The organism is Bifidobacterium simiarum, assembly GCF_002802905.1.
Taxonomy (GTDB): domain Bacteria; phylum Actinomycetota; class Actinomycetes; order Actinomycetales; family Bifidobacteriaceae; genus Galliscardovia; species Galliscardovia simiarum.
In genome coordinates, this window is sequence record NZ_PEBK01000005.1 from 1 (window position 1) to 57,671 (window position 57,671).

Sequence of the window (57,671 nt, forward strand, 5' to 3'; positions counted from 1 at the left end):
ATCTTGCCGTGGCCCTTGGCGATCATGCCCGGGATCACGGCCTTGGACACGATGAACGGGGCGTTGAGGTCGATGTCGACGACCTGTCGGAAGTCGGCGGCGCTCATCTCGGTCATGGGGATGCGCTTGATGATGCCCGCGTTGTTGACCAGAATGTCGATGACGCCGTACTGGTCGTTGATGTCCTTGACCATGTTCTGCACGGCCTGTTCGTCGGTGACGTCGCACTGGTATCCGTGGGCTTCGATGCCGAGTTCGGCGTAGTCCTTTTCCGCTTTTTCGATCTTGGCCGGGTCTCGGTCGTTGAATACGATCTTCGCGCCGGCTTGGGCGAACGCGGTCGCGATGGCGAAGCCGATGCCGTAGGAGGCGCCGGTCACCAGGGCGAGTTTGCCCTTGAGCGAGAAGCTGTCCATGGAGAATCCTTCTGTCATGGTTCCTTCTTTCCTGTAGCGATTGCTTATGGTATTCGTGGTTGGTTTCCTGCCGATGGCGTTTCGTGTCGGAGCGTCAGCAGAACGAGATGAGGTATTCGGTGAAGGCGAGCACGGTGAGCGACTGGCCGTAGGGCATGGCGGTGCGGTCGATGTTGCGGTAGTAGTCGAGGCTGTCTTCGAGTCCGGTACCGACGGAGACGTTCTGCACTTCGCCCTTCTCGTCTATCTGGCCGAGCAGGGCCTTGATGGCCTTTTCGGCGACGGCGGCGTACTTCTGGTCGATGTAGCGGCGGTGCACGGCCTTGAGGATGCCGTAGGCGAAGCCGGCGGTGGCGGAGGATTCCACGTAGGAGTCCGGATCGTCGAGCAACGTGTGCCACATGCCGGACTCGTCCTGGAGTTTGGCGAGGGTCTCTACCTGCCGGTTGAGCAGGGTGATGAGCCATTCGCGGACGAGGTCGCCCTTTTTGAGGCCGGCGGTTTCGATGAATTCGGGGATGCCGATGGTGATCCAGCAGTTGCCGCGGGCCCACAGGGCTCCGGCGTAGTGGTCGCGGCGGTTGAAGTTCCAGCCGTGGTACCACAGGCCGTTGGTGCGGTTCATGAGGTATTCGGCGTGGATGAGGAACTGGTACTTGGCTTCCTCCACGTAGTCGGGGTGGTCGAGCAGTCGGCCGATCTTGGTCAGCGGCATCACGGTCATCATGAGGGTGTCGTCCCACAGCTGTTCGAGGTGCGGGTCCTGGATGGTGGCGTGCGCCATGCCGCCGCCGGTGGTGCGGGGCATGTCTTCCATGGCCCATTTGGCCCACTGGTCGAGGTAGGGCTGGAAGCGGGTGTCGCCGGTGTCCTCGTAGAGGCAGGCCATGGCGAGCAGCGGGGCCATGGAGTTGACGTTCTTGGAGGGGGATCCTTCGGCCAGCGCGTTGTCGAACCAGTCGGTGACGACCTTGAGGGCCTTGGGGTTGCCGGTGAGCTTGTAGTTCTTGTAGATGCCGTAGAGACCGACGCCCTGCGGCCAGTTCCATACCTTCCAGCTTTTGTCGTCGACGACGATGTCGCCGAAGTGCAGCAGGAATTTGCCTTCGGGGTCGTCGATGGTGGTGAGGTTCTCGATCATGAGGTCGATCTTGCTTTGGATGAGCTCGCGGCTGGGGCGGGCGCTTTCGGTGGCGTTGTCTGTCATCGGTTGGTTCCTCTTTCCGGCATCAGCGTCGATGCCTGTTGATGGATGTGGGTGGATGATGCTTCCATCGTAGGTGGTGGATCATTGCGGCGTGGAATGATAAATTGCAGTCTTTGACTTGAATCTATAAAAAATTGCGCGCCAAAAATATAAATTCCCATAGCTTCATATAAAAAACTATGAATATATGAGCGAAACCTGCCGTCTGTAGTCGGGCGGCAAGAAAAGGTAGTCTTAGGGCATTTTTTAATATTTCTTGCATTGGGACGCCGTTGCCGGCCGACTACATTATCGATGGTAGTTCGCGGATCGCAACAAAAGATCACATAGGCGAACGAAACAATGATCGTTTTCGTGCAATTCCCTTTGGCGTCGGTGCCGAAGTGCGTCGCATGAGGAAAGGCTGGCAATGGCTGCTGCAGGCAAGGCGTCCGCGAACGGTGCGGACGGCAAGGGGGTCTCCGTGCCTCCGTTCGGTATGAGGGACAAGATCGGCTACATGTTCGGTGACGTGGGCAACTGCTTCATCCTGAGTCTGGTCAACGGCTTCGTACTCAAGTTCTACACCGACGGTCTGGGTGTTCCGGCCGCCATCGTGGGCGTCACGATGATGCTCACCAAGGTGTTCGATGCGTTCGTCGACGTCTACGTGGGCAACAAGGCCGACGAAAGCCACGTCACGCCGGGCGAGGGACGCTTCCGCCCGTGGATGCGCCGGTTCCGCTACCCGTTCATCCTCGTGTCGGTCCTGCTGTTCCTGCCGATGGTCTCCGGATGGGCGCTGCCGGCCAAGGTGGCGTACATCGCCGTCACCTACGTGCTGTTCAACGTGTTCCTCTCCACCGTGAACATTCCGTACGGCGCATTGGCCTCCGCGCTGAGCTCCAAGTCCGACGAGCGCGCGTCGCTGTCCACCTACCGCTCCACCGGCTCGGCCGTGGCCAACGTGGCCACCGGCTACATGATCCCGATGTTCATGTACGACACCGACGCCCAGGGCAATCAGGTGGTCTCCGCCACCCACTTCTTCTTCATCGCCATCGTCTGCGGTGCGCTGGCCTACATCTCCTACGAGATCACCATCCGTCTGACCACCGAACGCACCAACGTGCAGACCGGCCGCAAGCTCGACGCCAAGCAGATGGTCACCTCCATGTTCCGGGATCGCGCCCTGCTCGCCCTGATCGTGGCCGACTTCTTCGTCGTGATCAACCAGCAGCTCGCCTCCATCAACCAGACGTACCTGTTCGACACCTACTTCCACAGCAAGACCGGCATGGCCATCGCCGTGATGTTCAACTTCATCACCGTGCTCGTGCTCGCCCCGTTCGCCACCGGCATCGCCAAGCGGTTCGGCAAGCGCGAGACCTCCGTGGTCACGCTGCTGTTCGCCGTGGTGGTCTACGGCGTCATGTACTTCGCTCATCTGACCGACTGGCGCGTCTACCTCGTGCTCATGTTCTTCGGTGCCATCGGCGCCGGCTATTTCAACCTCATGGTCTGGGCGTTCATCACCGACGTGATCGACCATCATCAGGCGCTGACCAAGATCCGCGAGGACGGCACCATCTACGGTCTGAACTCCTGGGCCCGCAAGATGGGTCAGGCGGCGTCGAACGGCATCAGCGGCATCCTGCTCGGCGTGATCGGCTACCAGTCCAGCGCGGGTCATGCCGTGACCCAGTCCGCCGGAACCGTGAGCGGCGTGTATGCGCTGGCGACCCTGCTGCCGGTGGTCTGCCTCGGCATCGCCGCGCTGATCCTCGCGTTCTGGTATCCGCTGGGCAAGAAGGAGATCGCCGAGACCGAGCGGATCCTCGCCGAGGACCGGGCCAAGGCGGCGGCCGATCAGTGATCGTGCAAAAATAGGTAGTAATCAAGCATTATTCAATATTTATTGATCTTGATGATGGCGTATGGCCGACTATCGTCAGTAATGACATCGATGGGCATCCGATTCCGGATCCTGCGATGCCGTGCCGATAATCGGCCGTATCCATACCGATGTCGTCCCCATCGACATCATCGATAGCGGACGTTGCAAGCAAGGAAAGGAGGTGAACGAACGATGGGTTTCAAGAAGAATCTGATGCGCGGCATGGCGCTCGCCGGCTTCGCCACCATGGCCTACATGCCTGATGAGCTGGCCAAGACCGCCTACCAGGTGGCCCGCGAGATCGAGGACGAGCGCTGAATCGCGCGTCTGTGATCGCTGAACATCGTCGATGGAGAGCCCTGACGTGACCGTCGACGACCATGGGAGTACGGACAACGGCGTCCGTATTCGTCCCGGTTTTTTATTTTCGAAGTGTCCGTCCTGCGGTGCCCGTTCCTGCAATCGTGGCTTCGGGCAAAATCATGGCAATCGTGGCCGTGCGTCCAGACCGGCGGTATCGTGTACTCTGACGTTCGTCATGCGGCACGGAGGCCGCGGAGGATCGCAACGAGGAGCGGTGAGGCACATGAATATCAACGACGTATTCCATAACTGCGTGGGCGTGAAGGAGGAGCCGGACGGTCTGCGTCCGGTGAGATTCCCCGACCGGCTGTTCGACTTCTACCGCGAGCGCGGCGAGATGACCGACATTCGCGCCAACTCCACGGCCGGCATCACCATGGATTTCACCACGTCGGCGGATACCGTGCGGTTCGATTATGCGACCGGTCGGTTCTGCCGACCGTTCGTCGCGTTCGACGTCTACGAGAACGACGTGTTCATCACCACGATCCGCGAACCCGACGAATCGGCGTCCGGCACGGTGACGTATGACAAGCGCAACCCGGGCCGCACCCGTCTGACCTTCGTGCTGCCGTATACGACCGATACGCGCATCTCCGGCTGCGAGTTCGGCGATGATGCGCGACCGGTGCGTGACGACCGCCCGCTCATGCTGTTCCTCGGCGATTCGATCACCCAGGGCATGACCTCGCTGCGCCCCTCGCAGGGCTATGCATATCTGCTTGCCCGCACGATGGGGTTCCGGTCGCTCAACTGGGGAGTCGGGTCGTATGTGTTCGACGCGCGCACGCTCGACGACGTGGCCGATGTGGACGCCTCGGTGATCGTGGCGGCGTACGGGACCAACGACTATACGAAGATCCGCGAAGGGGCGATGACCATGGCGGATTTCGAGACGGCGGTGGCGGAATACATGAGCGGACTGCGGTTTGCCGTCGATGAGGGGACGGCGGTGACGGTGATCACGCCGATCTGGCGGTCCGCGGATTGCGGGACCGACGAGGATCGGACGCTGATGGACCGGGTGCGCGCGACGATCATCAATCAGGCGGTGCGGCAGCGGTTCGACGTGATCGACGGACTCGCGCTGGTCGGCCACGACGACGCGTTCCTCGCCGACGGACTGCACCCCAACGACCTCGGCGCCGCCATGATGGCGAACAACATCGTCCGCGCGAAGCTGGGGTAGCGGTGCGCCCCGTGGGTGCATGTCGTGCGAAACGTCGGGGATGGAGTGGACTTGCTCCCGCTGTCGGGAGCTGGCAGGCGGAGCCTGACTGAGGGTGGTCGTGTCGGGTTGGGCGGTGTCGTCGGTCACCTCATCCGACCGACTGCGTCGGTCACCTTCCCCTCGAGGGGAAGGCATCGTCGGTATCCTCGATGTTGTGGGCGTCCGTGCCGGCCACCTTCCCCTCGAGGGGAAGGTCGGTGCTTCCGTCGTCGGGGCGAAAGGGGCCGTCTGGAGTGGCGGGGGATTCTCATTGGGTGTATAGTCGGTGCTAATCATCGAATGTTATCGATGTCATTTTCATTCAACGGAGAACAATCATGGATTATCCCATCACCCAGTACGGTGCCGTCGCTGACGGCGTGACCAACAACCGCGAGGCCATCCAGAGCGCCATTGACGCCGCCAACGAGGCCGGCGGCGGCCGCGTGGTCGTGCCGACCGGCCGGTTCCTCACCGGCGCGCTGGTGCTGAAAAGCAACGTCACCCTGCATCTTGAGACCGGCGCATGGCTCATCGGCAGCCTGAACCTCGCCGACGGCATCGACTTCGCCGCCGAGTTCGATGACGACACCGAGAACGCCGGCTGGACCGGCGGCTGCTTCCTGTTCGCCCGTCACGCCGAGAACATCACCATCGAAGGCCGCGGCGTCATCTACGGTCAGGGCGACAAGGTGTTCTATGACGACAACGCCGATGACGGTCTGCATGAATGCCCCAAGAACGTGCGCACCCCAGCGTGGGAGCGGCCCCGCACCACGTTCTTCGAGGACGTGGAGAACCTCACCGTGCGTGACGTCACCTTCCGGGACGCCGCGTTCTGGACCCTGCACATGGCCGGCTGCCGTCATGTGCTCGTCGACGGCGTGCGCATCCTCAACGACCAGCGCGGCGCCAACAACGACGGCATCGACCCCGACACCTGCCGGGACGTCGTCATCACCAACTGCATCGTCAAGGGCGGCGACGACGCCATCGTGGTGAAGAACACCCCGCCCATGGCCGCCAAATACGGCGCCTGCGAGAACATCGTGATATCCAACTGCGTGCTGTATTCGCACGATTCGGCGTTGAAGATCGGCACCGAGACGGCGAACGCGATCCGCCACGTGGTGCTTTCCGACTGCGTGTTCCGCGACTGTTCGCGCGGCGTGGGCATCTGGGTGCGCGACGGCGCGGTTATCGAGGACATCCACGTGCATCACGTCTCCGGCAACACCAGGCATTTCGCCGACTGTCCGCAGCGTGATTTCGCGCCGCGCTGGTGGGGCAAGGGCGAGCCGATCTTCATCTCGGCCACGCCGCGCGTCAAGCCGTCGTCGCCGCTGCCGGGCGTGATCCGCGACGTCACGTTCGACCACATCTGGATGACCTGCGAATCTGGCGTGTTCATCGCCGGCGAGGAGAACGCGGTGATCGAGAACGTCGATATTTCCGATCTGCATCTCACCCAGCGCGTGCAGGGCACGCAGAAGCCGAATCTGTTCGACGAGCAGCCGAGCGTGCATGGCGTCTACGAACACGACATCCCCGCCGTGTATGTGCGGCACGGGCGCGACGTGCGCGTCTCCGGCACGGTGCGACGCGAGGGGGAGTTCCGCGGATTCCCGCTCGTCGAAACCGAATCAAGCGAACGCGTGAGCGTGGATCTGCACGAACGGTGAGGATCCGCCCCGCCGGACGAACAGTCCATTGGCGGTGGGTTGAAGGCGGTCGTGTTGGGTTTGACCACCCCCAGTCTGCCTACGGCAGCCAGCCCCCGCCAGCGGGGGCGGAGTGGCAGCACAACACGTCGGGGTGGAGGTTGTGCCTTCCCCTTGAGGGGAAGGTGACCGGCCATGCCGGACGGATGAGGTGACCGGTGAATGCCGAAGGAGGAAACGACTATGACCAATGTTGAACGGGCCTCGTATCGGGCGGTGCTGAAGCCCGGCATCGATGGCACCGAATCCCTGAGCGGTGCGGTGCGCGCCGCCGCCGCGCAGGCGAAGCGGCTGGTCGACGACGGCGTACTGCTCACGGTCGGCATGTACCGGCATGGGGACCAGCTGTTCCTGTACGCCGAGCATATCCATGAAGACGAACGGCCGAACCGTGATGAAATTCGTCGGGCGCCCGACGGCTGGGGCTGGCTGCACGGCCTGCTCAAGCCGTTCCCCGCCATGCACGGTCGCGATGTGGAGGACGTCGAATGGGCATACATGCATCCGGTGTTCTGGTTCGACGAACCGAAAAGCGTGGCGTACTACATGCGTCGGCCTGTCCCTGATGCCCGGTGCGGCCGTATCGCCGTGCTCTACCCGGACAGGCTCATGGACTACGTCTGCCATCATCAGGCCATCGTGCATGAGGAGCTGCTCGTCGGCGACCGCTACCAGTTCATTTCGATCCACGACAATGTGCTGTTCAGCTATTTCGAGCGGCCCCGGGACCGAGGCATGCGGAACATCAGCGGAATCGATCGGCCCTCCGAGGAGATCGAACGGTGGCTGGCGGTCGACCCTGCCTCACATTTCGACCATTTTCCCGAGGCGAATGGCGACGACTTCCTCGTCATCGACACGCTGTTCGATTTCGGGCGATAGGGGATCGGCTCGTCCGGTCGGGAATCGCGGTCCGGGAGTCCTGACCCTGCCGATATGCGGGCGATCCGGTTCTTCCGTTTGTCGATGATGACATCGATGACTCAACAACCAGACTTGGTATTGCTGAAATGCTTGTGATAGCATCGATGTTATCGATAAAATTACAGAATCAAGAAAAGGTATCTATCTATCAAGATTCGATATTTTTTGACCTGTAATTCGAGCATAACGCTGATAGATTATTCGACAGAGGACGGTCCACCGCGTAGGCGACGGATCGTCCGACAAACGACGATGGTGTACGGCAACAACCGTTTCCGCCACAACGGCGGTGGCATGGAAACGGTCGTAAGGAGATGAACGCAGATGAAACTTCATGCGATGCGAAGGAACGGCAGCGGCGGATACGTCACGTTCGGCAGCATGTGGAGGCGCGGCGAATGCGCGGCCGAAGCCGCAAACCGCAATCAGTTCGCGCTGGTCGATGCGCAGGGGAGGCACGTCGACGTGCAGTCCCGCATCACCGCCTACTGGCCCGACGGTTCGGTGAAATGGGCGGCCCACACCGCCGACGCGGCGAAGCTGGGGGACAGGGCCGAGATCACCCTCGCCGACCATCCTTCGCCGATCGACGACGACCACAGCCAGCACGTCACCGACGACGGCACGACCATCACCATCGCCTCCGGCAGGAGCACGGTGACGATCGACCGGTCCACCCACCGCATCTTCGAATCGTTCGTCGTGGACGGCAGGACCGTGGCGGCGAACGGCACCGAGGTGCTGGAGCTGGAGGATCCGAACGCCGGCGAGCACGAGGGCGATCTCGTGCGCCGCACCGCCTTCACCGGCCGCGTGGACGAGATCGAACTGGAATCCGAAGGCCCTCTGGCCACCGTGATCAAGTACACCGGCATCCACGTCGCCGACGACGGCACCGAACGTCTGCCGTTCATCATCCGCATGACCGTCGGATTCGACGCCGACCGCCTCGACTTCCAGCACACGTTCATCTACGACGGCGACGAGAACCACGACTTCCTCAAGGGTCTCGGCGTCCGCTTCGAATCCCCGATGACCGGCAAGCCGTACAACCGTCACGTCCGCTTCGAGGGCGACCACGGTACGATCCACGAGTGCCTCGCCCAGCTGCTCACCTGGAAGCCGGTGATCCCCAGCCATCTGTACGAGGACCAGCAGGCCGGCCGTCTCATCCACCCCAGCGACGAGGCCGGTGAGACCATCGACGCCTCCGGCGTGCTCAACCAGACCGCCAACTCCGATTCCGACAACGAGAAGGTCGAAACGGTCCTCAAGGACATGCCATGGTGGGACGAATACCACATGGTCCAGAACGCACCCAGCCACTTCGCCATCACCAAGAAGACCGCCGACGAACAGGTGTGCCGCATCACCACGCTGCACGGCAACCGTACGCGCGGCGGCGCGTCCTTCGGCTCCGAAGCCGGTTCCGTAATGGTCGCGGTGAAGGACTTCTGGCAGAAATACCCCACCGGCTACACGTTCACCGGACTGACGACGGACGTCGCCACCGCCACCGTATGGCTGTGGTCGCCGGACGCGGCGGCCATGGACTTCCGCCACTATGCGCAGGACGGCTACCAGTGGGCCTACTACGAAGGCTACGACTACAAGGGCGCCGACCCCGTCGGCATCGCCTGCACCAACGAGTTCTCCATCGCCGCCGGCCCCGTGCCGATCCCCGACGACGAGACGCTGCTGGCGTTCTCCAAGGCCGTCGACAAGCCCGAACAGTACCTCGCCGACCCCGAGTACTACCACGAGCTCGGCGCCTTCGGCCGCTGGTCGCTGCCCGAGCGCGGCACCGAGATGGAGAACTGGATCGAGGACCAGCTCGAACGGGCCATCGCCTTCTACGAGAAGGAGATCGACCTGCGCAACTGGTACGGCATGTTCGACTACGGCGACATCATGCACTCCTACGACTCCGCCCGCCACCAGTGGCGCTACGACATGGGCGGCTTCGCCTGGGACAACGCCGAACTCGTGCCCACCTACTGGATGTGGTACGCGTTCCTGCGCACCGGCCGCGAGGACATCTTCGACATGGCGAGCAAGCTGTGCCGCCACGTCTCCGAAGTCGACGTCTACCACCTCGGCCGCTACAAGGGCCTCGGTTCGCGCCACAACGTGCGCCACTGGGGATGCCCCTGCAAGGAGGCCCGCATCTCCATGGCCGGCCACCACCGCGTGTACTACTTCCTCACCGGAGACCGCCGCTTCGAGGACCTCTTCGACGAGCTCGGCGACGTGGAACAGACGTTCTTCGAGAAGGATCCGCTCGGCGACTGGTACGACAAGGACTCCATGGTCTATCCGGCCCACGCCCGCTCCGGTCCCGACTGGTCGAGCCTGTGCTCCGACTGGATGACCCAGCTCGAACGCACGAACTCCCCGAAGTTCCTGAACAAGATCCAGACCGGCATCGACGACATCAAGGCCATGGACCTGCAGCTCAATTCCGGCGTGGACATGGAATTCGACCCCGCCACCTGCCATCTGCGCTTCATCAACAACGAATCCACCGGCGGCGTGCACCTCGCCATCTGCCAGGGCGCCCCCGAGGTGTGGATCGAGATGAAGGACCTCGTCGACGACCCCGACTGGCCGAAGATGGTCGCCGACTTCGGCAGGTTCTACTTCCTGCCGCACGAGCAGGTCGTGGAGGAATCGCACGGGGCGCTCAAGGACCGCGCCTACCCGTTCCCGTTCTTCGCCTCCGCGATCGGCGCCTACGCCGCCGAATACTACGGAGACAAGGCCATCGCCCGCAAGGTGTGGAAGTACCTCATCCACGCGCTCATGGACTCCGCCGACCACACCGGCTTCGACACCGTGACCCTGCACAACGTGGGCAATCAGGCCGAACTGGAGGAGGTGCCGTGGGAGAACCCGTGGTTCAAGACCAACTTCGTGGCTCAGTGGTGCCTCAACGCCATCGTCACCCTCGACTTCATCCGCGACGACGCCCCGAAGACCCTCGCCGAAGCCGACGAGCTCACCGCGGGCCTCGGCGCCGACACCCAGCGCAAGTCCTGATCTCCCGCCGCCTTCCCCTCAAGGGGAAGCCCATGAATTTGTTCTCCATCAAAGGAATCACCTCATGACCACCATCTCCTTCACCGAACCGTATGCGCACGCCTTCGTGCGCGACTATCCGAACGAGGCCGCGGGCTGGGTCGACGGCGCCTACGAGCGTCGCGTCGCCACCGTCGCCGACGTGCCCGCCGACGCCTACTCCGCCGACGGCCTGCGCTTCACCGTCCGCCGCCTCGCCGAGGAATCCGAAGCGCTGAACGGTGACCCGAACACCATCGCCCGCACCTCGTACTTCCTCGGCACCGCGATCACCGTGCCGGCGCCATCCAAGGGCTACCGACTCGTCGCCGACGTGTACGGCACCGACGAGATCACCCGCACCTTCCGCGCCATCGTCAACGGTCAGGATGTCGCCCAGTTCACGCTGCGCCCCGGCCAGCGCCGCGGGATCGCCTTCGACGTGCAGCTCACCAAGCGCGACATCGAATTGACGTTCGTGCCGGTCGAAGGACGCGACGACGCCACGACCGGATGGGGCGTGATCACCCTCGCATCCCTCTCCTACGACGAACTGGCCGCCAACCGCCACGACAGTCCGAACATCTTCATCGCCGCCGACTCCACCGTGCAGACCTACTTCGACGAGGAGGCCCCGCAGGCCGGATGGGGCGAATACCTCTACTGGTTCCTCTACCGCGACCACGCCGGCGCCTACGAGCATGACGTCGCATCCACCGTGCCGCAGGCCCGCGTGTTCCGCGGCGACGGCCCCACGATCCACAACCGCGCGCTCGGCGGCCGCGGCCTGCGCAGCTACCTCAACGAGCACCGGTTCCACAAGCTGCTCGACTCCCTGGCCCCGAATGACGTGGTGCTGATCCAGTTCGGCATCAACGACGAGTCGAAGACCCGTCCGATGCGCTACATCCCGCTCGACGAATACGCCGAATGGCTCGACCGGTACGTGGTCAGCATCGCCGACCGCGGAGCCCGGCCGGTACTGGTCACCGCCATCCCGCAGTACCCGAAGGGCCGCGGCATGGACTGCGGCAAGGCGCTCGACCCGTACGCCGAAGTCACCCGCAAGTACGCCGCCGAACACGACGTGCCGCTCATCGACCTGCGCCGGCTGGCGGGGGAGTACCTCGCGAAGCTGCCGGCCGAGAACGTGGACGCCGTCTTCCTGCGCGCCTCGGCATTGCAGTACCCCCGCCACCTCGACGGCATCGGGGACATCGTGCACATCGGCTTCACCGGCGCCAAGGCGTACGCCCGCCTCGTGGCCGAAGAGCTCGCGAGCCTGTACCCCGAATTCACCTTCCACGACGAGGAACCGGGAGAGCCCGAACCGGTCGCGAACCTCACCGCCTCCGGCGTCACCGGACTCATCGGCGCCGAAGTCGAACTGACGTGGGACGCCTCGCCGCACGCGAACTACTACGTGGTGGAGAAGGCCAGCGCCGAAGGCCGTCTCTACTCGCGCGAGGTGATCGTCAAACCGGAGTTCCACGATCTGCCGCTGCCCGGCCAGAGCCGGCATGTGGTCTACACCGTCACCGCATGGCGGGACGACGTCGCCGCCAAATCCCGGCAAATCGCGGTGACCATCCCCGCCTCCGACGACATCTGCGCCATAATCGAAGACTAGAACAACGTCGGCAACACCAAAAACGGCCGGTTCGACCGACCGGGGCGGGACCGACGTCGAAGTCCGGTCCCGCCCGACAGACATATAAGCAAAGGAGCTTACCCATGACCGATTCCCCCGATTCCCCGCTCAACGGCAAGGTGCTGTACGCGTTCGGCGACAGCATCATCGACGGCCATCTCTACACCAGACGATCCTGCGTGAACGTCGTGGCCGAGCGTGAAGGCCTGACCCTCGTCAAGGCCGCCCGCAACGGCGCGACCATCCGATACAGCACCGTGACGGGAGGACTGGGCGGCCAGATCCTCCAGCAGGCCGAACTCATCGGCGTCGACCAGCCCAAACCCGATGTGATCATCTTCAACGGCGGCGCCAACGACGCCTGGCCCGAAACCATCCCCGCCTATCTGGGCGCGGTCGGCGAGGCCAAGGACCCGGCCGAGCTCGACCTCAACACCTACGCCGGATGCTTCGAGGCCACGATCCTCGCGTTCCGTCGCCACTGGCCCGACGTGCCGATCGTCTACCTCGCCGTCGCCAAGATCGGCCGCGACTGGGCCGTGCAGAACTATCTGCGGCAGGTGCAGCTCGCCGCCTGCGCCAAGTGGGGCGTCACCGTGGCCGATGTGTTCGGCGACACCGATCTTGACGCCCGTAACGAGGACATGCGCGTGCGCTACTCCTTCGACATGATCGGCACCGACGGACTTCCCGGCACCCCCGAAACCGCCGTCTACCCGGATCCGGACGTCCACCCCTCCGGCACGCACCCGAACCTCGCGGGCATCGACAGGTACTACGCGCCGATCATCACCAAGGCCCTGCGCAAGGCCCTCGGCGTCGGTCTCGGCGACTGATCGGCACTGTCGATCGCATAGCCGAAACCGCATAGCCGAACAACCAGAGAAATCAGGCGATACCCATGATCAACGAAAAGATCTCACTGTCCGTGGCCGGATCCGGCGCCACGCTGAGCACCTACTTCCTGGAAAACTGGGAGACCATCGACCCCAAGCGCACCCGACCGGTGATCGTCGTCGTGCCCGGCGGCGGATACCACTTCTGCTCCGAACGCGAGGCCGAGCCGATCGCCCTGCGCATGGTGGCCGAAGGCTTCCAGGCCTGCGTGCTCAACTACAGCGTCGCCCCCGCCCGGTTCCCGCAGTCCCTGCTCGAACTCGTCAGCGCCGTCACCTATCTGCGGCTGCACGCCGACGAATTCAACATCAACCCCGACCGGATCATCCTGTGCGGCTTCTCCGCCGGCGGCCACCTGTGCGCCAGCCTCGGCACCATGTGGAACGAGCCGTGGCTCTCCGACCGCATCGGCGTGCCCACCAACCGGTTCAAGCCCAACGGCATGATCCTCGGCTACCCGGTCATCACCTCCGGCGAATACGCCCACCGCGGATCCTTCGACAACCTCGCCGGCGACGACACGGCGCTGGTGGAAAAGCTCTCGCTGGAGAACCGCGTGACCGCAGACACCGTCCCCACCTTCCTGTGGCACACCTTCGAGGACCAGTCGGTGCCCGTGGAGAACAGCCTGCTGTTCGCCAACGCCCTGCGCCGCGCCGGCGTGCACTTCGAACTGCACATCTTCCCCTACGGACCGCACGGCCTCGCGCTCGCCAATGACGAGACCACCACCGTGGGCGAGACGGCGTACAACCAGCCGCTGGCCGAATGCTGGCCCAGGCTGGCCGCCGACTGGGTGCGCACGCTGTAGGAGACGTGCCCGCCCATAGATCAAGACCTTCCTTTCCTCCTGTTGCCAGTGGCCCCGAACGTGACGTCATGTCGCGTCCGGGGTCTTTTCGTATCCGGTGGTCTACGGGCGGAATGCCGCGGGGCTGGGGTGAGGCGATACGGCTTGCAGGCGACGTTGCCGTGATGCTGGTATCATCACTTGGCGGGGAGGACCGGGCAGCCCCGTCGGGCGGCCGGACGCAGTGAGGAATGCGGGGCATGACAAGCCGGGACAGGCCGGAATGCCGCAGCCGGAAGAGACCGGGACATGGCGGCATCGAGCAATCAGAATGTGGGGTATGACCATGAACACGAATGTGACTTCGACCTTCGACCAGATCATCATGTGGTACGGGCAGCTGCCCTCGGCGATGCAGACGGTGGTGACCGTGGTGGTGGGCGCCGCCGTGGCGTATGTGGCGTTCAAGATCGTGATCCGGCTCGTCGCCGGCCTGGTGGGCGGCATCATCGCCGCGGCGCTGGCGTTCCTGCTCACCACGGTGCCGGGCAACATGCTGATGTCGCAGGCCTACGATCAGATCGAACAGCGGGTCTCGAGCAGTTCGCTGCTGAAGTGATCGCCGGGATTTCGGTTCACTCTTTTCAGGGCATGGGAAAAGAGTGAATTGGAATCGCACGGAATCGCACGGGAATGTGCGGTTTGCCCGGCGAGTCGGATGGATGACGTGTTCGACGTCACAACATTGAGTTCACTCTTTCTGCGGGGCAAAAAAGAGTGAACCGGCGCACGCAAAAAATCCCCCTGACGGACCGATAACCGTCAGGGGGACCCTGGAAGAAAAGGTTTGGCAAGAGAATGCGTGTGGTATAGGCGGCTCCTTTTGCGGGGGTGGGGTGCCGGCCGATGTGGCTGGTGCCGATCGGCCGGCTGCTGTTACCGAGGGGAGTGACTACTCCTTGTGGGAGGCGTTGATCACGTTGTTGTGGCCCCAGCACTGCTCGTACTTGAAGCCGGAGAGCTCCTCGATGACCTTCCTGGTCTCGGGGTCGACGTCCTTCATGTCGCCGCCGTCGCGCAGGCGGTTGACCTCGGCGAGCACGAGCTTGTGGTTGGCGCTGGATATCTTGAGCAGTCGGGAGACGATGTTGCCGAGGATGACGAACACGATCGGGACGATGGTGTAGAGGATCATGATCCAGTCGACCGTGGCGGCGGGCTGCGTGGTGGCGCCCTCGACGAAGCCGGTCCAGCTCAGGACGATGCCGATGATCAGGGTCTCAAGGGCGGTGAAGATGACGTCCAGCGTGGAGTTGATGCCGGCGTACTGGCCCTCGCGGCGCTTGGCGGTGACGATCTCGTCGACGTCGGGCACCAGGGTGAACACGAACTGGGTGGCGTTCACGACGCCGGAGATGCCGAAGTTCATGAAGATCAGGAATACGACGAACAGGGTGGAGCGCAGTCCGGAGGGGACGCTGGCGTGGAAGATGCCCAGGGCGAGCATGCAGGAGAAGGCCGCGATGCAGGCGTAGCCGCCGAGGCGGAAGGTGCGCATGCCGTCGAGCTTGGCGGTCAGCCAGATCCACATGGCCACGAACGCCATGCCGAAGATGAAGCCGACGCCGGTGCCGAGGGAGACGGTCTGCGGATCAAGCAGCAGCACGAAGATCACGAAGTAGGTGTTGATGGTGCCGCGGATGGCGCGGAAGGTCTGTTCGCACAGGTACATGCCAAGGTAGACGCGGTAGGACTTGACGCGCATGGCGGAGATGAAGTTCCAGAACACGCCGAGGAAGCCGGCGCCCTTGCTGTCGGAGTCGGCGGCGGCCACGTCGGTGGAGGCGTCGTACGGACGCTCCTGCACGGTCAGGAAGCCGATGAACAGTACCACGGTGCCGACGATGCCCCACAGCAGGGCGATCTGGAAGTAGGCGTGCCAGTCGTCCTTGCCCCAGATGGTGAACAGCCAGATGTTGAGCATGGACAGGGCGGTGCCGCCGATGGCGCCGGCGATCTGGTTGATGCCGACGATCTGGGCGCGCTGGGTGGTGTTCTCGGTCATCTCGGCCGGCAGGGCGTACTGCACGGTGGTGATGCCGGCCCAGGAGGCCCAGTAGAGGATGTTCACGGCGAAGTAGACCCAGGTGGGCAGGCCCATGATCCACAGACCCATGTAGAAGATGAAGTTCAGCGGGATGGACAGCAGCAGCACGGCGCGTCGGCGGCCGAAGCGACGGCCGAAGGCGGTGCGGTACAGGCGATCAGAAAGGTAGCCCCAGAACGGCGTGGCGACGGCGCCGACGACCTTGCCGACGGTAAGCATCAGGGTGACCAGCATCACCGACATCTTCACGAAGGTGGTGAAGTAGAACATCTGCCAGGTGATGACCATGGTCTGCATGACCCAGGAAAGCGGCAGCATGGCGAAGCCGAACTTGGCGAGCAGGGGAACCTTGCCCGTCAGATCGTAGCTCATAGTGTTATTGCCCGACATTGGAAATTATCCTTTCTCCTCTTTGAGAGTAGGGTCATCGTGACCCGGATATCATCAGTTATATCGATTGCATAAGCACCTGTTTCGACAAAGGCTGTCTTTTCTTGTGCTGAGCCTATGAGTAAATGACCTCGTTGATTATTTACCGCATATTTAAGTTATCGATACAACTGCTAGCCCTAATCAAACGTTGAATAAGGTTGTTGTCAGTAACTATAACACGAATTTTATCGATGTAAAAATCGGTGATATGCTGAAGGCATTCACCCACCACAGACCACGTAGGGCCACGGAAAAGCACGGAGGCCCCGCGTATCAGGATCGGCCCGTCCATCTGCCGATCGTCAAGATTGCGCAGGTTCGGGTGTATGGGCGCGAAGTCGCGCGAATGGACACGGAAACCACGAATGATCCAATCAGGCAAAGGAGCTGATGATGACGAGGCAGAACAAGGAAGCGCAGATTCCACGGGAATCCGACTTCAATGAAGGATGGCGGTTCCTTCGCGGCGCATCGTCCGGCGCGCAGGCGGAGGCCTTCGACGATTCGGCGTGGCGCGAGGTGAGGCTGCCCCACGATTTCGGTGTGGAAGGCTCGTTCTCACGACTGGCCCGCTCCACCGTGGGCTTCCTGCGCACCGGAGAAGGCTGGTACCGCAAGACCTTCGACGCCCCCGAGGCGTGGCGAGGCCGCCGTGTGTCGCTGTCCTTCGACGGCGTGATGGAACTGGCCGAGATCTGGCTCAACGGCGAAAAGCTCGCCGAACACCACAACGGCTACGCGCCGTTCTTCGTGGACCTCACCGACCATCTGCGCTATGGCCGGCCCAACGTGCTTGCAGTCCACACCAACACGCCCGAGCCCTGCTCGCGCTGGTATCCGGGCGCCGGCCTGTACCGCGACGTGCGGCTGGTGATCACCGACGCCGTGCATGTGGCCCACTGGGGCGTGCGCATCACCACGCCCACGCTCGAGCACGACGTGGCGCTGGGCGTCGCCAAGGTGCAGGTGGAGACCTGGCTGGCCAACGCGGCCGCTACCGACTCGGCCACCGCCGACGCGGCCGTGACCCTGCGATCCGAGGTGCTCGATGCCTCCGGCGCGTCGATCTCGTCCAGCGACAGCCAGCTCGTCGTCCCCGCCGGCACCGACGCCGACCCCACCGCGCCCGAGGCCGAACTGCCCGCCCCGGTGCGGCAGCTGGTCATGGTCTCCGAACCGCATCTGTGGAGCACCACCGATCCATACCGGTACACGCTGCGCACCAGCGTCATCGTCGGCGGCGAGACCGTCGACTGCGTTGACACCCCGTTCGGCCTGCGCTGGATCGGCATGTCCAGCGAAACCGGACTGTCCCTCAACGGCGTGCGCATGAAGATCGCCGGCATGTGCATGCACCACGATCTCGGCGCGCTCGGCGCCGCCGTATACCGACGCGCCGTGGTCCGTCAGCTCGAGATCCTCAAGGAGGCGGGCGTCAACGCCATCCGCACCGCGCACAACATCGGCTCCAAGGTGCAGATCGAGGAGGCCAGCCGCATGGGCCTGCTCGTGCTGGAGGAACTGGCCGACATGTGGACGGCGCCGAAGGACCGCAACGACTACAGCAACTACTTCCTCGCCGACTCGGCCACCGACCTTAAAGCCATGATCGGCCGCGACCGCAACGAGCCGAGCGTGTTCATGTGGAGCCTCGGCAACGAGGTGGCCTGGCAGGAAAGCGAACTGCCGCTGGCCGAAAGGCTTGTCGCCGTCGCCCACGAGGCCGATCCGAGCCGACCCGTCTGCATCAACGATTCCTCATACCTGAGCAAGGGCATCGACGGCATCGGCAACGAGATCCACCAGCGCATGGACGTGCGCGGCTACTCCTACGCCTCCGAGGACCATCTCGTCGCCGTTCACGCCAAGCATCCGAACGACCTGATCATCAACTCCGAAAGCGGATGCAGCCTCGGCTCGCGCGGCTACTACGTCTATCCGACCGACGTGCCCGACGGCGTGCGCGGCACCGAATTCCCATTCGAACCCGGACGGCAGCCGTGGGACGACGACACGTACGAGATCACCTCCTACGACATCACCGCCAACCGCGGCACGCCGATCAAAAAGGACTTCATGCGCTCCATGAAGCTCGACTTCCACATGGGCGAATTCACCTGGACCGGGTTCGACTACATCGGCGAGCCCGCGCCCTACATCGGCAACTTCTACTGGAACGACCCGAGCCAGACCGAATCCGACGGCACCGTGCTCGCCCCGAAGACCGCCTACTACGGCATCGTCGACTCCGCCGGCTTCCCCAAGGACGAATGGTGGCTCTACCGAAGCCTGTGGACCGACCCCGACGAGGCGCCCATGGTGCATCTGCTGCCGCATTGGAACTGGCGCGACGGCGAGCTCGTGCAGGTCTGGGCTTACTCCAACGCCGCCAAGGTGGAGCTGCTGCTCAACGGCCGCTCGCTCGGCGTCCGCGAATTCGAGCCGCACGCCACCGGCTTCCACCTCGACACCGACCACGCCGACAAGCCGTTCGAATACCGGTTCGCCAAGGACGATCCCCGCGACTCGCTGTACCTCAACTGGGACGTGCACTTCGAACCCGGCACCCTCGAGGCCGTGGCCTACAACGATGCCGACGAGATCGTGGCCCGCGACGTGGTCCGCACCGCCGGATCGCCGGCCGGCATCCGGCTGACCCCCGACCGCGGCGTCATCGCCGGCGACGGGAAGGACCTGAGCTTCATCACCGCCGACATCGTCGACACCGCCGGTGTGATCTGCCCCGACGCCGACGACCGGATCACCTTCACCGTGGACCACGGCGTGATCCTCGGCACCGACAACGGCTATCAGGCCAGCACCGAAGCCTTCCAGCTGCCGGTGCGCAAGGCCTACCGTGGCAAGGCGCTGGCGATCGTCGCCTCCGACGGCTCTGGCCAGCCGATCCATGTCACCACCAAGGCTGCCGGACTGGCCGACGGCGATGTCACGGTCACGATCGCGACAGCCGACACGTCTACCGCCGACACGCCGGTCCATGCCACCACGGCGGTCGCGGCCGACGTCGATCCCGCCGGTTCCGCCAGTCCGACGGCGAAGGGATTCCGACCCATCGCCGTCATCCCCCATACCACCGCCGTCGCCAAGGGCACCGTTCCGTCTCTGCCCGACAACGTAACGGTTGTCTACGGCGACGGCGGCAAACGCTCCGAACCCGTGGTCTGGCAGGACACCGATGCCGACAGGTATGCCGAGCCCGGCCTGGTCACGGTTCGGGGTGATATCCCTGCGCTCGCCGGCGAGTCCGACGTCGACATCAGCGCCACGGCCGTCGTCCGCGTCCTGGGCGACGACGAACGGCCGTCCATGTCGGTACTGCTCGACGATCTGCGGGTCAACGGCGAGACCCTTGACGGATTCGCCCCGGACCGCACCCGATACGCCCTGACCCTGCCGTACGACGCCGGTGATCCGGTCATCGAGGCCACCGCGCGGGACAACGCCGCCGTGGCGGTGATCCCCCCGGTCAACGGGCCGTCCGGCAAATACCGCGTGGAGATCTCCTCCGAGGACGGCACCCGCGGCGCCACCGTCGACATCATGATCACCGTACCGCCCGCGCCGATCGCCTCGATCGGCATGGACGGCGACCGTCTCGAACTGGGGGAGGACACCGCGGTCATCCTGCCGGTGACCGCCGTCGACGTGCTCGGCCGCGTCATCGACCCGGACGATCTCGATCTGCACGTCGTCGTCGGCAACCCGGCCGTGCTCGCCGCGGACGGCCGCGATTCCGACGGCCGTCCGGTGATGAAGGGCACGCTGGCGGGGGAGACGACGATCACGATCGGTGCGTCCTACGCCGGCGAGTCGATCGCCTCCGGCCCGCTGCCGGTGACGGTGACGCCCTCCTGCACACCCAAGACCGTGACCGGAACGGCTCCGGTGTCAGTGCGCTGCGAAGTCGGCCATACGCCCGAGCTGCCGGCCGTCGTGCGGGTGACGTTCGACCACGGGTTCGACGCCGACGTGCCGGTGGACTGGCAGGCCGACGATACGCTGTGGAACACGCCCGGCGACCACGGGATCACGGGAACGGTGGCCGGACTGCCCATCGAGGCTACGGCGAGCGTGCATGTGGTGGCGGTCATCGCTGTGCAGCGGGTCTCCACGGCCACGGTGACCGGCATCCGTCCCGATCTCGCCGAAACCGCGCCCACCGTGCATGTGTGGTGGAGCGACGGCGCGGTCGAGGAGCGTGACGTCGATTGGGCAGAACCGGACCCGTCTGACTACGCCAAGGCCGGCACGTTCACGGTAACGGGTACGGTGGCCGGCGTGGACGGTGCGGCCGGGGTGGACGGTGTGGTCGGCGTGGCCGAGGCCAGCGTGCGTGTGACCGACGAGTACGTGAGGAACCGCGACCTGTTCTCGTTCCGCAACGACGTGTACCCCACGGTCGAAGCCTCGTACACCAACACCGATCCGAAGGTGATGGAGGACGTCTCCAACCTCATGGACGGCACCGTGTCGTACACCGCCCGCGCCGGATACAACCTCAAGAACCGCTGGTCCACCCTCGGCGATCCCGGCGACGTCGCATGGCTGGAGTACCGGTTCGGCTACGGCACCGAAACCGCGTTCATGCTCAACGCCTTCACGATCTACTACTGCCTGGAGGGCGACGGCGTGGCCCTGCCCGCCGACGTGCGGGTGCTGGCATGGCGGAACGGCGAGTGGACGCCGGTGCGCGACCTGACGACGAGCGACCATCCGGTCGAGCAGCAGGGCAGCGCCGGATGGATCTACGGATCGTTCGGCGACAAGACCAGGTCGACCAAGATCGACCGCGGTCTGGAACGCACCTACCGGTTCGCCATGGTGAAGACCTCGCGCATCCGCATCGAATTCACCAGCGAACCCGGGCACTGCGTGGCCATCACCGAGATCCGCGGCGACGCGCAGGTCGCCGTGGTCAACGAGACCTGCGAACTGTCCTCGCTGACGGTGAACGGGCGGCCGGTGGCGGTCGAGCCCGGCGTCGATGCGTATGACGTGGATCTGGCGGCTGCGTCGGATACGGTGGCTGCGTCGGGGTCGGCCGGTGGCGATGATGCCGGTGCCGATGTTGCCGGTGCGGTACGCATTGAGGCGAGGCCGGCCGATGATCACGCCGCGATCACGGTGATACCGCCGATCGTCGGATCGGGTGCGGCCTCTACGGCCTTCGTGGAGGTGACCGCCGAGAACGGCATCGCCCGCCGCACCATCGCGCTCCACCTGAAGTGACCGTTCACAGGCTGGGGGATTTGACCGCCCCCAGTCTGCCTACGGCAGCCAGCCCCCGCCGGCGGGGGCGAAGGAGTTCGCTCCCGCCGGACGTACGGTCCGGTGGGCCGTACGTAGCAGTGCGCCTTCACAGGCGCACGTCGCACAATACGTCGGGAGCTGTTCGGCTGTGCCGGACTGAGGGTGGTCGAGTCCCTGTCCGTTTGACCACCCCAGCCTGTCTGCGGCAGCCAGCGGGGGGCGAATGACTTGTGTAGCGTCGTGATGCTGTTTTTCCATGGCCGTTCCATATGGTGAGATGCGGTTACCGCGGCTGATTATCGCGGTTCATAGAGCGGCTTTATGGCGGAAGGCCGGGTTTCGTTTCACCGGGCTTTTCTTGAACGCGTTATAACCCGTCGCAGCCGTATGCGGTCGAATTCCCGGAGCCCCGCGCTCCGATAACGTGTCTTCCAACGTCAAACGCAATACGGCATCCCGTTCATTCGGCGCCGGAGCAAGGAGGCATCATGGTCGCACAGCAGTCGGAACGTTTCATCCGTGGACGCAAGAAGCTGGAGGAGGTGATCGGCGGCACCGGTGAGGGCGTGGTCGATTCCTTTGCCGAGGTCGCTCCCGATCTGACCCGGTACATCGCTGAGTTCCCGTTCGGTGACATCTACACGCGTCCCGGTCTGGACGTGAAGTACAAGCAGCTCGCGGTCATCTCGTCGCTGGCCTCCCAGGGCGATACCGCGCTGGCGCTCAAGGTGCACATCAACGGTGCGCTGAACGTGGGCTGGACCCCCAATGAGGTCATCGAAACGTTCCTGCAGCTGCTTCCCTACGCCGGATGGCCGAAGGTGCAGAATGCCGTGGCCGTGGCCGAGCAGGTGTTCAAGGATCGCGGCGTCGCCCCCGTCTGGAACGACGAGGACTGACGGACCCGCATCGACGAACATATCGACGAACGACCATTGCAGATTTGAGAGAGGAAACACACCCATGTCATTCGCTGGAACGCTGAAGAAGATTGCGGCCGCCGCGCTCGTGGCCGCGAGCCTTGTCGGTATTTCGGCCTGCGGCCAGTCCTCGGCCAGCGCCGACTCCAAGGAAGTCATCGTAGGCGTATCGCCGATCTACAAGGATCTGGCCGATTCCATCAAGACCGAGTTCGACAAGCAGAACAAGGACACGGGCAAGACCGTCACGGTGAAGGTGTTCGACGATTTCGTCACCCCCGATACCGCATTGCAGGAAGGCAGCATCAACCTCAACTTCTACCAGCACAACGTCTTCCTCAACCAGTTCAACGAGAAGAACGGCACGAAGCTCAAGGCGTACGACCCCAAGGGCGTGTTCACCTACTACATGGGCATCTATTCGAGCAGGATCAAGGATCTCAAGCAGCTGAAGGACGGCGCGAACGTCCTGGTCCCGAACGACTCGGCGAACCGTGCGCGCGCACTGAAGACGCTTGCCGCGAATGACCTGATCACGCTGAAGGACGGCGTGGATGTTCCCTCCACGCTGGACATCACCGGCAACCCGAAGAACCTGAAGATCACGGAGACCGACGTGATGAAAGAGGTCAAGGGCCTCGGTGACGCTGACGCGGCGGTCATCAACTCGATCTCCGCGACCCAGGGCGGTATCGATCCGGCGACGGCCCTTGGCAAGGAATCCGACTCCGACAGCGGCAAGTACTCGCTGGTGGTCGCCTACAAGGACGGCTCCGGCAACGAGGAGAACGCGAAGCTGTTCACCAAGGCCATCAAGACCGATGCGGTCAAGAAGGAACTGGCCAAGGAGTTCAAGCAGGCCGTGGTCCCGCTCTGGTAAGGCAGCCGAATCATCGGGCGGCTGGTCGCATTGATCGCGGCGGCCGCCCTTTTCATGGGTTCATCGTGAAAGGTGACGAACAGGTGATCGAAATACGCGATCTGAGGAAAAGCTATGGCGGCACGCCCGTGCTCAAGGGGGTCGATCTGACCATCCACGACGGGGAGATCCACGGCATCATCGGCTTGAGCGGCGCCGGCAAGTCCACGCTGCTGAAGTGCCTCAACGGTATGGAGCCGTATGATTCGGGCAGCGTGAAGGTCGAAGGCACCGAGGTCAGCGAGCGTGGGACCGGCCGGCAGGCACGCGCGTTCAAGCGGGACATCGGACTGATCTTCCAGGGCTTCTCGCTGATGCAGCGCAAGACGGTGTACGACAACATCGCGCTGCCGATGCGGCTGTGGCATTACTCCAAGGACGAGATCGACGGCAAGGTCCGCCGATACGCCAAGATCGTCGGGCTGGACGACAAGCTCGATTCACGGCCCCGGGAGCTGTCCGGCGGTCAGCAGCAGCGTGTGGCCATCGCACGTGCGCTGACCCTGGATCCCAAGACCATTCTGTGTGACGAGGCGACCTCGGCGCTTGATCCGAAGACCACGGCGTCGATCCTCACCCTGCTGCGCGAGATCAACGAGCAGAGCGGCATCGCGGTGATCCTCGTCACGCATCAGATGGAGGTCGTCAAGCGCATCTGTCAGAACGTGTCCGTACTGGAGGACGGGCGCATCACCGCTTCGGGAAGCGTGCAGGACGTGTTCGTGCATCACGCCTCGCGTCTCGGCGCCTTGCTCGAGAATCGGGAGCAGCTGGAGACCCTTCCCCATACCGGTGCCAACATCCGTATTTCGTACGGACCCGATCATGTGTACGACACCTTCCTGAGCACCATGACCCGCCAGACCGGCGTGCCGTTCTCGCTGATCTGGGCCACCACGGATAAGTACCGCGACGACGTGCTTGGCAGCGTCATCATCAACATCGCCGATTCGGACACCGAATCCATCAGGAACTATCTCAACGAACACCACGTCATCTGGGAGGAACTGTGAGCGATCAGCCCTGGGACAAAATCATCAACGACGTCATGCTCCCTGCATTGGAGTCCACGGCGTACATGGTCATCATCTCCACGGTGCTGTCCGCCGTCATCGGACTCGTGCTGGCGGTCGTGCTGGTGGTCACGGCGCCGGGGGGACTGCATCCCAACAGGATCGCCTACCGCACGCTTGACATCATCGTCAATATCCTGCGTTCGTTCCCCTTCATCATCCTCGCCGTCGCCATCATCCCGCTGACGCGGCTGATCGTCGGAACGTCCATCGGCGAAGTGGCCGCACTCGTGCCGCTGATCGCCGTGGGCGCGCCGTTCACCGCCAGGCTCTTCGAAGGAAGCCTCAAGGCCGTGGACCATGATCTCATCGTCGCGACCAGCTCGTTCGGCGCATCCACCCTGCAGGTCGTGGTCAGCGTCATGATCCCCGAGGCGATTCCCTCGATCGTCCTCAATGTCACGCTGGCCACGATCTCCATTCTGGGACTGACCGCCATGGCCGGTGCCATAGGCGCGGGCGGTCTCGGCGCCGTGGCCATCACGTACGGCTATCAGAACTTCGATGACGTGATCATGTACGGCACGGTGATCGTGCTGGTGGTGCTGGTCCAGTTGATCCAGCTGATCGGCAATCTCATCTACCGCAGGCTCAGGTGACTTGGGATGGGGAGGCAAACTCAGTTGGGCGCCGCCATCCCGGCAGCTATGACGGCGGTCGTGAAGACCCAGGCGGGTCCCGGACTGTCGTTGGAAACCGTGCCGGTGCCCGATCCCGGTCCCGGCGACGTGCTCGTCCGGATCCGGCGTGCGGCGGTCTGCGCTACGGACCGTCACATCGAGGAATGGACCTCGTGGGCGCAGGCCCGCATGCATCCGCCCATCATCATCGGGCATGAATGCTCCGGCGTGATCGTCGCGGTCGGCGGCGGCGTCCCGTCCGACCGGATCGGCGAACGCGTGGCCGTGGAAAGCCATTTCGGATGCAACGACTGTTCGCAATGCCGCGCGGGCAGGGCCCACCTGTGCGAGCGGGCACGACTGTTCGGGGCGACCGTGCCCGGCTGCTTTGCCCAGTACGCCGTGGTCCAGTCGGACAGCGCCATCGCACTGCCTGATTCGATCAGTGACGTGCAGGGGTCGGTTCTGGAGCCCATGGGCGCCGCCGTGCACGGCGTGGACGTGGCGAAGGTCCGCGGCAACGAGGTGCTCGTCGTCGGCTGCGGGCCGATCGGGCTGTTCGCCATCGCGGCCGCCCGGGCGTTCGGCGCCAACCGCATCACCGCCGTGGACCTGTACGATGCCAAGCTCGAACGCGCGCGGCTTATGGGCGCCGACGAGGTCATCAACGACGGCGGCGATGGCAGCGGCGGCAATGGCGTCGGCGATGGTGCCGAGACCTTCGGCGTCTTTGACGTGGCGATCAACTGCTGCGACGACAATCAGGCCGTACGCAAGGCCATCCGTAGTCTGCGCAAGGGCGGAAGGATCGTTTCCGTGGGACTGCCGCAGGGCGTGTTCAGTCTGGATCTTTCCGAGGAGATCCTGTATCGGGAAATCACGCTGGCGGGCACCTCCGGACGTCTGATCCCCCGTACGTGGGACCAATGCCTCGGATTGCTCTCCGACGGCTTGGACATCACTCCGGCCCTGGGCAACACCCATACGCTCGAACACATCGACCGGGCGTTCGCCGACATGCGCGCGGGCGTCCCCGGCAAGCCCCTGCTCAAGATCGAAGCGGATTAGCGGGGCTGGACTGCCGGAGGGTGGCGTGTGTTGCCGGACCGTAAGGACTTGGCCTGAGCGGCCCGGAGCGTGTCCGGGAATACACGCCACCCTCCGCCCCAGTGGTCTTCTGATTTATCGGTGATCTACCGGGCGGTGGATTCGCGTTCGATGAGCTTGTATCCCACGGTCACCGTCTGCGGATAGCGCTCCTCGTCCGGATGCTCGATGCGGTGGGTGAGCAGGGAGACCGCCGCCTGCGCCATGCTGGTGAAGTCCACGGCGATGGTGCTCAATGTCGGCACGCTGTACTGGCCGTCCGTGATGCCGTCGAAGCCGATCACGGCCACGTCCTTCGGTACGTCGACGCCGCGGTCCGCAAGACCGCGCAGCACGCCGAGAGCCAGTCCGTCGCTTGGGCAGTACAGGCCGTCGAATCCGAGGTCGTCGTCCGCCCACCGGTGCCCGGCCTCGACGCCGCCCTGACGGGACCACGGCACGCTGATCAGCGAGCGTTCGTCGTCGAAGTCGAGGCCGAGCGCCAGACACTCGTGCTTGGCCGCCAGCATGCGCACCTGCTGCGAGGCGCCGGGATCCGACTCCGGGGGAATGTCGTGCCCCACCAGTCCGATATGGCGGCAGCCCTTGTCGTACAGGTGCCGGATCGCCGCACGCGTGCCGGACTGACTCGGCGCGTTCACCTGATCGTACGGGCTGTCGATCGTGTAGTCCTCGAGCAGCACCGACGGGTGCGAGGCCAAGGCCTTCGAGGCGTGCTTGGCGTTGATGCCGATGATGCCGTCGGAAAACAGGTACGACATGTCCCGTTCGCGGCCTTGGGAGTCCACCAGATACCTGGACGATTCGATGAGCATGTGCATGCCCTGCTTGTTGAGCTCGGCGGCGAACTGCATGGCCAGACTGGAGAAGTAGGCGCCGTCGATGCCTGCGGTGAGGAAGGTGACGGTGCCGCTTCTGCCGGTTCTCAGCGACTGCGCGGAGATGTTCATGCGGTAGCCGAGCTTCTCCGCCGCGGCCACCACCTTCTGCGTGGTCTTCGGCGTCACCAGATCCATGCCGCGCAGGGCCCGGGACGCGGTGGTCGCCGTGACGCCGGCTTCCCTGGCGACGTCCTTCAGCGTGACCATACCCATGTTGCCTCCTTCGGTGTTATCGATATCATACGCTGGGACGGCGGACGGACGCCGTGGTGAAATGTCGTCCGGCTCACAATGCAAATCATGGCGAAGACTAGGCGATGACATCTTTCGTTCCTATGTTGAGAGTTGCCGCCGGAAAGGCGGACGTCGTCGGAATTCCCGATGACGGTACAAAAGAAGAAACAGAGGTAAGCAAAATGGCATTCGATAAGAAGAACTTCGTTCGTGGTCTGGCTCTGGCGAGCTTCTCCGACATGAACTACATCGACGACGAGATGGCGAAGACCATGTGCCAGATCGGTCGCGAAATGATGGAGAACAAGTGATCCCTCGGTCGGTGACGAATACGACCGATCGATAGGATCGAGATAAGGGATACGGCCAAAGGCGTCCGTATGCACCCGTCCCGGCGTGGCCGGGAACGTGGGATGAAGGTGATCTCGTCGTGGGCGACGGGATTTTTTGTATGTGCGGCATGGTGTTCGCCGCGATCGACGGCAAGCCGCACTATGGTTTCCGATACACTGGCATTGATTTTTTGAAATCGCTTTCAAAAAAATGACGCGGCGGGGCGTCTGTGCGGACGGAGTCGGTGAGCGGACCGGGCTCGCAGCATGACGCAACCGCGATACGCAGTCAACATACAGTAAAGGATGATCAATGAGGACGATTCTGCTGAAGGAGACCGTAGACGCCACCTGCGCCATCTATCGGCGAGATGATGAAACCGGTGTCGTCGAGCTGCTACTGGTGCCGGGCGACATGGCCGGAGCGGTGGTACGGGACGACTGTGCCGCCGAACCGCTGGTGCAGGCCAAGGTGATCGGCGACGACTATCCGTTCGGCTTCTCGCAGGGGCGGACCATGCGGTTCTCGAAGACCGTGGCACACATGCGGTTCGGCGATCCGCGGGTGACGCGCGGCGAATCCGGGCATGTCGGCGCATCCGGCGAGACCCGTATCACGACCCTCATCGACGACGAGCGCGGCTGGCACTACGAGCATGTGCTGGTCATGTCCGAGCGCAGCGAGGCCGTGGAGATCCACACCTCCGTGGTCAACGACGGCGCGGATCCGGTCACCTTCGAGATGCTGTCGAGCTTCACGCTCGGCTCACTCTCGCCGTTCTCCATCGGCCTCGATCCGGAGAACCTGACGCTGCATCGCATGCGCAGCACCTGGAGCGCCGAAGGCCGTCTGCTCTCCCAGCCGATCGAGGATCTGGAACTGGAGCCGAGCTGGCAGCGGTTCTCCGCCAACTCTCTGCGATTCGGCTCGATCGGCAGCTTCCCGGTTCGAGAATGGGTGCCGTTCGTCGCCGTCGAGGATTCGGCGCACGGCGTGACCTGGGCGGCGGCCACCACGCACGCCTCCAGCTGGCAGATCGAGGCCTACCGTCGCGACGACGGGCTGAGCCTGTCCGGCGGCATCGCGGACCGTGAATTCGGCCAGTGGACGAAGACCCTGCTGCCCGGGGAACGCTTCGACGCACCGAAGGCGGTGCTCGCCGTGACGTCCGGCGACGTGGACCGGGCGGCGCAGATGGTGGCCGGCAATGTGCGCCGGTACCTCGACGTGCCGCGATCCGAGGACCACCTGCCGATCATCTTCAACGAATTCTGCTCCACTTGGGGTCAGCCCACCGAGCGGAGCGTGCTCGAACAGCTTGACGCGGTCCGCGCGCTCGGCGTGGAATACTTCGTCATCGACGCCGGCTGGTTCGACGACGCGGCCTTCGAGGCGGCCAGCCGATTCGGCAAATGGCAGGTGAGCGACAAGGCGTTCCCGCACGGCATGAAGCCGGTGGTGGACGCGATTCACGACGCCGGCATGAAGGCCGGCATCTGGTTCGAATTCGAGGTGGCCGGCCGTGAGGAGCCTGACTGCTTCAACAAGGCCGAATGGCTGCTCAGACGCGACGGTCTGCCGATCACCTCCGGCAACCGCCGCTGGTGGGACATGCGCAACCCCGACGTACGCGAATACCTGGCCGGCAGGGTCATCGACTTCCTGCGCGACAACGGATTCGACTACATGAAGGTGGACTACAACGACACCATCGGCATCGGCTGTGAGACCCCGGGCCATCCCGAAACGTCGCTGGGGGAGGGGCTGTACGAGCAGATCCGGGCGTCGCAGGACTTCTTCCGGCGCATCCGACGGGAACTGCCCGACCTGATGATCGAGATCTGCGCGTCCGTCGGCCACCGTCTCGTCCAGTCGTTCATGGAGATCGGCGCGATGGCCAGCTTCTCCGACGCGCACGAATGCGACTACATCCCCGTCGTCGCCGCGAACATGCACCGTATGATCCTGCCGCGCCAGTCGCAGATCTGGGCCGTGGTCCGCGACGAGGAATCGATCGCCAAGCTGCACTACCAGATCTGCTCCGGTCTGCTCGGCCGTCTCTGCTTCTCCGGGGACGCCAACGCGTTCTCCGGCGAGAAGAACGAGGTGATCCGCCGCGGCGTGGCGTTCTACCGTGAGGCCGCGCCCGTCATCGACCACGGGATCAGCGAGTGGTTCGGCCCCCGGATCCGTAGCTACCGTCATCCGCGCGGGTGGCAGGCCATCGTACGCCGGGGGGAGCCGGGAACCGCGGCCGAGGGACGGACGCTCGTCGTTCTGCACACCTTCCACGACGTGCCCGACGCGGTGACGATCGACCTGACCGACATTCCCGGCCCGATTGACGCCGACCGTCTCGGCCAGGCGTTCCGCCGCGAAGGGATCGACGTTGCGCTCGCCGACGGCAGGCTGACCGTATCTGGTTTGACCGACTTCGACGGCGTGGCCGTGCTGCTCGGGTAGCGAGTCGCGGCGCCGTGGAAGACCCGGCACCGCAGATACGTTGAGGGCCGTACCCCGAATCGGGATACGGCCCTCATCGTTGCCGCAAGCGGCAGTGAAGTTTGGGAGAATAGCTCAGAGAATAACCGGGATCACTTCACCCCCTTGATGCCGAACACGGAGACGGCCGCGATGGACAGGACGATGAAGCCCATCGGGAACAGGCCCATGTAGCCGAAGATGCCGATCACGGCCGCGGCCAGCAGCGGGGCGAGCATCTGGCCGATGGTGCCGGCCACGTTGAGGAATGCGAGATCCTTCGCGGCGTTCTTCTGGCTCGGCAGCACGGAGGTCATCAGCGCCTGATCGAGGGCGACGAAGATGCCGCCGCCAAGACCGGACAGTGCCACGTAGATCGTGTACATCAGCGGCGTGGGGATGAAGAACGGCAGCCAGCAGGGCACGCCCACGAGGAACACGGCGATGGCGACCGGCACCTTGATGGTCTTGAGCTTGTCGGCCAGCGGGCCGGAGATCACGGCGGCGACGATGGCCATGACGAGGCTCATCGCGGCCATGAGGCTCATCCACTTGGCGGCCGCCTCGGCCGGGGTGTGCATGTAGTCGGTCAGCGTGTACAGACGGTAGGTGCCGATGCCGCCGGGCATCATGTACATGAGACGGGCGAGGGCGGCGAACCAGTAGTCACGGCCGGCGTGGCGCGGCGGCAGGAAGTTCGTGGTGAACGACTCCCACGAGAACTTCTCGCGCGGCACGCCCTTGTTCGACTTCTCCTGGCAGATCACGACGGCGAGGATCAGGGCGATGTCGGCCACGATCAGCAGGATGAACACGCCCTGGGAGACGTTGGTGATGTACAGGGAGGCCAGCGACTGCGCGCCGTTGAGGCCGATCTGCGTGGCCACGCCGAACATGGAGCTCGCCGTGCCGCGGTACTTCGGGGCGATGAGGTCGGGCATCCATGCCATGGCCGCGGCCATCACCGCGTTGTACCACACCACGTACACGTACCATGCGCCCAGCGCCACGGTGGCATCGGATGCGGTGGCGAAGATCACGAGGCAGACCGAGGCGAGGATGCCGCCTCCGACGATCCACGGGGTTCGGGCGCCGAAGCGGGTGCGCGTCATGTCGCACAGCGCGCCGCAGATGAAGCCGGCGAACACGGAGATCAGCAGGGTGATGCTGGTGGCGCTCGCCACCATGGAGACCTTCTGGTCGGGGGCGATCATCTCGATCTTCGCGGGCAGCAGCACGGCGCTGATGCCGAAGAACGGGGCGTAGAAGCCGATGGTGCCGAAGAACTGCGCGATCGATGCCCTCCATGGGAATGAGGTCTGTTCGGCGTCGCTGACCGCGGCGCTGTTCACCTTGATGTTCAAGTCATGCTCCTTTGCGATGGAACGAGTGCGGGATCGTGTCGATCCGATTCATGTCGTAACGGCTACCCATGAAGACGACGTGCGGCAGATCCGCCTGCGGCTCCCGCCACCTGTTGCGGGATGTTGCCTCTGTTGGGTAACTAGTTACATCGTTGCAATTACAATAACACAGATTGTCGAATCGCAAAATTCGGCGTGTGTGTGACGGTGACGCGGACGGGGAGGGGCACCCGTTCCCGATCGGCCCGTTCTTGCCGGATCGAAACGAATCCGTGCCGTCTGGCGTGTCAATCGGTTGTCGCCCACCATGGGGTGCGATAAGCTGAACATGGCCGAAAAACAAAGGAGTTTTCGCATGACCAGCAACGAATCCGCCACCACCGACACCCTGTTCCAGAAGCGTCTGGCCCACCATCACGACGAACTGGCCTGGCTGTTCAACGAACTGTACGACGATCCCGCGGCGCTGCAGGATCTGGAGAAGACCATGGCCGAGGCGTATACCGCCCGACCGGCCGATCTCAAGGACCTCGACGCCAGGCGCGAGGCCGATCCCGAATGGTACAAGCGCGGCAACATGTTCGGCATGACGATGTACACCGACCTGTTCGCCGGGGACCTGAAGAAGCTCGCCGAGAAGATCCCGTACCTTCAGGAGCAGAAGCTCACCTACCTGCATCTCATGCCGCTGCTGCAGATGCCGCATCCGAACAACGACGGCGGCTACGCGATCGAGGACTTCGACAACGTGGACCCGTCCCTCGGCACCAACGAGGATCTCGCCGCGCTCACCGCCAAGCTGCGCAAGGCCGGCATCAGCCTGTGCCTCGACTTCGTGATGAACCACACCGCCTCCACCCACCGCTGGGCCATGGCCGCCAAGGCGGGCGACCCCGAATACCAGGACTACTACAGCTGCTACGACGACCGCACCATCCCCGACCAGTACGATGCCGTCGTCCCGCAGGTGTTCCCCAACACCGCACCCGGCAACTTCACCTGGAGCGAGGAGATGCACAAGTGGGTGCTCACCTCGTTCTACCCGTTCCAGTGGGACCTCAACTACCGCAACCCCAAGGTGTTCATCGCCATGATGCGCAGCGTGCTGCATCTGGCGAACCTCGGCGTCGAGGTGCTGCGCATCGACGCCGTGCCGTACATCTGGAAGGAACTGGGCACGAACTGCCGCAACCTGCCGCAGGTGCACACCATCGTGCGCATGCTGCGCATGGTGTTGGAAACGGTCTGCCCGGCCGTGGTGCTCAAGGGCGAGGTGGTGATGGCCCCCAAGGAGCTGGCCGCCTACTTCGGCACCCCCGACAAGCCGGAATGCCACATGCTGTACAACGTCTCGATCATGGTGAACCTGTGGAGCGCGCTGGCCAACGGCGACACGCGTCTGCTCAAGGCGCAGATCGACGCGCTGAACGCCCTGCCCGAGAACTGCTGGTTCGTCAACTACCTGCGCTGCCATGACGACATCGGCTGGGGTCTCGACGAGGCCGAGGAGGAGCGTCTCGGCATCGACCCGCTCAAGCACAAGGAGTTCCTGTACCACTTCTACGAGGGCTGCGTGCCCGGCAGCTGGGCGATGGGCGAACTGTACAACTACGACGAGGCCAGCAAGGACGCCCGCAGCTGCGGCACCACGGCCAGCCTGTGCGGCGTGGAGCGCGCCCTGATCACCCATGACAAGCCGGCGCTCGACATGGCCATGAACCGTGACCTGCTCATGCACCGGGCGGTCTCGTTCCTGCGCGGATTCCCGATGCTCAGCTGCGGCGACGAGATCGTGCAGCTCAACGGCTGGGACTACAAGGAGGATCCGGACCGCGTGGAGGACAGCCGCAACCTGCACCGCAGCAAGTTCGACTGGGAGAAGGCCAAGCTGCGCACCAAGCCCGGCACCCTGCAGTATGAGATGTGGGAGGGTCTGGAGCAGGTGCGCGAGATGCGCGACGACCCCTGCTTCGCCCCCGAGGCGCACGTCGACACGCTTGGCGTGGGCAACGACTCGGTGCTCGCCGTCGAGCGTCAGTCCGAAGGCCGTACGCTGATCGGACTGTTCAACTTCTCCGCCGGCACGCAGAGCGCCCGGGTCCCGCTGCCCGGCGGTGGCGTGCAGGACGTCGAGCTGACCCCGTACGAACCGAGGATCATCGAGGTATGATTCCGCGGTGATCTCGCGGTGATCCGGAGGGACCGCCGGGGAACGTGATCCGGCGTCTTCGGACCGTTCTCGGATTGCCCCCGGGCCCTTCTCGGGGTCGTACGTTATGAAATCGTGCCGTCGGCATGGAGATTGACCTCCCCTCCGTGCCGACGGCATTGTCATGTCAGCGTCATTGTCATGTCAGTGGCATTGCCATGTCCGATGACCGGTCGATCCCCATGCCATCCGTCCCATGCCGTCTGGGCCCATGCCGTCTGGCCCATGTTATCCGTCCCATGCCGTTCCGTCCGATTCGCCCCATATAGGCGACGCGTATTTGAGGGGCCTTCGCCGCGATCCTATGGTGTGAACCGCAATCCGGAAGCATTCGCAACACGGAAGGAGAACGGCATGATGGCACGGAACGAAGCGGAAAACCCGACGGAGGAGATCGTGGCGGCGTCGGACGAACGGGAACATGCGATGTACGAGCGGTTCCTCGGCATCGACGACGATCTGGAGAAGCGCCTGTACCTCATGGGCGTGTGCCGGGAGGGTCCGCATCTGTTCTACCGCGGCATGGCCCGCCACCTGACCGAATACATGCCGATCGTCTACGCGCCCACCGTCGCCCGGTCGATCATGGAATACGACCGGCACTACACCTCGTCCGATGTGGCGTACGTCTCCATCGACCATCCCGAACTCATCAAGGACGCGCTGCGCAAGTACGCCGGGGATCGCCGGATCGAACTGATCGTCGCCACCGACGGCGAAGGCATCCTTGGCATCGGCGATTGGGGCGCTCAGGGCGCGGAGATCCTCACCGGCAAGCTCGCAGTCTACACGGCCGCCGCCGGCATCGATCCGTCGCACGTCCTGCCGGTGATGATCGACGCCGGCACGAACCGTACGGAGCTCCTCGACAACCCGCGGTACGTGGGCAATCGCTTCCCCCGCGTGCGCGGCGAACGCTACGACCGGTTCATCGACACGTTCGTCCACGACTGCCTCGGCCTGTATCCGCACGCCCTACTGCACTGGGAGGACTTCGGCAGGCCCACCGCCGCGCCGATCCTGGAACGCTACCGCCATGATCTGCTCACGCTGAACGACGACATCCAGGGCACCGGCGTCACCGTATTGGCCGCCCTCGTCTCCGCCCGACGCATCGCCGGCACGTCTCCCGCCGACACGCGGATCCTGGTCTTCGGCGCGGGAACGGCCGGCGTCGGCATCGCCGATCAGCTGGTCGACGATCTCATCGCCCGCGGAGGCCTGGGCCGTGACGAGGCCGTCGCCCGCGTGGCGCTGGTGGACCGGTACGGGCTGGTCTATGACGATCAGGACGGACTGACCGACGGACAGCGCCGGTACGCCCGACGTCGCGGCGAATTCCCTGGTCTCGACGATCCGACCGATCTGGCCGACGTCGTGGAGGCGTTCCGGCCGACCGTGCTGATCGGCACATCCACGCGGGCCGGGGCGTTCGACGAACGGGTGGTCAGGGCCATGGCAAGGCATACGGACCGGCCGCTGATCTGCCCGATCTCGAACCCCACGGAACTGGCCGAAGCCAAGGCCGCCGACGTGATCCGCTGGTCCGAAGGCCGGGCGCTCGTCATCACCGGCACGCCGTCCGCGCCGGTGGAGTACGACGGCGTGACTCATCGCATCGGTCAGGGCAATAACGCGCTGATGTATCCCGGCATCTGCTTCGGTGCGATCGTCGGCAAGGCCCGGCGCATCAGCGACGGCATGCTGCTCGCCGCCGCCTACGCGATCTCCGACATGATCGATACGGACGACCCCGGTGCGGCCGTGCTGCCGCCGGTGAGCGAACTGCCCGAGATCTCCCGTCGCGTCGCCGTCGCCGTGGCCCGGCAGGCCGTGGTCGAAGGGTTGAACCGCGAACCGGTGCCCGACGTCGAAGCGGCGGTGGAGGCGAACATCTGGAGGCCGTGACCTTACCCGGCGGCGTGCGCCATGCCGAGGGGTACCGGGGATACACTGGGCCGTAACAGAATCAATCGGCATCCGGCACCTGACTCCGGGCGGACGCAAGCGAGGCGGGCATGGCATCCATCGACAACATCCGTGATCTGGAACTGTTCCAGCTGGTGGCGGAGTTGGGCAGCTTCACCGGTGCGGCCGCTGCCGCCGGCGTCACGCAACCCACCGTCTCGCAGGCGGTGAAGCGTCTCGAACGGCGGTTGGGGGCCACGCTGGTGGAGCGTCGGCGGTTCGGCGCCGGGGGAGAGGCCCGCCTCACCCGCGCCGGTCTTGTGCTGGTTCGGCATACGGCCGCCATCCTCTCCGAGATCGAAAGCATCCCCGCGGATCTGGCCGCGGCCGGCGTCGGTGACGTCGGTGGCGTCGGTTCGGATGTTGCCCGGTATCACGTCGGTCTGCCGCCGATCATCGCGGCGTACCTGCTCGGCTGCGACTCCATAGACTCGCTGACCGACGTGCTCTCCAGCCGGCTCGGCGGCGACGTGGCCGTGCAGTCGGTCGGATCGGGGACGCTGCGTCATCGGATCGAACGGCATGCGGTGGATTTTGGGGCCGTCGCCTCCGTCGACCGGAATCCCACGTTCGGCGATGCCCGGGCCTTCCGCATTGCCTCGTTCCCGTTCGTATTCGTGCGATCTCGGGTGAACGGCGTGCCTGCCGCCGGTGGGGCGATGGCTGCTGGGGCGGCTGTGGCTGTCGGTAGCGGTGCGGCTTCATTTGGGGGTGGTGCGGCGTCGGTGTCGACGTCGGCGTCGGCGTTCGCGGGGGCCGACGCGATCGATCTCAACGACGATCGTCTGATGGCGGGACTGCGGTTCGTCACGCTCACCGACGAGTTCGTGCATTCCAAGGCGGCCAATGAGTTCGTGCGCAGTCACGTCGATCCGACCCGCATCATCGAGGTGGCCGACGTGGAGACGATGAAGTCGATCATCGCCTCGGGGATCGCGGTCGGGATCATGGCCTCCGTGGCGGTCGAAGGCGATCCGCGCTTCACGGTGATGCCCGTGCGGGGCGCGACCCTGCCGACCTTCGACGTCTACGTCTTCGACGACGTCGTCGAATCCGAGGATGTGCGGACGCATGCGGCCATGCAGGCGTTCCTCAATCTCGTCGGCTCCCGACGCGGCTGAGTGGAATTGCGGTAGGGCGGTGGGGTGTGTGGAGTGGTGGAAAGCGATGCGGAGACATGCGGCCATGCAGGCGAATATTGAAAAAGCCGGAACCCATACGGATCCCGGCTTCCTTCGCTCCTGCGGCTGGGCTTGAACCAGCGACCGTCCGATTAACAGTCGGATGCTCTGCCAACTGAGCTACGCAGGAATGCGTTGCCGTGCAGGCGTTGCGTCATGCACAAGACATAAATAATACATACGCGGCGTCATGACGCAAATCCTCCGCGTGTCGCGCCGATGCGCATGGGTTTGGCAATGCCGTTGCCGCGTACCTACGGTCCAAAAACCCCGAAATCTGGAATTTGAGGTGCCTTAGGGTCGTTTTCGCGTTGAACAACGACCCTAAGGCACCGTAATTGCGGAGGAATGTGGGTCATAGGCGCAGGATCGTGCCGGAGCCGCTGCCGGAGCCGCCGGAATCGTCGCCGATGACCGCCGCCCTCGGCTCACAGCGCCAGAAGGTGCTGATGCCGGCATCGCGCAGGAACGCGCGGTCGTGCGAAACGACGATCACCGTGCCGGGGAACGCGGCCAGTGCGCGGGCCAGTGCCTGCCGCGAATGCAGATCCAGGTGGTTCGTCGGCTCGTCGAGCATGATGAGATGCGGATGACGTCTGGCACCCAGACACAGCAGCAACTTGCGCAGTTCGCCGGGGGAGGGGCTGCCTCCGGCCAGCAGACGGTCGGGATCGGCGTTGAGCTGGGCGTAGGCGCTGAGCACTGCGGACCGATCCGCGGCGGACAGTGAAGCCAGCTCCCGCATGGCCTCCCGTGCATTGGCGTCCGTGGTGTTCTGCGCGATCGACAGCGTCGGGATTGCCGGTTGCGCGGCACGGAGTCGGCTCAGCAATATCCGGCACAACGTCGATTTGCCCGTGCCGTTGTCGCCTATGAGGCCGATGCGGTCGTGCGGGCCCACACTGAGCTCGGGGATCGTCAAGCCCATCATTGCGGCATCCACTGCAGTATCCATTGCGGCATCCACTGGGGAATCCGATGCCGGGCCGGTTGCCACGCCGGTTGCCGCGTCGGTTGTCATACCGGTTGCCGCGTCGGTTGCCATACCGCTTGCGGCTCCGGCGGCGACCACGGAGTCGGAGCCATACCGGATCACGCCGGCGTCCAGGTGTATCAGTTCCGTGCGATGACTGGCCTCGGCATCCATCCAGATGTCGCCGTCATAGCGTTTCGCCGCGGTCACGATGGATGCCGTACGCCGTTTCGCCGCGTCCCGCTGGGCGGCAATGCGTGCGCTCGCCGCTCCCGCGCTGCCGTCGGTGCTCAGCGACTTATGCAATTTCAGCAGATTGCGGGCGTCATGGTCCTTCCGGTTCATGGCGGCACCTACGGCATGTGCTCGCGTGGACGCCAACGCCGCCTCATGCCTGCGCCGTGCCGTCACGGCCTCCAGCCGGGCCGCCTCGTGACGGGCCTGATGCAGCGCGGCATCCGATGAACGCCGGTCATGCTCGGCGGAAGCGGCGGCCTGACGGTAGTTGCCCGGACGGGTCCTCACCGCGGTGACGTTGCGGCCACGGACGTGATCCCGTTCGAAGAACACGCATCGCTCGGCCAGCGCATCGATGAAACCGACGTCATGCGAGACGACGATGCCGATGCCGGTGAAATCCCGCAATGCGGCGACGATGCGGCCGTTCGTGGCCTCATCCACATGGTTCGTGGGTTCGTCAAGCATCAGGACGTCGGGACGCGTGGCCAGAGCGCAGGCGATCTGCAGTCGTTTGGCCTCGCCGCCGGAAAGTTCCTCGTACCGCCATGGCCAGTCGTCGCCGATGTCGAGATCGCGGCGGATCCGCATCGTCTCCGGAGACCAGTCCGCGGCGAAATCCTCGAGATTGTCCGGTCGCTCATCGGTGTTCTGTGGACAGTATCCGATGATCAGAGTAGCGGGGGAGGGCGCCGTCGATCCGCTGTCCGGCCGCAGCGTTCCCATGGCGATGCGCAGCAGCGTGGTCTTGCCGATGCCGTTGTCGCCGAGCACGGCCGTCCATCCGCGTGGAAACGTCACCGAGACGTCCTCGAAAAGCGGCTCCGCGGCTTCCGGCGGGGTGTAGGTGATGTGGGTGAGTGTGAGTGTTGATATGGACATGATGGTTCTCCTTGGCGATTCCGCTGAAGGCACGCGACTGCTGAAAGCGCGCGACGGTGCTGATGACATACGACGATGTATGCGGATCATACGGAGCATGACGTCATGCCGGCGATGATGCCGTGGATGGCATTGCCTTCAGGGCGTGAATAGTCGTGATCGCCGATGCGATGGAACGGCAAGGGGGGGGCGACAGGCCACAGAGGAGACGATAGCCAGCATGACGCGACATGACGAGGGCATGACGGCTATCGTTGGCCGTCACACGCTGTATGGTCCGCTGTCTATCGGGAAATCAATTCGAGAAAACTCCTTCGTGCGGATTCCCTGGCATATCGGGAATCCGGTGATCAAACGGAAACGAGCATACCACCCGAATCCTTCCCATACAACACTCATACATCAGCGTTTCGATGACCATATGGGTTTTGTGGTTTCCATGGAGCGTTTGGAGGATATCGAGGCTGGAACCTGACGAGTTTTCATGGATCCGACGACGAGGCTTCGGAGAAAAAGCCACAAAACTCGATACCTGAGCGGGCACGGGACTAGTTCAGACGATAACGGCAAGCGAAATGGCCCGTTCATTCGGCAGAGCGAATGAACGGGCCATCGGCTATCTTGCGGCTACCCTGATCAACAGCATTGTTGAAATTTCAACGATGCTCAGGGCAATCCGTCAGATGTGGTAGTAGAGCTCGTACTCGAGCGGGGTCGGGGCCAGACGGGCCTGATCGATTTCACCGCGCTTGAGGTCGATCCAGGTCTCGATGAGGTCCTCGGTGAAGACGTCGCCGGCGGAGAGGAAGTCGTGATCCTCTTCCAGGGCGTCCATGGCCTCGGCCAAGGAGCTCGGCACCTGCTTGATGCCGGCGTGCTCTTCCGGAGGCAGCTCGTAGAGGTCCTTGTCCACCGGCTCCGGGGGCTCGATGTGGTTCAGGATGCCGTCGAGGCCGGCCATCAGCTGGGCGGAGAAGGCCAGGAACGGGTTGCAGGACGGATCCGGGGCGCGGAACTCGATGCGCTTGGAAGCGGGGGAGGTGCCGGCCAGCGGGATACGGATGGCGGCCGAACGGTTACGGGCGGAGTACACGAGGTTGACAGGAGCCTCGAAGCCCGGAACCAGACGGTGGTAGGAGTTCAGCGACGGGTTGGTGAAGGCAAGCACGGAGGAGGAGTGCTTGATCAGACCGCCGATGTACCAGCGAGCGAGGTCGGACAGACCGCCGTAGCCCTGCTCATCGTAGAACAGCGGCTTGCCGTCCTTCCACAGGGACTGGTGGCAGTGCATGCCGGTGCCGTTGTCGCCTGCGATCGGCTTCGGCATGAAGGTCACGGACTTGCCGTTGAGGAAGGCGGTCTCGTGAACGACGTACTTGTACTTCATCAGGTCGTCGCCGGCGTGCTGCAGGGTGTTGAAGCGGTAGTTGATCTCCTGCTGGCCAGCGCCGCCGACCTCGTGGTGGGAGCGCTCGAGCTGCAGGCCGACCTTCTGCAGGTTGGCGACCATGTCGTCGCGCAGGTCCTGGTAGTGGTCGATCGGCGGAACCGGGAAGTAGCCGCGCTTGACGCGGTTCTTGAAGCCCAGGTTCGGGGTGCCGTCGTCCTCGGTGTCAACGCCGGAGTTCCACGGAGCCTCGATGGAGTCCACCTCGTAGAAGGAGCGCTGCATGGAGTTCTCGAAGCGCACCTTGTCGAAGATGAAGAACTCGGCCTCAGGAGCGAAGGAGGCGGTGTCGGCGATGCCGGTGGACTTCAGGTAGGCCTCGGCCTTGGCGGCCACCTGACGGGGGTCGCGGGAGTAGGGCTCATCGGTCAGCGGGTCGACGATGGAGAACGCCACGTTCAGGGTCTTGTGCTTGCGGAACGGGTCGATGTAGGCGGTGGTCACGTCCGGGACCAGCTTCATATCGGACTCGTTGATGGCCTGGAAGCCCTGGACGGAGGAACCGTCGAACGGCATGCCGTCGGTGAAGGCGTTGTCGGTGAACTCGCTGGCGGGCACGGTGAAATGCTGCTGAACGCCGATGAGGTCGGTGAAACGGACGGAGACGTACTCGACGCCTTCCTTGTTGATCATCGCTTCGACTTCTTCAGGCGTGTGGGCGAAAATCTTATTCTCTGCCACGATCGCTCCTTTATTCGTGAGAACTTACGGATAACAGTCTAAAAGTGCGCGTTTCGCGTGGTCGTCGTTTGGGTTACGAGAATGTTTCGTAATTGCGAAGTCGGTCGTGTCTGGCGGGAAACGGCGGCGGACCGGCAACGAAAACGGCTCCGCACCGGGAACAGTGCGGAGCCGTGGTATCGCTATGTGAGATGAGCGCCTGAAATGAACGCCGAATCCGATCAATCAGGCGATCGATCACTTGCCGCGCATCGCGCGACGGCTGATCTTCATCTTGCTCGGGTCCATGCCCTTCGGAATGCCCATGGTGGACTTGGCCTGCAGGGTCTGCAGACGGTCGTTGAGCTGCTCCAGCTCGTACTTGGTGAGCTTGACCTTCTGACGAACGACCGTCTTCTGCAGCTTGTTCAGCGGCACCTGCTTGGGACCGTCGCCCACGCTGATGCGGTGGATCGGGATGTCGGAGCCGCGGGTGATGCGCTGGATGCGGGTCTCCTCGCGGTTCATGGCCTTCATCACGCGGCCGTAGTCGCCTTCGCCGACGAGGTAGATGCCGGTGCGGCCCGAACCGCGCCAGATCGCGTCCTTGGTCTTGGCGTCCACCCAGATCGGCTCCTGCGGGAAGCTGAAGCCGCCCTTGGTGATGTTGTTCAGGATCGCGCCGGTGGCGCCGGGCTTGCCTTCGAGCTGGCGGAAGCCGACCTTGTCGGCGCGGCGGGTGAGGACGGTGGTGCCCAGCAGCAGGCCGATCATCACGGCCAGCACCATGGTCAGGATCCAGTTGAGCCAGCCGAACTTGAAGACGGCGCAGACGATCACGCCCACGATGATCGGTACGATGATGGCGCCCGCGATCAGGAACGGCAGCTGCTTGTCGTCCTGGGCGGTGAACTGGTAGATCTGCTTGATCTGGCTGAACGTGCTCTGCTTCTTCGGCTTCTTCTTTTCTTCTGCCATGATGTCCTTTACGTAATGTCCTTATGTCTCGTTGTGTCTCGTGAAACGAAGGTGCTGGAGAATAGTGTACTTGACTTTCTGCCAAGCGCGACAGGCCGTCGAACGATTACCGGGTTGGTTGCCGAGTTGATTACCGGGTTGGCTGCCGGGCGGTCGGCGGGCAGTAGGCGGCCCGATCGGCTACCGTGCCTCGGCCGGTCAGCGGGTGTGCAGCGGCCGGCCGTCGGCCTTGAGCAGGGTTTCTCCCAGCGCCTCCGAGAACGTGGGATGCGGATGGATCAGTCGGGCGGCCTCGCTCAGCGGGATCTCGTTGCCGACGATCTGCTCGGCCTCGGCGACGATCTCCGACACCTCCGGGCCGACCATGTGCACGCCCACGACGATCCGGGGGGAGTCGTCGCCGCGTCGGCGTGCGGAAACCAGGCAGATCGACCCGTTCTCCGCGGCCATCAGCGTGCGGGCGTTGCCCAGCATCGGGTAGATGGTCTCCGTCACGTCCTCGTAGTCGCCGCAGGCCTCGGCCTCCTCCCGGGTCAGGCCAACCGCGGCCGCCTCGGGCATGGAGAACACGACGCGGGGGATCGTGCGTTCCAGTACGGGCTTCGGATGCAGTCCGGCGATCGCCTCGGCCACGACGACGCCCTGTTCGAACGCCCGGTGGGCCAGCTCGTATCCGCCGGTGATGTCGCCCACTGCCCAGATGCCGGGCACGCTGGTACGGCCCAGTTCGTCGGTCGTCACGTAGCGGTGATCGTCGCGGGCGATGCCGACGGAGTCGAACCAGTTCGCGTCGGTGTTGGGATCGCGGCCGATCGCGACCAGGACGATCTGCGCGGCGACCGTCTCCTCCGTGGTCTTGTCGCCGTCGCCATGCCGGTAGTGGACGGTGGCGCCCAGATTGACCCCGGTGTCGATGCCGGTCACCGAGGATCGCGTGACGACGTTGACGCCGAACCGCTTGAGTTCGCGGGTCAGCGTGGAGCCGATGCGACGGTTCCACGCCGACAGCACGCTGGACTTGCGGGCCAGCAGCGTCACCTGACTGCCGGCGGCGGCCCACAGGGAGGCGAACTCCAGGGCCACGGCGCCGGAACCGATGACGACCACGCTTTGCGGGAATTCGTTGAGCTTGAGGGCGGCGTCCGAGTCGATGACCGACTGGGAGAACGCGATGCCGGGCAGCGGACGGGGCCGGGAGCCGGTGGCGATCACGACATGGCGGGCGGTGAACGAACGATCGGCGCCATCGGGATCGCGGACGGTCACGACATGCGCCGGGCCGTCGGGACGGGGTTCGCTTCCGGTGACACCAGCCTCGCCGTGGATCATCGTGACCTTGCGCGCGCGCAGCAGTCCGGAAAGCCCCTCGGTCATGGTGCGGACGGTGGAGTCCTTATATTCCCGCAGACGGCCGAAGTCGATGCCGTCGACGCTCATCATGATGCCGAAGCGGTCGGCCCGCTGCTCGTGATACATGGTGCGTGCGGCGTGGATCAGCGCCTTGGTGGGGATGCACCCGCGGTTGAGGCAGGTGCCGCCCGGCCGGTCGTCCCGCTCCACCACGGCCACGGCAAGGCCGAGCTGTGCGGCCCGCAAGGCCGTGGAATAGCCGCCGGGGCCTGATCCGACGACGATGACGTCGTAGTCGTAATCCTTGTGTTCCATATCACTCCTTGTATCGGGACTATCGGGACGGGCTCATATCGGCCGCACCATACAAAACGTCCGCATATCTGATCCGATTATCAGTATGCGGACGATTCCTTACGTTGATTGGGGGATTCCCCGAAGGCGCAACGGCCCCGGCCGGACGATCCCCGCAGACTGTCGGACCGTCAGTCCGGCCAGTCGCCGCGCTTCGGCGCGCGCGGACGGGGAATGCGCCAGCGACGCATCTGCATCGCACGGCTGACGGCATACCAGCCGGAACGCATGCCCTTGGCCACCGACTTCTCGCCGAACTTGGCGATCAGCTGCTTCTTCAGCTTGCGCCACATCACGAACGTGTCGATGATCGACAGGATGAAGTAGGCGTACATCACGATCATGATCGGCAGGTTGAACTGCGGGTACGCGGAGGTGATGAACATCGAAACGAACAGCATCACGATGACGAACGGCATCATCCACTCGGCCAGATTCCAGCGGGCGTCGACGAAATCACGGATGTACACGCGGAAGTCGAGACGCTCGGACTTCGGCATATGCTGCAGGTCGCCGGACTTCATCGCGGCGTATTCCTCATCCTGCTTGGCACGCATCTTCTGACGGGCGACCTTGTTGCTCGCCTTGCGGTCCTTGGGCACCAGCGGGCGCAGATTCGCGGCCTGGGCGTCCTTGCGCTTGGGGGTGGGGCGGTTCTTCTTGTCGCTCGGGGCGGCCGGCTGAGCGGCCTGCCCGGCTTCCTCTTCCTTCTTCTCAGAACGGTTGAACGGGTTCCATGTCATGCGAACAGGTTACGGTGACGCCTAGACTCTCTTAAGTTTCAGACAGTTAGGATTCCGAGGTCCCAAGGAGGGAACATGACGAATACGTCCGTGGACGAACTGCGCTCGCGCGTCGAAGCCGACTGGCAGCGCGTGGTCAAGGTGCTGGAAGACAAGATCGCCCTGAAGTCCGTCTCCGCCAACGGCATCACCGGCGAGCACATGAAGCGTTCCGCCGAATTCGTGGCCGACGTGCTCAAGGCCGAAGGCGTCGACGCCCGCGTGGTGCAGTCCGAGAACCCCGACGGCACGCCCGGCGCCTGGGAGGTCGTCGGCTCGCGCATCGTTGACCCGGCCGCCCGCACCGTGCTCCTCTACGCCCACCACGACGTGCAGCCCGTTCCCGACCCGTCCGAATGGGACACCGACCCGTTCGTCGCCACCACCAAGGACGACGGCCGTCTCTACGGACGCGGCGCTGCCGACGACGGCGGCGGCATCGCCATCCACTCCGGCGCCCTGCGCGCCCTGGGCGACGACCTCGGCGTGAACATCAAGGTGTTCATCGAGGGCGAGGAGGAGATGGGCTCTCCCAGCTTCATCCCGTTCATCGAAGCCCACAGGGACGAATTCGAATCCGACGTGATCATCGTGGCCGACTCCGGCAACTGGTCCGCCGAAATCCCCTCGCTCACCACCTCCCTGCGCGGCAACACCTGCGTGGACGTGACCGTGCGCGTGCTCGGCCACCCCGTGCACTCCGGCCAGTTCGGCGGCCCGATCCTCGACGCCAACACGCTCGCCGCCATGCTCATCGCCTCCATGTACGACGAAAACGGCAGCCTCGTGGTGCCCGGCGTCGCCTCCGAGGAGCCGATCGGCGGACTGCAGCGCGACCTCGACGAAGCCTCGCTGCGCGCCGACGCCGCCGTGGTTGACGGCTACCGTCTCGCCGGCACCGACTCGCTCGCCTCCCGCCTGTGGACCAAGCCGTCCGTCACCGTGATCGGCTTCGACTCTCACCCGGTCGACGGCTCATTCAACGTGATCGCCGACGCCGCCCGGTTCCGCCTCTCCATGCGCACCTCGCCGAACCAGAAGCCGGCCGAGGCGCAGCAGGCGCTCGCCGACTTCCTGAAGGCCCATGCGCCGTTCGGTGCCGAAGTCACCGTCGAGGCCGGCGAAAACGGTCAGGGCTGGGCCATGGATCCCGATTCCGTGGTGGTCAAGGACGCCGAGACCGCACTCGAGACGGCATTCGGCGTGGAGCCGGCCAACAAGGGCGAAGGCGGATCCATCCCGTTCATCCCCGAACTGCAGCGGCTCTTCCCCGGCGCGCAGGTGCTGGTCACCGGTCCGGAGGATCCGAAGGCCAACGCGCACAGCCCCAACGAGTCGATCGATCTGGCGAGCCTGAAGAAGAACATCCTCGCCGAGGCACTGCTGCTGCGCAGTCTCGCCGCCTGATCCCGTGACGGAGACGCCGGGACGGAAACGCCGTGGCGGATGAATCATAGTCAGACCCTCGTGTATCATCGCTGGTGACACGGGGGTCTTGTGATTTTCCACGGTTTGCGCCCGTAGGGCGGCGGCCGGGGGACCGCAGGACTGAGAGGAAGCACAGCTTCAACCGCATGAACGTATACCGGGTAATGCCGGCGCACGGACGTCGATACCTTCTCGTTCTCCCGTGCCTTTTAACGGATCGCAGACAGCATCCGTCCAGAGAGGAAAGGCACAGTTCCATGGCTGATACCACAACCAAGGTCAATCTCAAGTGGCGCGTCGTCGATATCGTCGTCGCCTCCATCATCGCGGTCGCATCCGGTGTGATCTTCGCCGGCTGGGATCTCATCTACAACATCCCGATCACGGCGCTCGACGCCCTGCTGCCCGGCTCCAACGGCCTCGTGGTCGCATTCTGGCTGTTCGCGGCACCGCTCGCCGCCATCATCGTGCGCAAGCCCGGCGCCGCCCTGTACGCCGAGCTGATCGCCGCCTGCATCGAATACATCGTGGGCGCCGGCGGTGTGTTCGGCATCAGCGGTTCGATCATCATCGGCCTGATCCAGGGTGTGTTCGCCGAACTCGCGTTCATCATCGTCCGCTACCGCAAGTGGAACCCGGCCGTCACCATGCTGTCCGGCGCGCTGTCCGCCTTCGGCAACTTCCTGTACACGTTCTCTCCGCTGGGCAGCCGTGTGGCCACCGACATCTTCAGCGTGTACGGCGTGAGCTACTTCTTCTCCACGCTGATCTCCGGCGCCCTGCTCGCCGGCCTGCTCATGTGGTACGTGCAGAAGGCCATCGCCTCCACCGGCGTGCTCGACCGCTTCGAATCCGGTCGCACCAAGACCGCGCTGGTCTGAGCATTCGGCTGAATCATCATGAAGGGCCGGTCGGTGGATGCCGGCCGGCCCGTTTGGCATACCGGTGTCTCGTTTTTCCGTAGGAGGCGTACGTCTTCCCGAGACATCGGACGATCGAAAGGGATCGGTCCGATCAGTGACTGAATCGAACATGGCGGCATCGGCCGCGCATAATGGGCAGACGGCTCATGGGCAGACGGCGGCGCGGTCCGCGGCACCGGCCGCCGACCCGGCATACGGCGTGACCGTTCCGGTCGGTGTGGAGGCGCACGACTGGGGCTGGCGGCATTCCACGCGCAAGGATTTTGCGCTGCGCCACGTGAACCTGAGCATCAAGCCGGGGGAGCGGGTGCTGCTGCTCGGCGCCTCGGGCGCGGGCAAGAGCACGTTCATGGCCGCCATGGCCGGCGTGCTGGGCAGTGACGACGAAGGCGTGCAGGAGGGATCGCTCACCATCGGCGGGCTGGACTCGCCGAAGGCACGCGGACGGGCCGGACTGGTCCTGCAGGATCCGGACGCGCAGATCATCCTCGAACGGGTGGGCGACGACGTGGCCTTCGGCTGCGAAAACCTCAACATCGACGTGGAGGAGACGTGGCGGCGAGTGCGCTCCTCCCTCGACATCGTGGGACTCAAATCGTTGGATCTGACGCATTCCACCCGTCATCTCTCCGGCGGCCAGCGGCAGCGGCTCGCCCTCGCCGGCGTGCTGGCCATGAGGCCCGGTCTGCTGCTGCTCGACGAACCGACCGCCAATCTCGACCCGCCCGGCGTGCATGAGGTGCACGACGCGGTGAAGCATGTGATCGAATCCACCGGGCAGACCATGGTGGTGGTGGAGCATCACATCGACGTATGGCTGGATCTGGTCGACCGCGTGGTGGTGCTCGGCGCCGCCGGCGACAGCCACGAAGGCGGGGTGCTGGCCGACGGCACGCCCGACGAGGTGTTCTCCACGATGGGCGACGTGCTTGCCGAAGGCGGATCATGGGTGCCCGGGCGTGCGATCCCCAGTTTTCCGCCGAAACGGGCGGAGAAGACGGAGAGTCCGGCGGCTCCGGACGCCGGTGCCGATACCGGTGCCGTCGATGCCGATCCCGTCGATCCCGACGAGGTGGTGCTCTCCACCCGCGATCTGTCCTTCGGGCGCAACGGCGTGGCCTTGGGCGAGCATGTGAACCTCGACTTCCGTCGCGGCAGCATCTACGCGCTTATGGGCCCGAACGGCGCCGGCAAGTCCACGCTGGCCCTCACCCTCGCCGGCCTGCTCAAGCCGGTCGCCGGACAGGTGCTCATCAACGAGCGGCTGGCCCCGAACCCGAAGTCGCGCGAGCCGATCCACTGGAAGAGCCGGCAGCTGCTCGGCCGCATCGGCATGGTGTTCCAGGAGCCGGAACACCAGTTCGCGGCCAACACCGTGCGCGACGAAGTGGCGATCGGCCCGAAATCCATGGGCAAGACGCAGGACGAGGCCTATGCCATCGCCGACGATCTGCTCGAACGGCTGCGACTGGCCCGATTCGCCCGCGGCAACCCGTATACGCTGTCCGGCGGCGAAAAGCGCCGTCTTTCCGTCGCATCCATGCTGGCCGCCGCGCCGCAGGTGCTGGTGATGGACGAGCCGACCTTCGGTCAGGACTTCCGCACCTGGACGCAGATGGTCGAACTGATCGCCGGCATCCGGGACCGTGGCTGCACGGTCATCATGGTCACGCACGACGAGGCATTGGTGCAGTCGCTTCAGGCCACGCCGATCCGATTCGGCGTGCGTCAGGATGCGGCCGAACCGGCGTCGCGAGCACCTCGAGCACAGGAGGAAACCCGATGAGCGAGAATCCGATGAGCGAGATCATCGTCACGCCGCCGTCCGCCCGGCACGAACAGGCTAAGCCGCCGTCGCAGTCCTGGTTCATCGCCCGGCTCAACCCGGTCAGCCGCTTCATCTGCCCGCTGATCATGAGCCTGCCGCTGTTCTCCACGCTCGACGTGGTCTCGGCCTCCACCCAGATCATCCTGTCGGTCGTGCTGCTGTGGATCGCCGGCATCAACCCGCTGGTCATCCTGCGCCGCACCTGGCCGGTGTGGATCGCCGCGATCGGTAGCTTCATCCCGATCCTGCTGTACGGCCGCACCAGCGGCGAGGTGTACTTCCGCTGGGCAGCCATCGTGGTGAGCGAAGGGTCGTTCCATCTGGCCATCGCCACGTTCCTGCGCGTGGTCGCCATCGCTGTGCCCAGCGTGATCTTCCTGCTGGGCATCGATCCCACCGATCTGGCCGACGGCCTCGTGCAGATCCTGCACCTGCCGTCCAAGTTCGTCTACGGCGCGCTGGCCGGCATCCGCATGTTCACCCTGCTGCAGGAGGACTGGCGCGCGCTCGGCCTGTCCCGTCGATCCCGCGGCATCGGCGACGGCAACCCCGTCTCCCGCGTGCTGTCGCAGGCGTTCGCGCTGCTCGTACTGTCGATCCGGCGAGCCACCAAGCTCGCCACCGCCATGGAGGCCCGCGGATTCGGCGCCTCCGACACGCGCACCTTCGCCCGTGCCTCCCGACTGCACCCGATCGACTGGGTGGGCTACGCGATCTCGATCGTGATCCCCGCCATCGCCGTGGGTCTCGCCGTGAAGACTGGGTATTGGAACCTGCCGATGATGTCGAACTGACCCGTCGGGGTCGAACCGATCCCGTCCGGGTCGCAATGAAAGGAAAGATCATCATGGTCAATCATGTCCCCGAAGCCCCGGCTTCGAAGAGCGGAGACTGGGCGTTTCTCGGCGCCGAGTCCGGCAGCGTGGCCGATCGGCTGTACCTGTCGGCCGCCGAGGAATGGAACCGGGCCATCAACTCGCGGTTCGTCAACGAACTGCTCGACGACACCTTGCCCGACAACGTGCTCGTCTCGTACCTGATCCAGGACTTCAAGTTCTTCAACCAGGGCATCATGGACCACGCCATCGCGCTCGCCCCACGCGAGGAGACCAAGGAGATGCTGCGCAAGCAGTCGAAGTTCTTCGCCGACGAGGAGGCCCCGTACTTCACCGACTTCCTCAAGGTCTACCACGTCACCGACGAGCAGTACGAGCACGCTCCGCAGACCCCGGCCAACAAGGAGTACTGCGACTACCTCGCCGAAGTGGTCAACGGCACGTGGGAGGAGCTCATCACCGCGCTGTGCTGCATGGAATGGCTGTACCTCGCGTGGGCCAAGCGCACCGTGGACGCCGGCGTGGTGCAGCAGGTGCCCGCCCACAAGGGCTGGGTCGATCTGCATGAGGGCGAGCTGTTCCGCGCATGGACCGGCCGCCTGATCGCGTTGGTGAACGAATACGCCAGCGTGGATGGCCCCGAGGCCGAGGTCTTCCGCCGCATCGTGCATCTCGAACGCCGCTTCTTCGAGGACGCCTACGATCTGGCGTGATCGGGCTGTCGGTTGGGCCTGACCGGGCTGGCGTAATCTACGACGTACCACGAATCGGACCGACCGGGTCATGACGGTCGGTCACGGGGCGGCGTCTTCCTCTGCGGGAGGCGCCGCCCTTTTTTCGTGGCAGGGAATGCGATATCGCGTTGTTCGGGGATTCCCTGCCACGAATCGGCGGCAGGGGAACGACGGAACCGGTGATTATGGCGTTCCGTGCCACGAATCCAAGGCACGGAATGACGATGATCCCGTCAACGGCATTTCCAATGAAGGACTGGACTGAGAGATACCATCAGCAACAGGTTTTTGGGAAAGGAGTCGATGGTGACTGCGGAAAATGGTGTGAAGCCCAATCTGAAGGACTCTCACATGAGGTGGATGAAGCCGATTCTGGACGCATTGAAAGAGCTGGGAGGAGAGGCGAGTCCAGCGGAAGTGAGAGAGCGAATCGCCGATGACCTTCATCTGACACAGGAGAAGCTTGCGGTTACGCGGGGAAAGACGAAAGCCAATAAATTCGGTAATGAGGTTGCTTTCGCGAGGAATGCTCTTGTTTTCGGAGGATACATCGATGGCAGCGAGCGTGGGATCTGGAAGCTGACTGATAGTGGTACCGATGTGACTATGACCGATGAGCTGGCCTCCTCACTTATCCGCGAGCAGGTGAGATATAACCGGGAACAACGAGCGAAGAGGACGACTACGGATAATGCACTTGGTGATAGTGGCGAGCCGGAAAAACGATACTGGTCCTATCGGGCTGGAACCGGGGCGGAAAAGTGGCAGGAATGTCTGAAGGGTTCGGTGATGATGTTCGGCTACGGCAAAATCGGAACGTTGACTCAGTACCGTAGTCAGAATGAAATCCAGCAGGCGCTGCAAGACGCTTATGAATGGGAGAACAAGCCGACGAACACCGCGCATGCGCTATGGGAATTCGTCAACGAGATAAATCCCGGTGACATGATCGTGGCGGTTGATGGGAAACGAAGGATTATCGGCATCGGCGAAGTGCAATCGGGCTATGAGCACTATGCGAGTGATACTGACGATTTCAATCATGCGAGGCAAGTCTCATGGACTGACATGAGCGATGAATATATCCTTTCTGAGGCGGAAAAGCAGTTTCATACGAAAATGCTGAATGAGATCACTTCGAATCTCGACATGGTCCGTCAGATCAATGATCTGCTTGACGACGGTACTGATGACACGAATGGAGACAATGTTTCATCCATGGTCGTAGATAGTCCATTGCCTGCATACACCCGAGAGGATTTTCTCAACGAGGTATATGTGGATGAACGCACCTACGACAATCTGGTGGCCGCCCTTGCCCGCAAGAAGAACATCATCCTCATGGGGGCTCCCGGCGTGGGCAAGACCTTCATGGCCAAGCGGCTCGCCTACTCCATCATGGGGGAGAAGGACTCCGAGCGGGTAGAGATGGTGCAGTTCCATCAAAACTATTCCTATGAGGATTTCATGCTTGGATATCGGCCGACGGACACCGGTTTCGAGCTCAAGTACGGTGTGTTCTACGAATTCTGCAAGAGAGCCGAGATCGACGAAGATCGTCCATATTACTTCATTATCGATGAGATCAACCGTGGAAATCTCAGCAAGATCTTCGGCGAACTGTTCATGCTCATGGAAAGCGATAAGCGTGGTCTTCGCCTCCAATTGCCGTATGCGGACGAACTGTTCTCCATTCCCCGTAACGTGTTCATCATCGGCATGATGAACACCGCCGACCGGAGCTTGGCGATGATCGACTATGCGCTTCGGCGCCGGTTCGCGTTCATCGAGTTGGAACCGGGTTTCGATACCGATGGCTTTGACGCGTATCGGCGTGCGTTGAACAGCGAACGATTCAATGGGCTTATCGCAGCAGTCAGAAACCTGAATCGCCGGATCGCCGAGGATGATTCCCTGGGCAAGGGTTTCAGGATCGGACACAGTTACTTCTGCGGATTGACGCCCGATACCGTGAACGAACAGACGCTGTCGGGCCTCGTCGAATATGAGCTGATTCCTCTGCTCGAGGAATACTGGTTCGACGAGCCTGAAATCGTGAAGGAGGAGGCGGACAAGCTGAGGAAGGCCATCCAATGACGACGTCGCCGGTCATTCCGATCCGGAACGTGTACTACATGCTGTCATACGCCTTTCGGGCCTTGCAGGAGCAGCAGTATCGGAAACTGGCCACGGAATCCTTCGACAACATCGCCGACCTATGCGCCGCCATTCTCATTCAGGGAATGGCGACGCAGATCAAGCGGGGTCTTTCGCGGGAATACGTGTCCCATGCCGACGAGCTGGACTCTCCCCGCGGGAAGATCGAAATCACCGAAAGCGTTCGCAAGGTCACGATGTCTCGGAAACGGCTCATATGTACGGTGGATGACTTCACCGTGGACTCTCAGGCGAATCGCATCATCAAATCGACCATGCTGATGCTGAGTCATGCCGATATCAGTCGGGATCGAAAGACGCGACTTCGCCAGTTGCTGGCTTGCCTGAATGATGTCCGACGGATCGATCTGCGGCGAACCGACTGGAACATACGTTACGACCGGAACAATCAGACGTATCGGATGCTGATCGGCATCTGCCATCTGACGGTCAGAGGCCTGCTGCAAAGCTCCCAACCGGGCAGGACGTTACTCATGGATTTCCTCGATGACCAGCAGATGTGCCGGATATACGAGAAGTTCCTGTTCGGCTATTACTCGCATGAATGGCGGGATCGGATCAACACCACCCATCATCGTATTCCATGGATGGTCGACGGTGGGGAAGACTCCTTGCTCCCCGTCATGCAGCCCGATGTGGTATTGAACGATGGGCGGGATGTGCTGATCATCGATGCGAAGTACTACACGCGGACGATGCAGCGGAACTTCGGTCGCTACAAGATGCATTCCGCGAACCTGTATCAGATGTTCACCTACGTGAAGAACAAGACGGCTCAGCTGGCGGCGGTCGGAGACACACGCGCCGTGTCCGGCATGTTGCTCTATGCGAAAACCGATGAGGAGCGCCAGCCGGACGGGGAATTCGACATGGGAGGCAATGTCATCGCCGTGCGGACGTTGGATCTGGATCAGGATTTTCCCGTCATCGCCGGTCAGCTCGACGACGTTGTTGCGCGGTATTTTCCCGATACGATGCCGTTGGCATGAGTGTGGCCGTGTGATGATGACAGCGTGCTCATGTACGGGAGTCGGATGACGGGAGGATCGAAGGCGATGATGATGCCGATCAGTCCAGTCCCTCATCAGGAATGACGTTGGCGGGATCATTAACCGGGTCAAAGTACGTTCCGACCGCCCAGAGCGGCACATTGGTGAGCCAATCCTGCTCGCGATAACCACGCATTGACGTGCGGTAGCCATGCAGTCCGGTGTCGTTGCAGAGCATTCGCAGGCTTTTGGCGTGCACGTTCTCTTCTGCCTTGACCTCCAGTGGCGCGGGTCGACTGTCGTATTGCACAACAAAATCCACTTCCGCCGTTCCCCTGCCGGAAGTCCAATAATAAGGATTCCGTCCTGTCGCGGTCAGCTGCTGGCATACGTACTGTTCGGTCATCGCCCCTTTGTATTCCTCAAATGCGGTGTTCGACAGCAGGACGTCACGTGCGCTGACGTCCATTGCGGCGCCGAGTAATCCAATGTCGTGCATATACAACTTGAAGGAGGAAAGATCCTCGTAATCCCGCAGAGGTAATTGTGTTTTGTCGACGCGGTATATGCGCTGGGCCAATCCGGAATCAACGATGAACTGAATCGCTGTTTCGTATTGTGTTCTGCGCGCACCCGGCGCGATGTGCCCGAACACGAATTTATGGTTCTCCCGCCCCAACTGAGAAGGAATAGAGCGAAACACCAGACGAACACGTTCCACATCGATTTCAGGGACATCGATCTTGTGCTTGGAGAAATCATTGTCATAATCGGAAAGCAGCGCCTGCTGGCGACGCCGGGCGACGGCATAATCATTGTTGCCGTCAAGGAATTCGCTGACCACCTGAGGCATGCCTCCGACGAAATAATAGCGCCTCAGCATTCGTTCGAGTCGATCGGAGAACCGTGAGGCTCGTTCGAAATCCAGAGATCGCACGATATTCGCCAGCGCGTCCTGACCGGACGCCTGGAGGAATTCTACAAACGTCATGGGATACATGTCGATGGAGTCGATCTTCCCCACGGGGAAGGATTCGCCCGCATGATAGGCAAGTCCCAGATACGATCCGGCTGAAACGATGTGCTGTTCCGGGACGTCTTCGGCGAACGCTTTCATGAGAGTCAACGCCTCGGGCACTTCCTGAATCTCATCAATGATGGTCAGAGTCTGCCCAGGAACGATCTTCACTCCGGTAAGTACCTCGATGTTCTCCAGTACTTGTCGCGCATCATACGCCGTGAACACGGATCGAGACGCCTCATCCATGAGATTGACGTATGCGCATGAGCGGTAAGCTGTTTCCCCCAACTTCTTCAGCACGTAGGTCTTGCCTACCTGTCGGGCACCGCAGAGGACCAAGGGCTTTCTGTGCTTGGAAGTGCGCCACACTTCGAGCTGCTTCATGACATCACGTTCCATGATTCCCCTCTCATACGACGATCATCCACTACATCACACGGGTATGATCTTAGGTCCCCAAAATCAGAGAATGCAAAAATTACGACGAATAATCAGACTTTTATGCAAAAATCCTAAGGAAGAAACCATCGGTTTGTGCAAAAATCACGACGAACAGAGAAATCATGATATGAAACTGGGTGGTGCCTCCCGCTAAATGAGGCACCACCCAGTTTTGCAGGAATCGTCGTTCCCTGCCGAGAAACAAGGGTCGCGGATCAGGCGATCTGATCGAGCAGCGTCGGCAGTTCGGCCATCGTGTTGATGACGGCGTCGGCGCCGGCACCGACGAACGCCTCACGGGCCTTCGCACGGGCATCGGCCTTGTCGGCCTCGGATAGGGCCTCGAACTCCTCCTGGCTCATCGCCAGCTGGGAGCTGCCCTCGATCACACCGACCGTGAACACGCCGGCGTTCTTGCCCTCACGGATGTCGGAGAGGGTGTCGCCCACCTTGGCGGCGGCGTGCACCGAGGAGACGCCCAGCTTCTCGAGGTTGCGGAAGATCATGTACGGGTAGGGGCGGCCGAAGCCGTTCGTGCCGTCCGGGCTGATCCAGAAGTCGGGATCGTAGCCGTTCACCTTGGCCTTCGGCACGACGATGTCCATCATCTTGTCGGTGTAGCCGGTGGTCGAACCGATCTTCAGACCGGCCTCGCGCAGCGCGGCCACCGCGTCGAGCACACCCGGCTTCGGATCGGCGTAGTTGTCGAGGATCGACAGCAGCTTCGGCTCGAAGTGTGCGTACACGTCGTCCACATCCTGATCGGTGGGGGCGTGGCCGTGCTCGTCCTCCCAGGCACGGGCGATGCGCTCCATGTGCAGCATCGTGTTGATGTGGTCGTGCTTGAGCATGCCCATGGGCTTGCGGGTCTCGTCCATCGTCGGATCGATGCCGAACTCGCGGAACGCCTCCTGGAAGGCGCGGACGGGGGCGAAGCAGCCGTAGTCGACGGTGGTGCCGGCCCAATCGAAGATGACGGCCTCAAAACGGTTGGTCATAATGGTTTTCCTTTGATACTGATTGGCTTGACTTGAAGATTGATGATGCGGCGGTGCGGGTGGGTCGGAGCCGACATCCCCTTCTCGACACACTCAAGGCCGTTCGGCCACGCGGCTGGACGAGCCAGCCGCTAGCTTACGGTCGAGAAAGGGATGTCGGCCCCTCCGTGGGAATGCGCGACAAGGCTCATGCGCGCTGATTGTGGCTGCGGGTGATGTGCCTTGTCCGACACACTCAAGGCCGTTCGGCCTCGCTCCGGGGTTTGCTCGCACAGCGTAGCAAACCCCTTCGCTGCCTACGGTCGGACAAGGCCCATCACCCTCCGCACGGTGTTTCTCGCCCGTGTTCCTTCGCGGATCCCGATGCCTATTTCCCATGTCCGGGACCACGTTTTGCGGGCTGGAGCGCGGTGTCAGGCGGCGAGCTTGACGCCGAGGGGGGCGGCGGCCTTGATCGGCTCGCCGGCCTTGTCCATGGCGGCGATGGCGGCGGGCACGGAGTCGGAGCCGGTGGCGGCCTCGAGCAGGCCGCGCTCACCCATGTACATGGCCAGCAGCTCGGTCACCTTCTCGATGTCGTCGGCGTAGATCTCGCCGATGTTGCCCAGACGGAAGGTCTCCTCGTCGGTGAGCTTGCCCGGGTAGATCGCATAGCCGCGCTCCTTGATGAACTCGTACATGTCGTGGAAGTCGAACGTGGTGCCCTTCGGGTACAGGAACGTGGTGATGATCGGACCCTGATGATCGGCGAGGAAGGTGGAGAAGCCCAGCGCCTTCATGCGGGCGATCAGCAGTTCGTTGTTCAGACGGTAGCGGGCGGAGCGCACGGGGATGCCGCCCTCCTCGGCCATCTCGTCCAGAGCCTTCGAGAAGGCGAGCACCACGTGGGTGGGGGAGGTGTAGCGCCACTTGCCGTGGGCCTTCTCCAGCGTGTTCCACTGATCCCACAGGTCGAGGGAGAGGCTGCGGGCCTTGCCCTTCGAAGCCTCGAGCTTGGCCTTGTTGCAGATGATGAAGCTGAAGCCGGGCACGCCCTGGATGCACTTGTTGGCAGAGGAGACGATGAAGTCGATGCCCCAGTCGGCCACCGGGATATCCACGCCGCCGAAGGAGCTCATCGCATCCACCATGAAGGTCTTGCCGTGCTCCTTGGCCACCTTGGCCACAGCCTGGATGTCGTTGAGCAGGCCGGAAGTGGTCTCGGAGTGGATCATCGACACGTGGGTGATCGACGGATCGGCGTCGAGGTACTCGGCCACCTTCCTGGCGTCCGGGATGCGGTCGTACGGCTCGGCGTACTGCGTGTAGGCGATGCCCGCGTGCTCGCAGATCTTCACCTGACGGTCGCCGTAGGCGCCGTTCGTGCACAGCAGCACCTTCTCGTCCTTGCCGATCACCGAGGTCAGCACGCTTTCCACGC

Annotated in this window: 43 protein-coding genes and 1 tRNA gene (1 of these 44 running past the window's edge); 29 read left to right on the forward strand and 15 right to left on the reverse strand. The window is 63.5% G+C overall.

Annotation, left to right across the window (positions count from 1 at the left end):
- The 3 genes from CSQ87_RS05705 to CSQ87_RS10890 all read right to left on the reverse strand — a co-directional run.
- Nucleotides 1-434 (reverse strand): SDR family NAD(P)-dependent oxidoreductase (locus tag CSQ87_RS05705; protein WP_117434926.1); only part of this gene is annotated, 434 nt, incomplete at its 3' end.
- 76 nt (nt 435-510) lie between these two features.
- On the reverse strand, nt 511-1,623 hold the full coding sequence (gene bglB / locus CSQ87_RS05710) for a beta-galactosidase BglB (RefSeq protein WP_100512920.1): 1,113 nt from the start codon (nt 1,621-1,623) through the stop codon (nt 511-513).
- On the reverse strand, nt 1,620-1,784 hold the full coding sequence (locus CSQ87_RS10890) for an immunoglobulin domain-containing protein (protein WP_165776754.1): 165 nt from the start codon (nt 1,782-1,784) through the stop codon (nt 1,620-1,622). Before CSQ87_RS10890 ends, bglB begins: the two co-directional genes overlap by 4 nt.
- 248 nt (nt 1,785-2,032) lie before the next feature.
- Between CSQ87_RS10890 and CSQ87_RS05715 the strand changes: the two genes are divergently transcribed.
- The 10 genes from CSQ87_RS05715 (at nt 2,033) to CSQ87_RS05755 (ending at nt 14,731) form a co-directional block, all read left to right on the forward strand.
- On the forward strand, nt 2,033-3,478 hold the full coding sequence (locus tag CSQ87_RS05715; protein ID WP_207761104.1) for an MFS transporter: 1,446 nt from the start codon (nt 2,033-2,035) through the stop codon (nt 3,476-3,478).
- A gap of 213 nt (nt 3,479-3,691) precedes the next feature.
- Entirely contained in the window at nt 3,692-3,817 is a 126-nt protein-coding gene (locus CSQ87_RS11220) for a hypothetical protein (RefSeq protein ID WP_276310768.1), read from the forward strand.
- A 268-nt stretch (nt 3,818-4,085) separates the two neighbouring features.
- The gene (locus tag CSQ87_RS05720) at nt 4,086-5,051 is read left to right on the forward strand and encodes an SGNH/GDSL hydrolase family protein (RefSeq protein WP_165776755.1); all 966 of its coding nucleotides are present in this window, start codon (nt 4,086-4,088) and stop codon (nt 5,049-5,051) included.
- 359 nt (nt 5,052-5,410) lie between these two features.
- Nucleotides 5,411-6,754, forward strand: a complete 1,344-nt coding sequence (locus tag CSQ87_RS05725; protein WP_100512922.1) for a glycoside hydrolase family 28 protein — start codon at nt 5,411-5,413, stop codon at nt 6,752-6,754.
- 222 nt (nt 6,755-6,976) lie between these two features.
- Nucleotides 6,977-7,675, forward strand: coding sequence for a hypothetical protein (locus CSQ87_RS05730; RefSeq protein WP_100512923.1), 699 nt, complete (start codon nt 6,977-6,979; stop codon nt 7,673-7,675).
- Nucleotides 7,676-8,041: 366 nt separating this feature from the next.
- Nucleotides 8,042-10,756, forward strand: a complete 2,715-nt coding sequence (locus CSQ87_RS05735; protein WP_100512924.1) for an exo-rhamnogalacturonan lyase family protein — start codon at nt 8,042-8,044, stop codon at nt 10,754-10,756.
- 64 nt (nt 10,757-10,820) lie between these two features.
- Complete coding sequence (locus CSQ87_RS05740) at nt 10,821-12,404, forward strand: GDSL-type esterase/lipase family protein (RefSeq protein WP_100512925.1); 1,584 nt, start codon at nt 10,821-10,823, stop codon at nt 12,402-12,404.
- Between the two features lie 104 nt (nt 12,405-12,508).
- Nucleotides 12,509-13,261, forward strand: a complete 753-nt coding sequence (locus tag CSQ87_RS05745) for an SGNH/GDSL hydrolase family protein (protein ID WP_165776756.1) — start codon at nt 12,509-12,511, stop codon at nt 13,259-13,261.
- 65 nt (nt 13,262-13,326) lie between these two features.
- The gene (locus CSQ87_RS05750; RefSeq protein ID WP_100512927.1) at nt 13,327-14,133 is read left to right on the forward strand and encodes an alpha/beta hydrolase; all 807 of its coding nucleotides are present in this window, start codon (nt 13,327-13,329) and stop codon (nt 14,131-14,133) included.
- A 319-nt stretch (nt 14,134-14,452) separates the two neighbouring features.
- Complete coding sequence (locus CSQ87_RS05755; protein WP_100512928.1) at nt 14,453-14,731, forward strand: hypothetical protein; 279 nt, start codon at nt 14,453-14,455, stop codon at nt 14,729-14,731.
- A 333-nt stretch (nt 14,732-15,064) separates the two neighbouring features.
- Here CSQ87_RS05755 and CSQ87_RS05760 read toward each other — a convergent pair whose 3' ends face one another.
- Nucleotides 15,065-16,609, reverse strand: a complete 1,545-nt coding sequence (locus CSQ87_RS05760; protein ID WP_100512929.1) for an MFS transporter — start codon at nt 16,607-16,609, stop codon at nt 15,065-15,067.
- 432 nt (nt 16,610-17,041) lie between these two features.
- On the opposite strand from CSQ87_RS05760, the gene CSQ87_RS05765 reads away from it, so the two are divergent.
- The 6 genes from CSQ87_RS05765 (at nt 17,042) to CSQ87_RS05790 (ending at nt 26,522) form a co-directional block, all read left to right on the forward strand.
- On the forward strand, nt 17,042-21,901 hold the full coding sequence (locus CSQ87_RS05765) for an Ig-like domain-containing protein (protein ID WP_100512930.1): 4,860 nt from the start codon (nt 17,042-17,044) through the stop codon (nt 21,899-21,901).
- 509 nt (nt 21,902-22,410) lie between these two features.
- Complete coding sequence (locus tag CSQ87_RS05770) at nt 22,411-22,821, forward strand: carboxymuconolactone decarboxylase family protein (RefSeq protein WP_100512931.1); 411 nt, start codon at nt 22,411-22,413, stop codon at nt 22,819-22,821.
- A gap of 64 nt (nt 22,822-22,885) precedes the next feature.
- On the forward strand, nt 22,886-23,722 hold the full coding sequence (locus tag CSQ87_RS05775) for a MetQ/NlpA family ABC transporter substrate-binding protein (RefSeq protein WP_165776757.1): 837 nt from the start codon (nt 22,886-22,888) through the stop codon (nt 23,720-23,722).
- An 83-nt stretch (nt 23,723-23,805) separates the two neighbouring features.
- Nucleotides 23,806-24,774: a methionine ABC transporter ATP-binding protein gene (locus CSQ87_RS05780; RefSeq protein WP_100512933.1), complete on the forward strand. Its 969-nt coding sequence runs from the start codon at nt 23,806-23,808 to the stop codon at nt 24,772-24,774.
- Nucleotides 24,771-25,433: a methionine ABC transporter permease gene (locus CSQ87_RS05785; RefSeq protein WP_207761105.1), complete on the forward strand. Its 663-nt coding sequence runs from the start codon at nt 24,771-24,773 to the stop codon at nt 25,431-25,433. Before CSQ87_RS05780 ends, CSQ87_RS05785 begins: the two co-directional genes overlap by 4 nt.
- A 6-nt stretch (nt 25,434-25,439) precedes the next feature.
- A complete protein-coding gene (locus CSQ87_RS05790; RefSeq protein ID WP_100512934.1) occupies nt 25,440-26,522 on the forward strand; it encodes an alcohol dehydrogenase catalytic domain-containing protein in 1,083 nt (360 codons plus the stop codon).
- Nucleotides 26,523-26,647: 125 nt separating this feature from the next.
- Here the strand turns inward: CSQ87_RS05790 and CSQ87_RS05795 are convergent, their stop codons facing one another.
- Complete coding sequence (locus CSQ87_RS05795; RefSeq protein ID WP_240541950.1) at nt 26,648-27,655, reverse strand: LacI family DNA-binding transcriptional regulator; 1,008 nt, start codon at nt 27,653-27,655, stop codon at nt 26,648-26,650.
- Between the two features lie 203 nt (nt 27,656-27,858).
- Here CSQ87_RS05795 and CSQ87_RS11225 point away from each other — a divergent pair, with 203 nt between their 5' ends.
- Together CSQ87_RS11225 and CSQ87_RS05800 are read left to right on the forward strand one after the other, a co-directional pair.
- On the forward strand, nt 27,859-27,987 hold the full coding sequence (locus CSQ87_RS11225; RefSeq protein ID WP_276310767.1) for a hypothetical protein: 129 nt from the start codon (nt 27,859-27,861) through the stop codon (nt 27,985-27,987).
- A gap of 334 nt (nt 27,988-28,321) precedes the next feature.
- Nucleotides 28,322-30,472 carry a glycoside hydrolase family 36 protein gene (locus CSQ87_RS05800; RefSeq protein WP_100512935.1) on the forward strand — a complete coding sequence of 717 codons (2,151 nt, stop codon included), beginning with the start codon at nt 28,322-28,324 and terminating at the stop codon, nt 30,470-30,472.
- 131 nt (nt 30,473-30,603) lie between these two features.
- Here the strand turns inward: CSQ87_RS05800 and CSQ87_RS05805 are convergent, their stop codons facing one another.
- Nucleotides 30,604-31,854, reverse strand: a complete 1,251-nt coding sequence (locus CSQ87_RS05805; RefSeq protein ID WP_100512936.1) for an MFS transporter — start codon at nt 31,852-31,854, stop codon at nt 30,604-30,606.
- Between the two features lie 355 nt (nt 31,855-32,209).
- Here CSQ87_RS05805 and CSQ87_RS05810 point away from each other — a divergent pair, with 355 nt between their 5' ends.
- The 3 genes from CSQ87_RS05810 to CSQ87_RS05820 all read left to right on the forward strand — a co-directional run bounded on the left by CSQ87_RS05810 (nt 32,210) and on the right by CSQ87_RS05820 (nt 37,152).
- Complete coding sequence (locus tag CSQ87_RS05810; protein WP_100512937.1) at nt 32,210-34,024, forward strand: alpha-amylase family protein; 1,815 nt, start codon at nt 32,210-32,212, stop codon at nt 34,022-34,024.
- A gap of 393 nt (nt 34,025-34,417) precedes the next feature.
- Entirely contained in the window at nt 34,418-35,971 is a 1,554-nt protein-coding gene (locus CSQ87_RS05815) for an NAD-dependent malic enzyme (protein ID WP_100512938.1), read from the forward strand.
- Between the two features lie 110 nt (nt 35,972-36,081).
- On the forward strand, nt 36,082-37,152 hold the full coding sequence (locus CSQ87_RS05820) for a LysR family transcriptional regulator (protein ID WP_100512939.1): 1,071 nt from the start codon (nt 36,082-36,084) through the stop codon (nt 37,150-37,152).
- A gap of 117 nt (nt 37,153-37,269) precedes the next feature.
- Here CSQ87_RS05820 and CSQ87_RS05825 read toward each other — a convergent pair.
- A tRNA-Asn gene (locus CSQ87_RS05825) sits at nt 37,270-37,342 on the reverse strand.
- Nucleotides 37,343-37,567: 225 nt separating this feature from the next.
- Nucleotides 37,568-39,304 carry an ATP-binding cassette domain-containing protein gene (locus tag CSQ87_RS11130; RefSeq protein WP_165776758.1) on the reverse strand — a complete coding sequence of 579 codons (1,737 nt, stop codon included), beginning with the start codon at nt 39,302-39,304 and terminating at the stop codon, nt 37,568-37,570.
- A gap of 220 nt (nt 39,305-39,524) precedes the next feature.
- Between CSQ87_RS11130 and CSQ87_RS10780 the strand changes: the two genes are divergently transcribed.
- Nucleotides 39,525-39,779 (forward strand): hypothetical protein, encoded by a 255-nt coding sequence (locus CSQ87_RS10780; protein ID WP_133122354.1) that lies wholly within the window; start codon nt 39,525-39,527, stop codon nt 39,777-39,779.
- Nucleotides 39,780-39,983: 204 nt separating this feature from the next.
- On the opposite strand, the gene glnA is transcribed toward CSQ87_RS10780, so the two are convergent.
- The 4 genes from glnA to CSQ87_RS05850 form a co-directional block, all read right to left on the reverse strand.
- Nucleotides 39,984-41,432, reverse strand: a complete 1,449-nt coding sequence (gene glnA / locus CSQ87_RS05835; RefSeq protein WP_279324843.1) for a type I glutamate--ammonia ligase — start codon at nt 41,430-41,432, stop codon at nt 39,984-39,986.
- A gap of 237 nt (nt 41,433-41,669) precedes the next feature.
- Nucleotides 41,670-42,389, reverse strand: a complete 720-nt coding sequence (locus CSQ87_RS05840; protein ID WP_100512941.1) for a DUF4191 domain-containing protein — start codon at nt 42,387-42,389, stop codon at nt 41,670-41,672.
- A gap of 198 nt (nt 42,390-42,587) precedes the next feature.
- Nucleotides 42,588-44,054 carry a dihydrolipoyl dehydrogenase gene (lpdA, locus tag CSQ87_RS05845; RefSeq protein ID WP_100512942.1) on the reverse strand — a complete coding sequence of 489 codons (1,467 nt, stop codon included), beginning with the start codon at nt 44,052-44,054 and terminating at the stop codon, nt 42,588-42,590.
- Between the two features lie 170 nt (nt 44,055-44,224).
- Nucleotides 44,225-44,836 carry a DUF3043 domain-containing protein gene (locus tag CSQ87_RS05850; protein WP_100512943.1) on the reverse strand — a complete coding sequence of 204 codons (612 nt, stop codon included), beginning with the start codon at nt 44,834-44,836 and terminating at the stop codon, nt 44,225-44,227.
- Nucleotides 44,837-44,911: 75 nt separating this feature from the next.
- Here CSQ87_RS05850 and CSQ87_RS05855 point away from each other — a divergent pair, with 75 nt between their 5' ends.
- From CSQ87_RS05855 to mcrC, 7 genes are all read left to right on the forward strand, one after another.
- On the forward strand, nt 44,912-46,282 hold the full coding sequence (locus CSQ87_RS05855) for a dipeptidase (protein WP_100512944.1): 1,371 nt from the start codon (nt 44,912-44,914) through the stop codon (nt 46,280-46,282).
- A gap of 278 nt (nt 46,283-46,560) precedes the next feature.
- The gene (locus CSQ87_RS05860; RefSeq protein ID WP_100512945.1) at nt 46,561-47,184 is read left to right on the forward strand and encodes an ECF transporter S component; all 624 of its coding nucleotides are present in this window, start codon (nt 46,561-46,563) and stop codon (nt 47,182-47,184) included.
- 151 nt (nt 47,185-47,335) lie between these two features.
- Nucleotides 47,336-49,012 carry an ABC transporter ATP-binding protein gene (locus tag CSQ87_RS05865; RefSeq protein ID WP_165776773.1) on the forward strand — a complete coding sequence of 559 codons (1,677 nt, stop codon included), beginning with the start codon at nt 47,336-47,338 and terminating at the stop codon, nt 49,010-49,012.
- An 11-nt stretch (nt 49,013-49,023) separates the two neighbouring features.
- Complete coding sequence (locus CSQ87_RS05870) at nt 49,024-49,848, forward strand: energy-coupling factor transporter transmembrane component T family protein (RefSeq protein WP_100513103.1); 825 nt, start codon at nt 49,024-49,026, stop codon at nt 49,846-49,848.
- Between the two features lie 53 nt (nt 49,849-49,901).
- Nucleotides 49,902-50,603, forward strand: coding sequence for a TenA family protein (locus tag CSQ87_RS05875; RefSeq protein ID WP_100512946.1), 702 nt, complete (start codon nt 49,902-49,904; stop codon nt 50,601-50,603).
- Between the two features lie 324 nt (nt 50,604-50,927).
- Complete coding sequence (locus tag CSQ87_RS05880) at nt 50,928-52,721, forward strand: AAA family ATPase (protein WP_100512947.1); 1,794 nt, start codon at nt 50,928-50,930, stop codon at nt 52,719-52,721.
- Complete coding sequence (gene mcrC / locus CSQ87_RS05885) at nt 52,718-53,791, forward strand: 5-methylcytosine-specific restriction endonuclease system specificity protein McrC (protein WP_100512948.1); 1,074 nt, start codon at nt 52,718-52,720, stop codon at nt 53,789-53,791. The genes CSQ87_RS05880 and mcrC overlap by 4 nt, the downstream gene beginning before the upstream one ends.
- Before the next feature lie 79 nt (nt 53,792-53,870).
- On the opposite strand, the gene CSQ87_RS05890 is transcribed toward mcrC, so the two are convergent.
- The 3 genes from CSQ87_RS05890 to CSQ87_RS05900 form a co-directional block, all read right to left on the reverse strand.
- On the reverse strand, nt 53,871-55,196 hold the full coding sequence (locus CSQ87_RS05890; protein ID WP_165776759.1) for an ATP-binding protein: 1,326 nt from the start codon (nt 55,194-55,196) through the stop codon (nt 53,871-53,873).
- Between the two features lie 272 nt (nt 55,197-55,468).
- A complete protein-coding gene (gene phnX / locus CSQ87_RS05895; protein ID WP_100512950.1) occupies nt 55,469-56,251 on the reverse strand; it encodes a phosphonoacetaldehyde hydrolase in 783 nt (260 codons plus the stop codon).
- Nucleotides 56,252-56,664: 413 nt separating this feature from the next.
- Nucleotides 56,665-57,671 carry the 3' portion of a 2-aminoethylphosphonate--pyruvate transaminase gene (locus CSQ87_RS05900; protein ID WP_100512951.1) on the reverse strand. The gene runs 202 nt beyond the window's last position, so only the last 1,007 of its 1,209 coding nucleotides appear in the window; its start codon lies beyond the right edge, outside the window; the stop codon is at nt 56,665-56,667.

Coding starts and splice junctions, on each gene's coding strand:
- CSQ87_RS05880 (WP_100512947.1), top strand. CDS start 50,928: ATGGTGACTGCGGAAAATGGTGTGAAGCCCAATCTGAAGGACTCTCAC.
- CSQ87_RS05820 (WP_100512939.1), top strand. CDS start 36,082: ATGGCATCCATCGACAACATCCGTGATCTGGAACTGTTCCAGCTGGTG.
- CSQ87_RS05730 (WP_100512923.1), top strand. CDS start 6,977: ATGACCAATGTTGAACGGGCCTCGTATCGGGCGGTGCTGAAGCCCGGC.
- CSQ87_RS05770 (WP_100512931.1), top strand. CDS start 22,411: ATGGTCGCACAGCAGTCGGAACGTTTCATCCGTGGACGCAAGAAGCTG.
- CSQ87_RS05740 (WP_100512925.1), top strand. CDS start 10,821: ATGACCACCATCTCCTTCACCGAACCGTATGCGCACGCCTTCGTGCGC.
- CSQ87_RS05720 (WP_165776755.1), top strand. CDS start 4,086: ATGAATATCAACGACGTATTCCATAACTGCGTGGGCGTGAAGGAGGAG.
- CSQ87_RS05725 (WP_100512922.1), top strand. CDS start 5,411: ATGGATTATCCCATCACCCAGTACGGTGCCGTCGCTGACGGCGTGACC.
- CSQ87_RS10780 (WP_133122354.1), top strand. CDS start 39,525: ATGACGCGACATGACGAGGGCATGACGGCTATCGTTGGCCGTCACACG.
- CSQ87_RS05815 (WP_100512938.1), top strand. CDS start 34,418: ATGATGGCACGGAACGAAGCGGAAAACCCGACGGAGGAGATCGTGGCG.
- CSQ87_RS05875 (WP_100512946.1), top strand. CDS start 49,902: ATGGTCAATCATGTCCCCGAAGCCCCGGCTTCGAAGAGCGGAGACTGG.
- CSQ87_RS05790 (WP_100512934.1), top strand. CDS start 25,440: ATGGGGAGGCAAACTCAGTTGGGCGCCGCCATCCCGGCAGCTATGACG.
- CSQ87_RS05890 (WP_165776759.1), bottom strand. CDS start 55,196: ATGAAGCAGCTCGAAGTGTGGCGCACTTCCAAGCACAGAAAGCCCTTG.
- CSQ87_RS05750 (WP_100512927.1), top strand. CDS start 13,327: ATGATCAACGAAAAGATCTCACTGTCCGTGGCCGGATCCGGCGCCACG.
- CSQ87_RS05855 (WP_100512944.1), top strand. CDS start 44,912: ATGACGAATACGTCCGTGGACGAACTGCGCTCGCGCGTCGAAGCCGAC.
- CSQ87_RS05865 (WP_165776773.1), top strand. CDS start 47,336: ATGGCGGCATCGGCCGCGCATAATGGGCAGACGGCTCATGGGCAGACG.
- CSQ87_RS10890 (WP_165776754.1), bottom strand. CDS start 1,784: ATGGGAATTTATATTTTTGGCGCGCAATTTTTTATAGATTCAAGTCAA.
- phnX (WP_100512950.1), bottom strand. CDS start 56,251: ATGACCAACCGTTTTGAGGCCGTCATCTTCGATTGGGCCGGCACCACC.
- CSQ87_RS05715 (WP_207761104.1), top strand. CDS start 2,033: ATGGCTGCTGCAGGCAAGGCGTCCGCGAACGGTGCGGACGGCAAGGGG.
- CSQ87_RS05755 (WP_100512928.1), top strand. CDS start 14,453: ATGACCATGAACACGAATGTGACTTCGACCTTCGACCAGATCATCATG.
- CSQ87_RS05860 (WP_100512945.1), top strand. CDS start 46,561: ATGGCTGATACCACAACCAAGGTCAATCTCAAGTGGCGCGTCGTCGAT.
- CSQ87_RS05870 (WP_100513103.1), top strand. CDS start 49,024: ATGAGCGAGATCATCGTCACGCCGCCGTCCGCCCGGCACGAACAGGCT.
- CSQ87_RS05800 (WP_100512935.1), top strand. CDS start 28,322: ATGAGGACGATTCTGCTGAAGGAGACCGTAGACGCCACCTGCGCCATC.
- CSQ87_RS11130 (WP_165776758.1), bottom strand. CDS start 39,304: ATGTCCATATCAACACTCACACTCACCCACATCACCTACACCCCGCCG.
- CSQ87_RS05760 (WP_100512929.1), bottom strand. CDS start 16,609: ATGTCGGGCAATAACACTATGAGCTACGATCTGACGGGCAAGGTTCCC.
- bglB (WP_100512920.1), bottom strand. CDS start 1,623: ATGACAGACAACGCCACCGAAAGCGCCCGCCCCAGCCGCGAGCTCATC.
- CSQ87_RS05850 (WP_100512943.1), bottom strand. CDS start 44,836: ATGACATGGAACCCGTTCAACCGTTCTGAGAAGAAGGAAGAGGAAGCC.
- CSQ87_RS05735 (WP_100512924.1), top strand. CDS start 8,042: ATGAAACTTCATGCGATGCGAAGGAACGGCAGCGGCGGATACGTCACG.
- lpdA (WP_100512942.1), bottom strand. CDS start 44,054: ATGGAACACAAGGATTACGACTACGACGTCATCGTCGTCGGATCAGGC.
- CSQ87_RS05745 (WP_165776756.1), top strand. CDS start 12,509: ATGACCGATTCCCCCGATTCCCCGCTCAACGGCAAGGTGCTGTACGCG.
- CSQ87_RS05795 (WP_240541950.1), bottom strand. CDS start 27,655: ATGGGTATGGTCACGCTGAAGGACGTCGCCAGGGAAGCCGGCGTCACG.
- CSQ87_RS05840 (WP_100512941.1), bottom strand. CDS start 42,389: ATGGCAGAAGAAAAGAAGAAGCCGAAGAAGCAGAGCACGTTCAGCCAG.
- CSQ87_RS11225 (WP_276310767.1), top strand. CDS start 27,859: ATGGCATTCGATAAGAAGAACTTCGTTCGTGGTCTGGCTCTGGCGAGC.
- CSQ87_RS05765 (WP_100512930.1), top strand. CDS start 17,042: ATGATGACGAGGCAGAACAAGGAAGCGCAGATTCCACGGGAATCCGAC.
- CSQ87_RS11220 (WP_276310768.1), top strand. CDS start 3,692: ATGGGTTTCAAGAAGAATCTGATGCGCGGCATGGCGCTCGCCGGCTTC.
- CSQ87_RS05810 (WP_100512937.1), top strand. CDS start 32,210: ATGACCAGCAACGAATCCGCCACCACCGACACCCTGTTCCAGAAGCGT.
- mcrC (WP_100512948.1), top strand. CDS start 52,718: ATGACGACGTCGCCGGTCATTCCGATCCGGAACGTGTACTACATGCTG.
- CSQ87_RS05775 (WP_165776757.1), top strand. CDS start 22,886: ATGTCATTCGCTGGAACGCTGAAGAAGATTGCGGCCGCCGCGCTCGTG.